Here is a 46,249-nt window from a genome sequence, read left to right as displayed (position 1 = left end):
GCCCGGCGCGCACCAGCAGCGGATCGCCGGTCGCCGCGCGAAGGCGGGCGAGCGTGCGGCTCATCGTCGACGTGCTCAGCCCCAGTCGCCGTGCCGCGCCGGTCACGCTGCCTTCGGTGAGCAGCGCGTCGAGCGCGGGCAGCAGGTTGAGATCGATCGGGGCCATGCCCGCAGGGCTACGCCAGCCCCGCAGCGCTGACAAGGCGTTGGGCGCAACCTATAGTTGCAGGCCATGCGTCTGGCGCCTTGTCCGGCGCGCGGGCATTCGGGGGCCGTCCATTCGTTCTTGCAGACGGAAGCCCCACCATGAAACTGATCGGCATCGAAGAGCATTTCCTGACCCCCGACGTCGCGCAGGCCTGGCACGCCGTGGCGCTCGAGGCGCGCGATCCGAGCGTTGCCTACCACCAGGGCGCGATCGGCGCGCGTCTGGCCGATCTGGCGGACGACCGGCTGGCCCTGATGGACGAGACCGGGCTCGATACGCAGGTGCTTTCGCTCACCACCCCCGCGCTGCACGATCTGGGGCCAACGAGCGTCGGGCTGGCGCAGCGCATCAACGACGCGCTGGCCGAGGCGGTGGCGCGCCATCCCACGCGCTTTCAGGCCTTCGCCACGCTCCCCGTGAGCCAGCCCGAGGCCGCCGCGCGCGAGTTGGAGCGCTGTGTGCGCGAACTGGGCTTCAAGGGTACGATGCTGTGCGGGCGAGTGGGGGCGCATTCGCTCGACGCGCCGTTCTTTGCACCGATCTGGGACCGGGCCGAGGCGCTCGGCGCGCCGGTCCTGATCCACCCGCGCACACCGCCCGTCGCGGTGCGCGAGGCCTGCTATGCCGGGTTCAACCCCACGCTCGACGCGGTGCTGGCGACGGCGGGGCTTGGCTGGCACTACGAGGCGGGGCTCCAGTTCGTGCGGCTGGTGCTGTCGGGGCTGTTCGACCGTTTGCCGCGCCTTCAGGTGATCCTGGGGCATTGGGGCGAGCTGGTGCTGTTCTATGCCGAGCGGCTGGCGGTGCTCGACCGCTTCAGCGGGCTCGACCACCCCGTCGCGCATTACCTGCGCGAAAACCTTTACGTCACCGCGAGCGGGATGTTCTGGCCCGAATACCTCGCCCGCGCGGCGCGGGTGGTGGGGACCGACCGGCTGCTGTTCTCGACCGACTATCCCTACCAGTACCGCGCAGGCCGCGAGGCGCGTCGGTTTCTCGAGACCTGCGGGCTGGAGGGCGCGGCGCTGGCCGGTTTCGCGCACGCCAACTGGGAGCGCCTGTGCCCCGCCTGACCGCCCCGGCCTTCTTCTTCGGGCGAGCGCGGTTACACGCTCAGTTCGGCGGCCACCCGGTCATGATCGCCGAACACGCGCAGGTAACGCGCGATCTCCTCGGGCCGCCCGGTCGCCTTGGCCGGGTTGTCCGAGAGCTTGACCGCGGGCCGCCCGTTGGCGCTGGTGACCTTGCACACCAGCGAGATCGGTTCGAGATCGGGCGCACCGTCGGGATCGCAGCCGCGAAAATCGTTGGTGAGGTTGGTGCCCCAGCCAAAACTCATGCGCACCCGGCCGTGAAAGTGGCGGTAAGTTTCCTCGATCGTGTCGATGTCCATCCCGTCGGAGAAGATCAGCAGCTTCTCGCGCGGGTCGACACCCTGTTCCTGCCACCAGCGGATGATCTGCTCGCCACCCGGAATGGGCGGCGCGCTGTCGGGGCGAAAGCCGGTCCAGCCCGCCAGCCAGGCCGGTGCGCGCTTGAGGAAGGCGGTGGTCCCGAAGGCGTCGGGCAGCGCGATCAGCAGGTTGCCGTTGTAGTGCTGCTGCCATTCCTCGAGCACGCGGTAGGGCGCGTGCGCCAGTTCCTCGTCGCTGGTGGCGAGCGCGGCGGCGACCATCGGCAGCTCGTGTGCGTTGGTGCCGATCGCTTCGAGGTCGGCGTCCATCGCCAGCAGCACGTTCGAGGTGCCGATGAAGCGATTGCCGAGCCCTTCCTTGAGCGCCTCGACGCACCAGCGCTGCCACAGGAAGCCGTGGCGCCGCCGCGTGCCGAAGTCGGACAGGACGAGGTCGGGCAACTGGCGCAGCCGTTCCACCTTGTCCCACAGCTTGGCCTTTGCGCGGGCGTAGAGGATGTCGAGCGCGAACTTGCCGCGCCCCTGCATCGCTGCGCGCGCGCGCAGTTCGTTGACGATCGCGAGCGCGGGAATTTCCCACATCATGGTGTGGGTCCAGGGGCCTTCGAAGGTCAGTTCGTACTGCCCATCGACCTTGTGCAGGTGGTAGGGCGGGAGCTGGAAGTTCGCCAGCCAGCCGATGAAGTCGGGGCTGAACATTTGCGTCTTGCCGTAGAAGCTGTTGCCCGCGAGCCAGATCAGCTCCTTCTTGGTGAAACGCACCGAACGCGCATAGTCGAGCTGGGCGCGCAGTTCATCCTCGTCGATGATGTCGGCAAGCCGCACCGAGGTCGACCGGTTGATGAGCGAGAAAGTCGCCTGCACGTCGGGATGGGTGTGCTCGATCATCTGCAGCATGAGCAGTTTGTAGAAGTCGGTGTCGAGCAGACTGCGGACAATCGGATCGAGCCGGAAGTTGTGATCGTAGGCGCGCTGGGCGATGTTGGTGACCGTCATGCGGCAAGCTTTAGACGATTATGCGCGCGAAGAAACCGCGCGTGTCATGACTTGGCTGCATCGCGCCCTCGCGTTTTGCGGTACGCGCGGTGTAGGAGAGGCGCTGGCCGCGGGTCCGTGCCCGTCCTATTGAGAAGAGGTTTTCGATGCAGCGCTTCGTGATCGTGGTGGATACCCAGGGCGACTTCATGCTCCCCGATGGCGCGCTCTACGTCGCGGGTGCCGAGGCGCTCACCGGGCCGATGCGCGACTGGCTCGCCGGGCTCGAGCCCGCCGCTACGGCCGGCGTGCTGTTTACCTTCGACACCCATTACCCCGATGTCTACGCCGGATCGAGCGAGGCTGAGGCCTTTCCCATCCACTGCGTCCACGCCAGCGCGGGCTGGGCGAACCAGCTCGACGTCGCGCTGCTCGATCCCGCCATTCCCGCCTGGCGGATCGAGAAGGGGGTGTTCGACATGTGGGAGGAGAGCGGCCTGATGATCGAGGACGCGCGCCCGGGTGGGGCCAAGGGTGGGGCGCCGGTCCCGCGCGAGGCCTTCTTCGAGGCGCTCAGGCTGCGGGGCGTTACCGAGGTGACGGTGATCGGCGTCGCGGCCGATTACTGCGTGCGCTGGGCGGTCGACGGGCTGGTCGCGCGCGGCTTTGCGGTGACCGTGCCCGCCGCGCTGACACGGGGCATCGCGCGCCAGATCGAGACCGTGGTGGCGGATGATTTCGCGGGCGCGGCGGTCGTCGTGGAATGAGAAATACCCAAGGGGGGGAACCCCTTGGGTCCTTTGCTTAGCCCTTCGGCGTAACCCAGACTTCCACCGGCGTGATGAACTTGCCCGGCGCGGGCTTGCCGACGTTCACGCGGTCTGCGGTGACCTGCTCGCCGGTTTCGAGGTGGAAGGTCACCCAGGGCTTGGGCATCCGTTCGAACTTCATCTTCTGGATGGCAAGGCCGGTGGTCGAATTCATGATCGTGGCAATGATACTCATGGCCGCGCGGTTAGGCGGGGGCGCCCGGCCGCGTCCAGAGCGGGGCGGCGGTGTCCCACAGGCTTGTGCGCAAGGCGGCTTGCCGTTTGCCGGGCAATGGCCGATTTTGGCGGGCCGAATTTTGCAGGACGAGACACGACGATGAGTGTAGCCTTCCGCCGCGATGGCGACGAGGAGCATCTGGAACCCCGGTTCGAGCTGCCGATCCCGCCCGGCCCCAACCTCGTCACCGCGCGCGGGCTGCGGCTCACGCGCGAGAAGGTGGGGCAGCTCGAGGCGGCGCTGGCGGCACTGGATGACGAGGAGGCGATCAAGGCGGCGCGGCGCGAGTTGCGCTACTGGCGCACGCGCCTGGCCAGCGCGCAACTGGTCGATGCCCCCGATGGTTCGTGCGTCGCCTTCGCCTGCGCGGTCACCTTCCGGCTGAACGGGAAGGTGCGCACGATCGCCGTGGTGGGCGACGACGAGGCCGAACCGGCGGCGGATCGCCTGGCCTTTTCGGCGCCCCTGGTGCGCGCGATGATGGAGGCCGAAGTCGGCGAGCGGGTCGATTTCGCAGGCCGGAGCGAGGCGATCGAGATCCTCGCCATCGCGCCGCTGGAGCCCTGAGGCGCTATCCGCCGCCGGCCCCGGACAGCGGGCCCGACGTTAACCGAGCGCGGTAGCGGGCTCGGTCTGTCCTTCGTCCGTACCTTTGCCGTCTTCGAGCGCGGCGCTGCGCGCATCCTCGAGCGTGCCGATCGCCGCGGTGGCGATGCCGTTGCCCAGGATGTTGGTGGCGGTGCGGCCCATGTCCATGAACTGGTCGATCGCGAGCACGAAGGCGACGCCTTCGACCGGCAGGCCGAACTGGCTGAGCGTGGCGGCGACGACGACGAGGCTGGCGCGCGGCACGCCCGCGATGCCCTTGCTGGTGACCATGAGCGTGAGCAGCATGATGATCTGCGTGCCGAGCGGCACGGTGATGCCGTAGGCCTGGCAGATGAACAGCGTGGTGAAGGTCGCCGACATCATCGAACCGTCGAGGTTGAAGCTGTAGCCGAGCGGCAGCACGAAGCTGTAGACCCGGCGCGGCACGCCGAAGCGGTCAAGCTGCTCCATCAGCTTGGGCAGCGCGGCTTCGGACGAGGCGGTCGAGAAGGCGATCAGCAGCGGCTCGCGCATGGCGCGCAGCAATTCCTTGATGCGCCCGCCCAGGAAGCGTGCGCCAGCCAGCAGCAGGATCACCCAGAGCAGGCCGAGCGAGAGGAAGTATTCGCCCAGCAGCTTGGCGAACGTCGCCAGGATGCCCACGCCATGTTCGATCATCGCGCTCGACAGCGCGGCGAAGACCGCGAGCGGCGCGATCGCCATGACATAGCCGGTCACCTTGAGCATGAGCGCGACCATCGCTTCGACGAAGATCACGATCGGCTTGCCCTTTTCGCCGATGGCGCACAGCCCGAAGCCCAGGAACAGCGAGAAGACGACGATCTGGAGGATCTCGTTGCGCGCCATCGCGTCGGTCATCGAGATGGGGAAGACGTGGAGCACGAAACCGCTGAAGCTCAGCGCGTTGGGATCGATCCCGCTCGCGGTGTTGTGCAGCTGCAGGTTGAGCCCGAGGCCCGGCTTGAACAGGTTGACCATGACCAGGCCGATCGAGAGCGAGATCAGGCTGGCGGTCAGGAACCAGGTCATCGCGCGCAGGCCGATCCGGCCCAGGCCCGAACTGTCGCCCGCGTGGGCAATGCCGTAGACCAGCGTCGAGAACACCAGCGGCGCGACGATCATCTTGATGAGATGCAGGAAAATGTCGGCCGGCAGGTGCAACAGCTCGGCGGCCTTGGCGGCTTGCGGGGTATCGGCCCCCAGCAGGGCGCGGGCGGCGATCCCGACCGCGATGGCCAGGATGATCGAGATCAGGACGTTGCGGGTCATCTTGCCGTTCATGGCGTACTCACTGCGATGGCGGGCGCATGGGTCCGGTCAGGCAAAAAGCCAGCGCGGACACGGCGCTGCGGGAAAGTCATTGGCGTAGTGGCTGACGAGCCAACGGTTCGCGGCTGATGGCGACCGTGATCGCCAGGTCGCCGACGACGTTGACCAGAGTGCGGAACATGTCAAGCAGCCGGTCGACGCCTACCACCAGCCCGATGCCTTCGGGCGGCACGCCGGTCAGCGCGAGCACGGTGGCGAGCGCGGGCAGGCCGCCTGCGGGAACACCGACCGTGCCCATGCCGGCGAGCGTGGCGATGGCAAAGACCATCGCCTGCCGGTCGAGCGCGGTGTCCATGCCGAAGAACTGGCCGATGAACAGGAACGAGACGGTGATGTAGATCGTCGTCCCGCTCTGGTTGGCGACGGTGCCCATGCCCAGGATTGGACGGGCGATACGGTCGGGCAGGTGCAGGTCGTTCTCGGCCACCTTGAGCGCGGTGGGCAGGGTGGCGTTCGAGGACGAGGTGCAAAAGGCGATCAGCGCGGCCTCCTGCACGGCGTGGAGGAACACCGTGGGGCTGAGATCGCCGCGCATCCACACCACGATGAAGAAGGTGATGACGATCTGCAGCGCCAGCGCGGCCAGCACCACCAGTATATAGGCGCTGAGGTACAGCAGCAGGTGCCAGCCGAACATCACCATCATGTCGAACATGAAGCACCCCACCGCGAGCGGGGCGAACAGGGTGACGATCGACAGGACCTTCATGCCGATCGCGAAAACCTTGTCGCAGGTCGCCACGAACAGCGCGCCTTTGCCCTTGCGCAGCACCGGAATGAGCGCGGCGATCACGAACGAGGCGACGATGACCGCGAACACCACCCCGTTCGCCGACCGCAGGTTGGGCGCCAGACTGCGCAAGTTGTAGGCGATGTGCGGTACGTGCATCGAAAGCAGCTGGCGGCCCACGTCGGGCGGAATACCGTCGCCCGGACGGAACAGGTTGGCCATCGCCAGCCCGATCAGCGCGGCCGAGGCCGAGACCGCGAGCATGTAGGCCAGTGTGGTGGCCAGCAGGTCGGGCATCCCGGCGCTTTCGCGCAGGCGCGATGCCCCGCTCACGATCGCCGAGACCAGCAAGGGCGCGATCAGCAGGAACAGCGCGCCCAGGAAGATCTGTTCGACCGGGCGCACGAACCAGGTCAGCACTTGCGGGGTAAGGGTGTTGTCGGGGGCCAGGATCTTTACCGCGATGCCCCCGCCGCCGCCGAGCAGGAACCCGGCGAGCAACAGGAACTGAGGCCGCAGCCTCAGCCATCCCGTGCGCGGACGCGGCCAATCGGGCGCATCGGCTGGCGGCAGCGGGATTGAGGTTTCAGGACGCCTCATCTTGGCAATCGTCATCCTGTGGGCTGTTGTGGGCAGAGCGGAAACCCGGAAATAGGGTGCCGCGATCGGGTCGGTCCATCGACCTGTTTCATGCTTGCCGCACGAACCCTGTCAGCAAGCTGTCATATCGTCGAAATCGTGCAAATAAGGCGAGGTCACGGGCGGGCGGCGGAGCGTGTTTGCGGGCAGGAAATCGATCACCGCGCGCACCCCGCGACCGGCCTCGCCTTCCTCCAGGCGGATCGCTGCGCCCATCCTTTCGCACAGCGCGCGCACGATCGGCAGGCCCAGCCCGCTGCCGCTCGGGGCGTCGGGGCCGGGGGCGCGGTAGAAGCGTTCCCACACCCTCTCGCGATCGGCCAGGGCGATGCCGGGGCCATCGTCCTCGACCTCGACCACCGGGTGGTCCTCGCGCATCAGCACGCGCACGGTGACAGTGCCGTCGGGCCGGTTGTAGCGGATCGCGTTGTCGAGCAGGTTGGCGATCACCTCGTTGGCGAGCAGGGCATCGCCGCTCGCGCAGATGGCCGAGGATTGCGGCTCGAAACCGATGTCCATGCGCGCGGCGTCGGGATGGGTGACGCGTGTCGCCACGGTGTCGGCGGCGGTCTCGACGAGGTCGAAGGTGCGCAGGGTCTGGTCGGGGCCGGCCTGTTCGTCCATCCGGGCGAGCGCGATGAGCTGGGCGAGCAGGCGTTCGAGCGAATCGACCGCGGTGACGATGTCGGCCAGCGCGGTGGCCCCTTGCGGCGAGGACGGATCGTAGCGCGACAGCACGTCGGCGTGGACGCGCACGATGGCCAGCGGCGTGCGCAGCTGGTGGGAGGCGTTGGACGTGAACTGGCGCAGCGATTCGGTGGCGCGTTCGGTGCGCGCCATGAGGTCGTTGAAGGCGTTGGCGAGCAGGCGCGCCTCGAGCGGATCGGCGGGCGCGAGCGCAACGCGCACATTGGGGCGCGGATGGCGCCGCGCGTCGTGGATCTGCGCGGTGAGCGAGGCGAACGGGCCGAGCCCCCAGGTGATCGCGCCATAGAACAGCAGCACGCCGATCATCCCGATCAGCACCCCCGCGCCCGCTACGCGCAGGAAGTAGGTCTGTTCGTAAGCCCAGCGATCGTCGAGGAAGTCGGCGGCCTGGACGACGACCGGCCGATCGAGCCGGCGCAGCAGGCGAATTTCGGTTGCGATGCGCACCGGGCGGCCGTCGAGCGTGGCTTCGCGCAAGTAGACCGGCTGGATCACGCCGATGCTGTCGGCGGGGTTGACGTAGCCGTTGACGAGCACCGGATCGCGGTAGCTGCGCGGGAAACTGGCGGGTTCGTGGCGCGGTCGGCGGCTGGACGGATCGGCCAGGTAATCGGCCGGAGGGGCGAGCGCGGCGCGGCCCGACAGCAGGGTCTTGCCGTCGAAGACGCTGTAGATCGGGTGCGGCGTGCTGCGGCTGCGCAGCAGGTTGATGGCCAGCGGCACGAGGCTGGCGCGAACCGTGTCGTCGGCGGCGAAGGCGCGGCTGATGGTCGTGGCCGAGCCGACCAGGATGAGGTCGGCGGTGTTCGAGATCGTGCGGTGGATCATCCAGCAGGTGATCGTACCGAAGGTGATCGCGAGCGCGAGCAGGGGCATCATCACCGCGGCGGTCAGGCGGGCGCGCAGCGATCTCATCGCGATCTCATCGTGATTTCATCGTGATTTCATCGCGCGTGCGGCGCGCACGGGTACCGCGCGGTGCGGGCGCGCGTCCGGCAGGAGGTCGGGGGCATGCGCGGCGCGGATCAGTTTCCCTCGAGCATGTAGCCAAGGCCCCGGATCGTGCGGATCGTCGGGCCGTTGGGGGTGAGCTTGCGGCGCAGGCGGCCGACGTAGACGTCGAGCGCGTTGGGCGCGACGGCGTCGGAGAAATTGAACACCTCCGCGTTCAGGCACTCGCGCGTGACGACCTTGCCGGGGCGGCCCATGAGCGTTTCGAGCACCGCCATTTCGCGGCGGCGCAGCTCGACCACCGACTGGTCGAGCGCGACCGTGCGGGTCGAACGGTCGAGGCTGAGCGGCCCCACGCGCAGCACCGGATCGGGCGTGCCCAGCCCGCGGCGGATCAGCGCGCGGGCACGCGACTGCAGCTCGAGCGGGTGGAAGGGCTTGGAAAGATAGTCATCCGCACCGCGATCGAGCCCCTCGATGCGGTCGTTGATCGCCTGCCGGGCGGTCAGGATCAGGATCGGGATCTGGATCTCCTTGCGACGCAGCGTGGAGAGCACGTCGAGCCCGTCCATGTCGGGCAGGCCGAGATCGAGAATGATCAGGTTGTACGGTTCGCTCGAGGCGATCTCGATGGCTTCCTCGCCACTCGAGACGCAATCGAGCACAAAGCCAGCGGCGGCCATGGACGCTTCCATGCCACGGGCCAGGCTGCAGTCATCTTCGACGATCAGGATACGCAACAACTCACTCCCCTGCACGAGTTGCGGCATCCTCTCCCTGGAACTGGCTTGCCGGGCCCAGAGACCCCCGTTGACCCGGCGCGACATTATCGTTGTCGATTCGAGAGTGTTTCGATCGAACCTGTCACTAACCTGTCGTGCCCCAGCAATTTCTTTTTTTCAACCGCATATCGAGGTGACAGCTTCGTGACAGGTCCTGCACCCTAGCAAAACCCTGCAAGACAAGTTCGGAGCCAGTGCAGTTGCGGTTCCGATAACGCTGATCGTGTATCGCTGCGATCCTGTAACGGCGCGCCATGAGCGCCGATCGCGCGCTGACCGGCTTTCGCATACAAGAAAATAAAAAAAGAAAATCTGAAAGGGAGAGCAACAAGCGGATCACTTGTCCAAAAGATGGGGGCTGAACGATATGAAATACAGGGAATCGTCTTCAGTACTGGCACTCAAGATCGCTCTTTGCGGCAGTGCTTTGGGGTTTAGCGTACAACCGGTCATGGCGCAGACAGCGGCCAGCATCGCGATTACCGCCGATGCCGCTGTCGATGCGGCGGCCGAACCGGCGGGCAGTGAGGAGCCCAGCTCGGCAATCATCGTTACCGGTACCCGCACCAAGGGTATGTCCGAGGCGGAAAGCCCGGCACCGATCCAGATCATGGGCAGCGAACAGCTCGCCCGCACCGGCCAGCCCGATCTCGTCCAGAGCCTGGCCCAGAACCTTCCTTCGATCCAGGCGCAGTCCTTCGGGTCCGACATGCAGGCGATGAACCTGCAGATGAAGCTGCGCGGTCTCTCGCCCAACCACACGCTGATCCTGATCAACGGCAAGCGCCGCCACGGCACCGCGAACGTCGCGGTTTCGGGCGGTCCTTACGGTGGTGGCGCCTCGGCGGACATGAGCTTCATTCCGCCCGAAGCGATCGACCACATCGAAGTCCTGCAGGACGGCGCTGCGGCACAGTACGGCACCGACGCCATCGCGGGCGTCATCAACATCATCCTCAAGGACCAGGACCACGGCGGCTCGATCAACGGCACCGTGGGCAAGTACATGGATGGCGGCGGCGACACCTACAGTGTCTCGGCCAACGTCGGTTTCGCGCCGATCGAAAATTCGTTCGTGAACATCACCGTGCAGAAGAAGCACAAGGGCTTCTCCTTCCGCGGCAACTACGATCCGCGCGTCTACGGCACCACCACCGCCGACACCAACCTCGCCAACTACCCGGACATCGTTAACCAGTCGGACTACCCTTACGTCAACCGCATCGAGGGTGACCCCGAGGTGTTCCAGACCGTGGGCACGTTGAACGCGGGTTACAACTTCGGCGATTTCCAGATCTACGCCAACGGTTCGTACGGTCACAAGTACGCGCACGCCTACGAAAACTACCGTACCCCTGACCGCGTCGTCTACGACACCATCACCGATGCGGTTCCCGATGGCGTCGAATCGGGCGACCCGCTCTATTCGTCGGGCTTCTCGCCGCTCGAAGCGGTGCATGAGACCGACTACGCCGCCACCCTGGGCCTGAAGGGGCCGCTCGGTGCGGGTACCTTCGACATCGCCTCGACCTACGGCCATGACTTCGTGGGCGTCTACGTCGAGAATTCGGGCAACGGCTCGCTGCTGGCCGACACCGGCTACACCCCGACCGAGTTCCACGACGGCGACTTCAAGTCCTCGCAGTGGACCAACACCCTCGACCTCTCCTACCCGGTCGACATCGGCCTGTCCGAGCCGATGAACGTGGCTGGCGGTCTCGAGTTCCGTCGCGAGATGTACGGCATCAACGCCGGCGATGCGGCCTCGTACTACGGCAGCGGCGCGCAGTCGTTCTTCGGTTACAGCGAGAACGATGCGGGCACCTACCACCGCAACAACTTCTCGCAGTACCTGGATATCTCGTTCAAGCCGACGCCCGACTGGCTGGTCGACGCGGCGGTTCGCCACGAGCGGTACAGCGACTTTGGCGACACCACGGTGTTCAAGCTGACCTCGCGCTACGACCTGACCTCGACCTTCGCGGTGCGTGGCACGGCGTCAACGGGCTTCCGCGCCCCGACGCTGGCCGAGTCCTACTATTCGGGCATCAACGTGGGCCCGAACGCGGTCTCGGGCGTGCTTCCGGCGAACTCGGCGGCGGCAGCCTCGCTCGGCTTCGGTGGTCTCAAGCCTGAAAAGTCGACCAACTTCAGCTTCGGCCTGGTCTACACGCCCACCAACGATCTCAGCTTCACCATCGATGCCTACTGGATCAAGATTCGCGACCGCATCATGATCTCGAGCTCGTTCTACGGCTTCTCGGGTTCGTACTGCCCCGAGGGTTATTCGGGTACGAATGCATCGAGCTGCAAGACCTACAGCGAAGACAACTACAACATCTACAACCAGGAGGCGGTCTACAACGCGGTGGCCTCGGCACTGGGCGGCGAAATCCCCTCCTACGTGCTTACCGACTCGGCCACCGGCGGTCGCAACATGAACGGTACGGTCTCGATCCAGACCTTCGTGAACGGCGCCGACATGACCACCCGCGGCATCGACTTCTCGGCCAAGTACCTGATGGATACCGGCTTTGGTCCCATCAACTGGTCGCTGTCGGCCAACTACAACGAGAACAAGGTCGACAAGATCGCCGACCTGCCTTCGGCGCTCTACACCAGCACCGTCGACGCCTCGCTGACCTCGCTGGTCAACAAGTACTCGGTCTGGCAGCTCGAGAACAGCACGCCCAAGCTGCGTGCCGCGCTCGGCGCCTACTGGGAGAACAGCGTGTTCAGCGTGAACCTGCGCGAGAACTTCTACTCGAAGGTTTCAAGCCTGATTTCGGCCCCCTCGAACTGCACCTGCTCGGGTGACGTCGAGATCCCGGTCAACGCTTCGTTCATCACCGACCTCGAGCTCGGCTACAAGCCCGCTGAAGGGCTCAAGATCTCGATCGGTGCGAACAACCTTCTCAACCACTACCCGACCAAGACCCGCAAGGACGTGATGGACGCCTACCTGGCGAACAAGTCCACCTCCTACGCGACGTCGAAGTATCCTTCGATTTCGCCTTACGGGTTCAACGGCGGCTACTACTACGCACGTGTTAACGTGACCTTCTGACCTGACGGCACCTGGACGCCGCCCACCCATCCAACGGGCGGCGTCCTCTTGTCGCAGGGTCGCCAAGGTCAACGGACCAAGAACCGGAGAATTTATGTTTGAGTCGATGGATTGGCTGATCCCCGTTGTGGGATTGCTGGCGGCGGGTCTGGCCGCCGGATTTGCAGGCGGCGTGTTCGGCATCGGTGGCGGCTTCGTCGTCGTGCCCGCCCTGCTGATCATGATGCCGCTCCTCGGCGGAGACAAATCGCAGTACGCCCACGTCGCGATCGCGACTTCGGCCGCGACCATCATCGTCACCTCGATCCGCTCGGTAATGAGCCATCACAAGCGCGGATCGGTCGATTTCGAGGTGCTCAAGAGCTGGGCGCCGTGGATTGTGATCGGTGACGGCATCGGCGTCTATTGCGCCAGCCTCGTCGACGGCACGATCCTCAAGGTCATCTTCGCCACCGGCGTGCTGGCGATGTCGATGATCTTCCTCCTTCCGCGCCTGTCCAAGATGGTGCTGTCCGATCACATGCCCGGCGGCGTGGCGCGCATCGGCATCTCGGGTGGCCTGGGCGTTTTTTCCTCGCTTCTGGGCATCGGTGGTGGCACCATCGCGATCATGGTGATGACCATGTGCGGCCGCTCGATCCACAAGGCGGTCGGCACGGCTTCGGGTGTGGGCACGCTCATCGCGGTGCCCAGCACGATCGGCTTCGCCATCATCGGGCTTAAGGAACACGGGCTGCCGTGGGGATCGGTCGGTTTCGTCAACCTGCCCGCCACTCTGGCCATTTCCTCGATGGCCATCCTTACCGCCCCGCTCGGGGTGGCCGCCGCCCACTCGCTCGAACCGCGCATGCTCAAGCGCGTGTTCGGCTTCTATCTCATCTTCGTCGCGCTGCTGATGTACCACAGCGCTCTCAAGGCCTGATCGCCCGCGAACCAGTGCAGGAGTTCTTCCAATGACCGACACTCTTCTCGATACCATGCCGAGCGCCAGCGACGAGGTTACGTCCGACGCGTTCACCGCAGACCTGCTGGAGCGCGGCTATTCGCGCCGCAGCCTGGGCCGTATCGCCGCGCTGATGAGCGGCGGCATGGCGGTGCTCGGCTCGGCCGCTCCGGCCTTTGCCCAGCAGTCGGCCAAGGCCGCCGTCGGCGCGGTGCGCATCGGCTCGAACGAATGCTGGACCGGGCCGCTGCCCGCCGGCGCCGAAGCCGCGATGCTGATCGTCAAGGACGGCAACCGCTACGAGCCTTCGGACCAGCACGCCGAACTGTTCAAGGCCGTGTCCAAGGTCGAGGGCGTTCCGGTTGAGCGCATTCTCGCCTGGCCCGGCTCGAGCGATCCGCTCGCACGCGTTCCGGTGACCTTCGCCTCGCCCAAGCGCGGCATCGTGACGGCGGACCCGACGTACGAATCGATCTGGCGCACCGGGGCCTGGATCGGCGCCAAGGTGACCAAGGTTCCGCTCACCTCGGACTACCGCCACGACGTCAAGGCGATGGTCGCCGCCGATCCCAACGCGGGCCTGTTCTACGTCTGCTCGCCCAACAACCCGACCGGCACGATCACGCCCGTCGAGGATCTCGAGTGGCTGGCCCAGAACAAGCCCAAGGACGCGATCCTGCTGATCGACGAGGCCTATATCCACTGGTCGGACACGCCGCGCGCGGTCAGGCTGGCGGTCGAGCGCGACGACGTGATCGTGATGCGCACGTTCTCCAAGCTGTTCGGCATGGCCGGCATGCGCCTGGGCCTGACTTTCGCGTCGCCCGCGCTGCATGAAAAGATGATGCGCTACGATGGTGGCCAGGTCACCAACATGCTGCCGATGACCGCGGTGGCCTGTGGTGCGGCTTCGGTTCCGCTCGCCGCGCAGATCAAGCAGCGCGCCGACGAAATGATCGCCGCGCGCGACTACGCCATCGCGCACCTCGAGAAGCGGGGCGTCAAGGTGATCCCCGGCAGCAAGGCCAACATGTTCATGGCCGAATGGAAGGGCAAGACGCCCAAGGAAATGATGGCTCTGTTCCTTGCCAACGGGGTGCAGATCGGCCGCGGCTGGACCGCCTACCCGCAGATGTCGCGCATCACCGTGGGGTCGATGGAAGAGATGCAGAAGTTCTGCCTCGCCTACGACAAGATCGCGATGGCCTGATGCCTTGATACGCCGGTGGCCCGACCGGGCTGTGGTCGGGCCACGAGGCGTGTCGGGAACGCCGCGGACATCCCCCCGGATGACGCGGCAAGTGCAGCGGGCGTGATCCGCCCGCTGCACCGTTCAAGCCATCGACGGGGGGCAACGGATGGCTCGAAGTCGAGCCTGCCGGGCCCGATGGCGGTCAGGGCTGGACAAAGAGCCAGCCGCCCAGAAGTCCGCCCTGCGCGCTCGACGAGCCGCTGGCGCCGGCCAGATTGCCGTTCTGCGAACCGGCAAATCCGAACGATGCCGAAGAGCCCTGCTGCGCGGTCTGCGACGTGTGGTTGGACGACGTGCTCATATCGTTGCCGCTCATGATGAGCGTGCCCGAGCCGTTCGAATTCGCCGCGCCCGAGGACTGCTGGCCGGTGACGCCGAAGATCGCCGAGCTGCTGCTGCCCGCGCTCACCGATCCGGCGCTGCTGGTCGAAGAGGTGCTGCCGCCCCCGAACACCAGGCCGATGTCGGCGGCCATGGCCGGGCTGGCGAGGACAACGCTGGCGATAAGCGGAATGATTGCCTTCTTCATCATGATCCTTCTCCACGTCTTGAGGGGCCTGTCTTTCAGGGTGTCCGTGCATCCCGCCCCTTGCCTGGGGTGCGCGGACGATGGGGGCGCGTCGCTCTAGCGGCGGGCCACCAATTCGAGTTCGGGAGGCGTTGTCGCCTGGGGCGGCTGGCGCACCGCGGCGGCGGGCGTCGGTTCGCCGTTCGTGCCGGTCGTTGCGGGTTCGGGTGCGGGGGCGGGCACCGGCTGGGCCGAACCCGCCGAACCTGTCGACGCCGTGCTGCCGAGCAGGCCGATGGCATCGCAGGCCATCGCGGTCGACCTGTCGCCCTTGGGGCCGTCGCTGTCCGAAGTGCAGATCGACCAGATCATCATCGACATCAGCCGTCCGGCGAGTTCGGGCTGGCCCATGTTTGCCGCGTTGGCTGCGGCCATGCCGAACTTTTCGGCGCGGCGCAGCGACTGGCAGGACTTGTCGAACGTGGGCTTGGCCCCGCCCAGGCTGATGCCGATGGGCGCGACGCTGGCTCCGGCGCTTGCGGTGCCGCCGCAATAGTCCGAACTGAAGCTGCTCGAGGCGGCCAGAGGCACGGGGGCGTTGGTGTAGACGCGCTGGATCTTGCGCTGGCTCTGGTTGAAGGTCAGCGTGACGCCCTGTTCGTTGGTGGCGAGCTGGCCCTGCGCCTGGATCTGCGCGTTGTTGGCTTCCTGGCCTTGCGACTGGCCCTGATCGGACGAGGCCCCCGAGGAGGAGCCGGACACCGCCCCCGCGCTTGAATCGCTGGTCGAGGTGAGGTTGCCTTGCGAATTGACCGGCGCGTTGACGTTGGTCGGATTGCTTTGCGACTGGGCGCCGGACACCGAACCGGAATTGGCCGCGGCGTTGCTGCCGCTTTCGAGCGAGGTCTGCGCGAGAACGGGACCGGCGCCAAGGCCTGCGGCGAGGCCAAGGGCAAGCAGCGGGACCGCGCAAAGGCGGGATACACACGTCTTCTTCATGGCAAAAACCCCCAATTTGGCCCTGTCAGGGCGCTGGAATGGACACGGATCGTCGGGTCGGACGTGCCAGGGTCCGGCTCGCGCGGTGGCGTGCACCGTTCGGCTCGCAGCCGGGGGCGCCGTCGCAACCCGAAGGGTGCGAGCGTGGGACGCGTCGGCCGGTTGCCTTGGTTAAATCCGGTGGCCTGTTGCGCCGCCGATTCCCCCAAATGGTGCATATTGTGCAACTATTTGCGCAAGAGTGTTGCGCCGCAGCAAGGGTGCCAAAGGCACCTTGCCGAGGAGGCTGCACACTCTCCCGCAGCCAGTCCCTTAGGCTTGCTCTGCCCGCCCGTGATTGTCAAACGGGTGAAAATAATGGCAAAAAAGTAACAAGATGAAATTGTGGAGGCAGTTGAAACGGCCCTCAACCCACCAATCCGGCGCTGTCCCGAAAGGCCCCGCAGGGCCTATGTTCACACTGTCACAATTGCGCGTTTTGCAGTTAAGGAAAAAAGCGTACAGTCGATTGCAGAAATGTAAGGCTAACGAGTCGGGAGTAACAAAGAAGGGGGCGGAAACAATGCAAGACACCGTCAGCGACTGCGAGCACCTCACCGCGCGTGAGATCGATGTGCTCGAACTCATAGCCCTTGGCATGTCGGCCAAGGAAATCGCGCTTGAACTAGAAATTTCCGCGTGCACCGTGGTGCGCCATGTCGAGAACGTGCGGCTCAAGACGCGAACCCGAAACCGCACGCACATGATCGCCTACCTGCTCAACAAGGGTCTTCTGGCGATCAAGACCTGATCCGTGTCGAACGGTCATCGGACGCGCGCCTGTTGAGCCGGGCGGCGTGGATCGGTGCTGGCGCGCGGGGCCTGTGGTCCCATGGGGGCGCGTCGCACCGGTCCCGTTGCGCAGTGCGCTTCAGGCGTCCTGGCGGGGGCCTTGAAGGTTCTGGGAAACCGAAGGATCGGCGGGCGCATCGGCGTGCTGGCCGAAGGTCGCCCAGTCGGTGCCGCGTCCCGGCGGGGCGGGCAGGTCGCTTTCGACGTCTTCGGGCGCGCTGCAGCGCCGGAAGCGGCGGTGGATGTAGGCCTTGGCGATCATGTTCGCGGAGATCGGCGCGCTCAGGAACAGGAACAGCGTGATGAGCAGTTCGTGGCTTGAGAAGCTGCCCCCGTGCAGCGGGAACCAGACCATCGAGGCGACCAGGATCGCGCCCACGCCCAGCGTGGTCGCCTTGGTCGGCCCGTGCAGGCGGGTCATCAGCGCGGGCAGCTTGGCCAGGCCCCAGCTGCCGATCAGCGCGAACAGGCCGCCCAGCACGATCAGGAAGGCGACGAGCGCGTCGAGCGCGGTGGAGAGGATCGGGGTCATCGGCGCGCGTTCCTCATTCCACGATGTCGCCGCGCAGCAGGAACTTGGTGTAGGCCACCGTTCCCACGAAGCCGACCATCGCCATGAGCAGCGCGGCCTCGAAGAACACGCTCGTCTCGCCCTGGATGCCGAACAGCATGATGAAGGCGATCGCGTTGATCGCCATGGTGTCGAGCGCGAGGATGCGGTCGGGCGCGGTCGGGCCCTTGAGCAGGCTCCACAGGTTGAGCAGCATGGCCAGCGACACGCAGCCCAGCGCGATCTTGAGAGCGATGGCGATCACGCGAAAATCTCCTTGAGACGGCGTTCGTAGCGCTGCTTGATGAGGGCGATTTCGCCCTCGGGATCGTCGGTGTGCAGCGCGTGGACGAGCAGGTGGCGCCCGTCGGTCGAGACGTCGACCGAGACCGTGCCCGGCGTCAGGCTGATCGTGCCGGCCAGCACGGTGATCGCCTCGGCCGAGTGCAGGTCGAGCGGCACCGACAGCCAGGCCGGGCGAAAATCCTTGTTGGCCTTGAACACGATCAGCTTCGCGACATGGAAATTGGCGACGACGATGTCGTAGAGCACGAGCAGCACATAAGCGACGAGTGGCCAGCCGAAACGCAGCTGCGCGCGTTCGGGCCAGAACGGCGCGCTGAACAGCGGCACCGCCACCGCAAAGCCCGCGCCGATCAGCGCGACGCCCGGATTGAGCGAATTGAACACGATCAGCCATAGCGCCAGCAGGAGTGCGGAAAGGCCGGGGTGGGGCAGCAGACGGTGGATCACGGCGCTTCTCCGGTCCGGCTGGCAGGGGGGATGAGGGTGGTGTTGGAGAGCACCGCCTGGCGGTAGGCGCTCTGGTCGAAGACTTGCGCGGCGGCGCTTTGCGCATAGCGCGTGGCGGGCCCGGCAAACGCGGTCAGGGCGACCAGTGTCGCCAGCAGGAACAGCGCGGGCAATGCCTCGAGGAGGCGGGGTGGGGCGCGGTCGGCCGGGATCGGCGGGGAGGGATCGCGCTTCCAGAACACCGTGCTTCCCGCGCGTGCGAGCGCGATCACCGCGATGAGGCTGGTGATGAGGATCACGCCCCAGATCCACCCGCCGAGCGGCGCGCCGATCGCCGCATCGAGAATGAGCAGCTTGCCGATGAAACCCGAAAGCGGAGGCAGTCCGGCCAGCGCGACGCCGCCGGCGAGGAACAGGAAGGCGACCAGCGCGAGGCCGCTGAAGGCGGGGGTGGGGACGATGGCATCGCCTTCGACGCCCCGCCAGCGCACCACCAGATCGACGGTCAGGAACAGCAGCGCCGCCGCGATGGTGGTGTGCGGCAGGTAGTAGAGCGCGGCGGCCAGCGCTTCGGGCCGGAACAGCGCGATGGCCGCGAGCAGCGTCCCGGTCGACCCGATCAGGCCGAACGCCGTCATGTCGCGCAGGCCGCGTGCGGCCAGCATCCCGGTAAAGCCCAGCGCGATCGTGGCCAGGCTCGCGGGGAGCAGGAATTCCTGCGCATGATCACCGAAGATCAGCGGTGCGGTGCGGATGATCGAATAGGCCCCGACCTTGGTCATGATCGCGAACAGCGCGGCAACCGGGGGCGCCGCGCTGGCGTAGGCGCGCGGCAGCCACAGGTGCAGCGGCAGCAGCGCGGCCTTCAGCGCGAAGACCGCGATGAGCAGGTATCCGGCCGCTTCGAACAGCCCGCGATCGCCGTGCGGCAGGGCGGCCCCGCGCGCGGCCATGTCCGCCATGTTGAGCGTGCCGGTGACCCCGTAGAGCAGGCCCAGCGCGATCAGGAACAGCGTCGATCCGGTGAGGTTGACGACGATGTACTGCACGCCCGAGGTCAGCCGCCGCGCGCCCTGTCCGTGCAGGATCAGGCCGTAGGAGGCGATCAGCAGCACCTCGAAGAAGACGAACAGGTTGAACAGGTCGCCGGTCAGGAAGGCGCCGTTGAGGCCGAGCAGCTGGAACTGGAAGATCGGGTGAAAATTCCACCCCTTGCGGTCGAGCCGGGTGAGCGCGGCGTGCGTGGCCACGGCAAAGCCGACGATGGCGGTGAGCAGGAGCATCCACGCGCTCAGCCGATCGAGCACGAGCACGATACCGAACGGCGCGGGCCAGTTGCCCATCGCGTAGGGCGTGGCCCCGGTGTGCCGCGCGCGCACCAGCAGCGCGACGGCAACCGCGATCTGGAGCAGGCACGAGCCGATCGAGATCCCGGCCGCCACCGCGCGGTGGCGCTTGCGGAACAGGAGCGCACTGGTCCCGGCGAGCGAGGGCAGCATGATCGGCACAGCGATCAGCGCGGCAGCGAGGTTCGCGGCGAAACTGGGGGAGAGCATGGGGACGCTCACAGCCGCTCCTCCCCGATCATGTCGATGCGGTGCGCGTTGCGCCGCTCGATCCATTCCGCGCGGTCGCCTTCGAGCGGGTCGATTGCGGGATCGGGTTCACCGTCGACCTGATCGGTGCCGGTTTCCAGGAACGTGCGCAGCGCCAGCACCACGGTCAGCGCGGACATGCCGAAGGAAATGACGATCGCGGTCAGCACCAGCGCCTGGGGCAGCGGGTCGGTGTAGTTGCTCAGGCCTTCTTCGTAGAGCGGCGGGGCGCCGACCTTGAGCCGGCCGATCGCGAAAAGGAACAGGTTGATCGCGTAGGACAGCATGGAAATGCCCAGCACCACCGGGAAGGTGCGCCCGCGCAGCGAAAGGTAGATGCCCGCCCAGGTCAGCGCGCCGATCGCGCTGGCGATGAGGAATTCCATGCTCATGCCTCACCCTCCGGGCGTGCAGGGGGCGTGGGGAGGGCCGCCTCGCGCTGCTGCTCGGCCCATAGCCGCGCGGGGTCGATGTCCATCGGGCCATCCTCGCGCCCGGCGGCGTTGTCCTTGTTGGCGCGCACCGCAATGTGGCTCAGTTCGGCGAGCGCGAGCATCACCGCGCCGATCACCGTCATACCAACGCCGATGTCGAACAGGGTGGCCGTCGCCAGCTCCAGATCGCCGAGCAGCGGGATGTGGAAATGCCCGAAGGCGCTGGTGAACAGCGGATAGCCGAACACCAGCGAGCCCAGCCCGGTCAGTGCGGCGATCGTCACGCCAAGGCCGATCAGCCGGTGTTCGTCGATCCGGCGGCGCGCGTCGGTCCATTCGAAGCCGGAGGCCATGTACTGCACCAGCATCGCGATCGAGGCGACGAGCCCGGCGATGAACCCGCCGCCCGGTGCGTTGTGGCCGCGCAGGAAGATGTAGATGGCGATGATCGAGGCCAGCGGCAGCAGCACCCGCGCGGCCACCGCGAACATCATCGGGTGACGCTCGGGCGAGCGGGGCAGGTCGGCCACCCAGACGCGCAGCCGCTGCCCGGCGGCTCCGCGCGCGGCGGGCTGGAGCAGCGCGAAGATGGTCAGCGCCGCGATCCCCAGCACGGTGATCTCGCCAAAGGTATCGAAACCGCGAAAGTCGACCAGCGTGACGTTGACGACGTTGTGCCCGCCACCTTCGGACAGGCTTTTGGCCCAGTGGAAGGCGGAGATCGGATCGTTCGGCTCGCGGGTCATCACCGCGTAGGCGGCAAAGCCCACCGCGCCGCCCCCGGCCAGGCCGATCAGCGCATCGCGCACGCGCCGGGCCATGCTCGAAATGCGGCGCGGTTTCTTGGGCAGGAGGTTGAGCGCGAGCAGCATGAGCAGGATCGTCACCGTCTCGACGCAGATCTGCGTGAGCGCGAGATCGGGCGCGGAGAGGTAGACGAAGGCCAGACTGACGACGAGCCCGATCACCGAAATGAAGACGAGCGTCAGGAAGCGCTGCTGCTGCGCGACGAGCACGGCGACGATGCTGCTCAACAGCAGCAGCCAGGCAACCACCGCGACCGGCGAGGCGGGCAGCGTGGGGTGGGTGCCGGGGCGGTAGCCGCCCTCGGCCATGCCCAGCGCGCCGAGCGCGACCGCCGCGACGAACAGCACCGCGAGCTGGCGCTGGAGCGAGCCGTTGTGGATGGCATCGGAAATAAGCCGGGCAAGGCTGACGAGCCGCTCGATCGCGGTGTCGAACAGCGCCTTGGCGTCGGGCAGCATCGCGCCCTCCCAGCCGCGCTGGAGGCCCTTGTGACGCCACAGCAGGAAAGCGCCGCTTGCCACCGCCACCGCGCTCATCGCCAGCGCCGGGGTCCATCCGTGCCACAGCGCGGGGTGGAAGGCGGTGCCTTGCGTTCCGGTCAGCGCGGCGATCGCGGGGACCATGAAGGCGTGGGTGAGCGTGTTGGGGAACAGGCCAACGAGCACGGTCAGCGCCACCAGCAGCGCCGAAGGCGCCCACAGGCCAAACGGCGGATCGTGCGGTCTGGCGGGATAGCTGTCGCGCACCGGGCCGAGGTAGAGGTGGACGATGTAGCGCAGGGAATAGGCGACCGAGAAGGCCGCGGCGAGCACCGCGAGCATGGGCAGGAGCCAGGACTGGCCGAGCCAGCGGGTGTCGGCGGCCTGTTCGAGCATCATTTCCTTCGACAGGAACCCGCCGAAGGGCGGCAGGCCCGCCATCGAGGCCGCGGCGATAATGCCCAGCGTCGCCGAAATCGGCATGAGGGTGGCCAGCCCGCCCAGCTTGCGGATGTCGCGCGTGCCCGCCTCATGATCGACGATCCCTGCGTTCATGAACAGCGCGGCCTTGAACAGCGCGTGGTTGAGCAGGTGGAACAGCGCGGCCATCGCGGCGGCGGGCGTGCCCAGGCCCAGCAGCATCGTCATCAGCCCCAGATGGCTGACGGTCGAATAGGCGAGGATGCCCTTGAGGTCCTGCTTGAAGAAGCCGACCACGGCGGCGAGCAGCATCGTGACCAGCCCGGTCGAGGCGACGAGCGCGAACCACAGCTCGCTTCCGGCCAGCACCGGCCACAACCGCATCATCAGGAACACGCCCGCCTTCACCATTGTTGCCGAATGGAGGTAGGCGCTGACCGGGGTGGGCGCGGCCATTGCGTGCGGCAGCCAGAAGTGGAACGGGAACTGCGCCGACTTGGTGAAGCAGCCCAGCAGGATCAGCACCAGGGCAAGCGGGTAGAGCGGCGAGGCCTGGACTTGCGTGCGCTGGGTGAGCAGCGCGGAAAGCTCGTAAGTCCCGGCGATATGGCCGAGCAGCACCAGCCCCGCGATCAGCGCCAGCCCGCCGCCGCCGGTGACGGTAAGCGCCATGCGCGCGCCCTGGCGCCCCTCGGCGGTCTCGCTGCGAAAACCGATGAGCAGGAACGAAGACAGGCTGGTCAGCTCCCAGAACACCAGGAGGAGGAGGATGTTGCCCGACAGCGAAATGCCCACCATCGCGCCCTGGAACAGCAGCAGAAGCGCGAGGAAACGCCCCAGCGCCTCGTGCGCGGGGAGGTAGAAGCGCGCATAAATGACGATCAGCAGGCCGATGAAGAGGATCAGCGCGCAGAACAGCAGGGCCAGGGCATCGAGCCGCAAGGTCAGCCCAAGGCCAAGCGCGGGCACCCAGTCGGCGTGGAACTGGAGCACCGCTCCGCCCAGCACCGCCGGGACCATGCCGCCCAGGACCCACAGTCCCGCCAGCACCGGAACCAGCGCCAGCACGGCCTGCGCATCGCGGCGGATGTTTCCCATCGCCGACAGCAGGAGTGCGCCGAGAAAGGGCAGGACGGCAATCAGGACCAGATGCAAAAATTTCCCCCTTGCCGATGCGCCCGGCGTTGGCCCGGCAACAGCAGCGTGTCGAATGGCACCTGCCCGTTTCCCCGCTCCGCGCCGCCGACGCAACCCCTAATGGCTGGTACGCGGGGCATTCGAAGGGGGGAAAGGGGATAAATCCGAGGGCCATTGCCCTCGGGCTCCCCGAACGGTCGACCTCACCTCTCTCGTACCCCGTTTGCCGGGAAAGGTGAGGTCGGCAGTTCGGGGCCAAGGGGTGATTACCCCTTGAAACATATCTTTCTTGAAAACGTGCTCAGACCGCTACGCGGTCGAGCACGTTGTCGCGGCGGGTGTCCTTGAGCAGGAGCGCGGCGGCGAAGGAGACCGCGCAGATCGCCGAGACGTACCAGTAGAAGCCGCTTTCGTGGCCCGCCTGCTTGAAGGCGAAGGCGACGTTCTCCGCCGTCCCGCCGAACAGCGCGTTGCCCACGCCATAGGCCAGCCCCACGCCCAGCGCGCGCACGTGGCTGGGGAACAGTTCGGCTTTGAACAGCCCGCTGACCGAGGTGTAGAGCGAGTTGATGACCAGCCCTGTCAGCACCAGCGCGAAGGCCGGGCCAAGGCCGCGCGCGCCCGCCAGCGCGGTGAAGATCGGCACCGTGCAGACCATCGCGAGCCCGGCGAAGGCCAGGATGTTGTTGCGCCGTCCGATCCGGTCCGACAACGCGCCCATCAGCGGCTGGAGCAGCATGAACAGCGTCAGTTCGCCGAGCATCAGCGTGGTCGCGGTCTCTTTGCCCAGCCCCACCGTCAGCACGAGGTACTTCTGCATGTAGGTGGTGAAGGCGTAGAACGAGAGGCTGCCCCCCGCCGTCAGCGCGACGACGATGGCAAAGGGGCGCGCCGCCACGCGGAACAGTTCCGCCAGGCTCCCCGCCGCTTCGCCCGAGCGTTCGGCCGGGCTCGAGGTTTCGTGCATGTGGTGGCGAAACAGCACGATCGCGAGCGCGCCCGCAGCCCCGATCACGAAGCCCAGGCGCCAGCCCCAGGCGGTCATCTGCGCCTCGCTCAGCAGCGCCTGCATCACCACGATGACGAGCGTCGCGCACAGTTGCCCGCCGACCAGCGTGACGTACTGGAACGAGGACCAGAACCCGCGCCGCTTGCGCCCGGCGATTTCGGAAAGGTAGGTGGCCGCCGTGCCGTATTGCCCGCCGGTCGAGAAGCCCTGCACCATGCGCCCGATCAGCAGCAGCAGCGGGGCGAGGATGCCGGCTTGCGCGTAAGTGGGCAGAACGGCGATCAGCAGCGCGCCCGCGCCCATCATCAGGACCGAGAAGACCATCGCGCTCTGGCGCCCATGGCGGTCCGCCCAGCGGCCGAAGAACCAGCCGCCGATGGGGCGCAGCAGGAAGCCCACCGCGAAGATCGCGCTGGTCGCCATGAGCTGGACCAGCGGGTCGCTCTTGGGAAAGAACGCGGGCGAGAAATAGAGCGCGGTGAACGCGTAGATGTAAAAGTCGTACCACTCGATCAGGTTGCCCGCCGAGCCCGCGAGGATCGCACGCAGCCGGGCGCGATCGTCAAGCGGCGCGGGCTTGGCCTGATTAAGCGGGACCGGATCGAGCGGGACCGGATCGAGCGGGGCGCCGCTCACGCGCGCGCTTCGCTGACGCCGTGGCTGTTGTGGCGCAGCGCCGCCAGCACCGTATCGACGATCTGCGGCGCGTTGAGCCCCGCCGTGTCGTACTGCGCCTCGGGCTTGTCCTGGTCCTGAAACACGTCGGGCAGGCGCATGGTGCGGATCTTGAGGCCGGTGTCGGTCAGCCCTTCGTCGCTCGCCATGGTCAGCACGTGGGCGCCCAGGCCCCCGATCGATCCTTCCTCGATCGTCACCACCACTTCGTGGCTGAGCATCAGGCGGCGGATGAGATCGGTGTCGAGCGGCTTGGCAAAGCGCAGGTCGGCGACGCTCGTGGGAAGGCCCTTCGCCTCAAGCGCGTCGGCGGCCTTGAGCGCTTCGCCAAGACGCGTGCCGAGCGAGAGCAGCGCGACCTTGCCGGCGGGCTTGTCCACCCCGTCCGAGCCGCGCACCATGCGGCCCTTGCCGATTTCGAGCCGCTGCGGGACTTCGGGCAGCGCCACGCCGGTGCCGTTGCCGCGCGGGTAGCGAAAGGCGATCGGGCCGTCGTCGTAACGCGCGGCGGTGTGGGTCATGTGGACCAGTTCGGCTTCGTCGGCCGCGGCCATCACCACCATGTTGGGCAGGGTGGCAAGATAGGTCACGTCGAACGAGCCCGCATGGGTCGCGCCATCGGCACCGACCAGCCCGGCGCGGTCGATCGCGAAGCGCACCGGCAGGTTCTGGATCGCGACGTCGTGGACGACCTGGTCGAAGGCGCGCTGGAGGAAGGTGGAGTAGATCGCGCAGAACGGACGCATCCCCTCGGCGGCGAGCCCGGCGGCGAAAGTCACCGCGTGCTGTTCGGCAATGCCGACATCGAAGCTGCGTTCGGGGAAGGCCTTTTCGAATTTGTCGAGCCCGGTGCCCGAAGGCATCGCGGCGGTGATCGCGCAGATCGTGGGATCGACCTCGGCCTCGGCGACGAGGGCCCTGGCGAAGACGCTGGTGTAGCTCGGCGGCCCGGCCGGGGCCTTGCTCTGTTCGCCGGTGACGACGTTGAACTTCTGCACGCCGTGGTACTTGTCGGCCGCCTCCTCGGCGGGGGCATAGCCCTTGCCCTTTTGCGTGACGACATGGATCAGGATCGGGCCCTTGGCCGCGTCGCGCACGTTCTCGAGCACGGGCACCAGCGATTCGAGGTCGTGCCCGTCAAGCGGGCCGACGTAGTAGAAGCCGAGCTCCTCGAACAGCGTGCCGCCCATCGCCATGCCGCGCGCGAACTCGTCGGTCTTCTTGGCGGCGACCTGGAGCGGACGGGGCAACTTGGACGCGAAACGGCGCGCCAGTTCGCGCATCCCCAGGAACTTGCCCGAGGAGACGAGGCGGGCGAGATAGGCCGAAAGCCCGCCAACGGGCGGCGCGATCGACATGTCGTTGTCGTTGAGGATGACGATCAGGCGATTGCCCGCGGCTTGCGCGTTGTTCATCGCCTCGTAGGCCATGCCCGCGCTCATCGCGCCATCGCCGATCACCGCGATGCCGCGGCCGGGTGCGCCCTTGATCTTGTTGGCCAGCGCAAAGCCGAGCGCGGCCGAAATCGAGGTCGAGCTATGCGCGGTGCCGAAGGGATCGTATTCGCTCTCGGTGCGCTTGGTGAAGCCGGAAAGCCCGCCGCTCTGGCGCAGCGTGCGGATGCGGTCGCGCCGCCCGGTGAGGATCTTGTGCGGGTAGGCCTGGTGGCCCACGTCCCAGATCAGCCGGTCACGCGGGGTGTCGAAGACGTAATGGATGGCCACGGTCAATTCGACCACGCCCAGGCCCGAGCCGAGGTGACCGCCGGTCTGCCCGACCGTGGCAATCGTCTCCGTACGCAGCTCGTTGGCAAGCTGGCGCAGCTGATCGGGTTTCAGCCTGCGCAGGTCGTCGGGGGTGGAGACGGTATCGAGTAAAGGTGTCGCCGTGTTTTCGGACATCGGTCCGCCTTACACACTTGGCTTGGCAGTGTCGATTGTGACATCAGGCAAACCCGTAATTTGCTATTTCCCCTTTTGCATTTGTGCACTTGGTCCTGCCAGGCGCCAATGCTTGTCCAGGACCATTGCCTTCGTGACTCTGACCATCCGCGTTGCCACCGTGCAGGATCTGCCGCGTCTCCAGGAAATCATGAACGCCGCGATCGGCCAGTTGCAGGCGGATTTCCTCGATCCGGCGCAAGTCGAATCGAGCCGTGCGGTCATGGGGCTCGATCGCCAGCTGATCGAGGATGCGACCTATTTCGTGGCGGAAATCGACGGCCAGATCGCGGGCTGTGGCGGGTGGAGCCGGCGCGCGACGCTCTATGGCGGGGATCACAGCGCAGGCTTGCGTGAACCGCGCCTGCTCGACCCTTCGAGCGAGGCGGCGCGGGTGCGCGCGATGTACACCGACCCGGCCTTCGTACGGCGCGGCATCGGCCGCGCGCTGCTCGCGCATTGCGAAGCGGCGGCGCGTGCGGAGGGCTTTGCGGCGTGCGAACTGATGGGCACCGCGGCGGGTGAGCCGCTTTACGCCATCGCGGGCTATACCGTGCTCGAACGGATCGAGGACGCGCGCGGCGGGGCGCCGGTGCCGCTGGCCCGGATGCGCAAGGAACTGGTTACGGCGTAAGAAGCGAAAATCCGAGGGCCATCGCCCTCGGGGGCAAGGGACGTTAACCCCTTGATTATAATTTAGTTACTGCACTTGGCGCAGAGCCCGCGCAGTTCCACCACGGGGCGCACGTCGGCAAAGCCAGCCTGGCGCGCGGCGCCGATCAGCGCGCCGGTCAGGCTGTCGTCGTCGAGGTGGACGACCTGGCCGCACGAATCGCAGATCAGGAAGATGCAGTCGTGGCGGCAGCCGGGGTGCGAGTTGGCGATGTAGGCGTTGGCGCTTTCGACCCGGCGCGCCAGGTTGGTGCGCACGAACAGGTCGAGGATGCGGTACACGCTGTTGGGCGCCACGCGCTTGCCGCGCAGGGCCGAAACGCTTTCGGCAAGATCGTAGGCGGAGGCGGGCGTCGCGCGTTCGGCCAGCGCGGAAAAGACGTCGGCGCGCATGTCGGTCCACTGCTCGCCAGCGCTCGTCAACACGGTGCGGGCGGCCTTTTTCAGGCCTTCGCCGCTGTGCTCGTGGTGGCCGTGCGAGGGTTCGCAGGCGTCGTGAAGATCGGTGCCCATGGTCCCAATATGGGCCATCGCGCTGCGCTTCGCAACGCGTAGTCGGAGCGACTTTAGTAGGTGGTGGCCGCTTCGGCGGGCGAGGCGACCGAGTCCGACAGCGAGTGGCCGGTGCCAAGGCCCATCGCGCCGAACACCAACAAGGCGCCACCGGCGAAGCCGAGGGCGAAGAAGCGGGCAAATTCGGTCTTGATCAGGCGCATAGTATTTCCAGCAGGAACAGGTTCGGGTTTCGGGCCGATGTCGTGGGGCCCTTTTGATTCAAAACGGATGACCGTCGAGTGAATTAAGGGCAAATCGCCTTGCGTTGACGATGAACCGTGGGCTGCGTGCGGCCACCGGATGGCGCGCGCCGGAACTTTCGCAAGATGTATCAGGGGTTGGCTGCGGCGGGGCCTTGCGAGAGCGCCAGATTGACGATCGAAAACAGCAGCAGGAGGGCGACGGGAAGCGCCGCGAAGCAGAAGGGGAGGGCAAAGGCGGCCAGCCAGGCGACCGGGCGATCGAGTCGCCCGGCGCGCAGCAGGATGGCCGAGATCATGAACCCGGTGATGAAGCCGAGCGTGACGAGGGGGCCGAGCCAGAGCACCGTCATGTCCCGCACCCGGCCCCGTCCGGTCTCAATGGCGGAAGTGGCGCATGCCGGTGAAGACCATCGCCAGGCCCGCCTCATTGGCGGCGGCGATGACTTCTTCGTCGCGGATCGAGCCGCCGGGCTGGATCACCGCGGTGGCGCCCGCCTCGGCCGCGGCGAGCAGGCCGTCAGCGAAGGGGAAGAAGGCGTCCGAGGCCACCGCGCTGCCGTGCGTGCGCGGCTTGGCCCAGCCGAACTTCTCGGCCGCTTCGGCCGCCTTCATCGCGGCGATGCGCGAGCTGTCGCGGCGGTTCATCTGGCCCGCGCCGATGCCGGCGGTGGCGCCGTCCTTGGCGTAGACGATGGCGTTCGACTTGACGTGGCGCGCGACGGTCCAGGCGAACAGGCAGTCGGCCAGTTCGGTGTCGGTGGGCGCACGCTCGGTCACGACCTTGAGATCATCGAAGCTGATCGCGCCGTTGTCGCGGCCCTGGACCAGCAGGCCGCCGGTGATCGGCTTGACGTTGAGCCCGCCGCGGCGCGGATCGGGCAGTTCGCCGGTCAGCAGCAGGCGCAGGTTCTTCTTTTTGGCGAAGAAGGCGCGGGCCTCCTCGTCGGCGTCGGGGGCGACGACGACTTCGGTGAAGATCTGGCAGATCGCCTCGGCGGTCGCGCCGTCGAGCGTCTGGTTGACCGCGACGATGCCGCCGAAAGCCGAGACGTCATCGCAGGCGAGCGCGTCGTTCCAGGCCTCGAGCAGGCTGTCGGCCTGCGCCACGCCGCAGGGGTTGGCGTGCTTGACGATGACCACCGAGGGCTTCTGGCCCTTGAACTCGGCAGCGAGTTCGAAAGCGGCGTCGGCGTCGTTGTAGTTGTTGTAGGACAGTTCCTTGCCCTGGACCTGCTCGGCCTGCGCCAGACCCTTGGTGAAGGGGCCGACGGGGGTGTAGAGCGCGGCCTTCTGGTGCGGGTTCTCGCCGTAGCGCAGCGGGGTCGCCAGGCGACCGTTGACCGAGAGCATCTCGGGAAATTCGAGGCCCTGGTCGGCAAAGGCGAACCACTGCGAGATCATCGAATCGTAAGCCGCGGTCTGCGCGAAGGCGCGCGCGGCCATCAGCTTGCGGAAACCGAGCGTGGTGCAGCCGTCGGTCGCCTCGAGTTCGACCATCAGGCCTTCATAGTCGGCCGGGTCGGTGACGATGGTGACGAAGGCGTGGTTCTTGGCCGCCGAGCGCACCATCGAGGGGCCACCGATGTCGATGTTCTCGATGATCGTGTCGCGGTCCGCGCCCTTCGCGACGGTCGCCTCGAAGGGGTAGAGGTTGACTACCACGAGGTCGATCGCGCCGATTTCATGCTCGGCCATGGCGGCGGCGTGTTCGGGATTGTCGCGCACGGCGAGCAGGCCGCCGTGGACCTTGGGGTGCAGCGTCTTGACGCGGCCGTCCATCATTTCGGGGAAATCGGTGATTTCCGAAATGTCCTTCACCGCAAGGCCCGCTTCGCGCAGGGCCTTGGCGGTGCCGCCGGTCGAGACCAGCTCGACGCCGCGCGCGGCAAGGACCTTGCCCAGTTCGGCAAGCCCTGTCTTGTCGGACACCGAAAGAAGGGCGCGGCGGATCTGGACGGTATCGGTCATGAGGGGAAGGTTCCTTGCAACGGAGGAGGCGTCAAGTCTTTGCGCGCGCCCTTAGGCCGCCCGGCGAGGCGGGGCAAGGGCGTGGGCGCCACAAAATGGCCGTTGTGCGCGGTTTTCACGGCTGGTCGACGGGGGCGATGGATGGGAGCGCCGGGACCGGGCCCTGGAGCGATGCGCCCTGCTGTCAGGCCATCTTCTTGAGCAGCCAGCTGAACGTGCCGCCCCCGCGCGAGGCGAGGCCCTGGATCACGATCTGGTGCGTCGCCTGCGGGCGGCCCTGGCCATCGACCCACAGCGAATCCTCGATCTCGACCGTGCCCGCGCCCGAGCGAAACTGCCAGTAGCTGCCGTCGGGCAGGACCAGCGCGGCGCCCTGACCGTCCTCGGTCGGCGCGACGGTGACTTCGGGGGCGAGGTGGAAGCGGATCGCAAAGCCCACCTTGCCGCGTTTTGCCTTGCGGCCCGAAGGCAGCAGCATGTCCTCGCCGCGCAGTTCGCTGCCGTCGTCACGCAGGATCAGGATGCGGCGGTGGGTCAGCGTGTAGCGCTGCGCATAGCCGTTGTGGCTCGCCTCGAGCCGGGTCGCCGCGCTGCCGCTTTCGGTCTCCAGCGTCTTGCGGTCGACGTCGACCGCGGTGACCCCCTGGCCGATCGCGCCGTTGATGAGGATCGCGGTCGAGTTGGCATCGTCGAGCGTGAGCGTGGAGTGTGCCGCCGTCGCGCGCAGGCCCTGGTCGAGCCGCGCGGGGACCAGCCCGCCCGCGCTCGCCGCGCCGCCGCAGTTGACGATCACCCGCTGGTTGGCGTGCGAGAATTCGAAGGCCAGCGTCGAGGCGCAGCCGTAGCGCGCATCGCCCGGCATCGGCGGGGGGGCGGTGTCGAACTGGAGGATCGACTTGTGCGCCGAGACGCGCTGGTAGCCCCATTGGCGCACGTCGCGCAGCGGGCGCGTGCGCACGCCGCTGGCGCGCACCAGTTCCTCCACCGCGCCCGCCGGGATTGCCCAGCCGCCCTGCCACGAGCCGAGCGAGCCATCGCCGTGGCACAGCGCGAGCAGCGGGGGCACGAGCATTTCGACCACGTGTTCCATCGCCTCGGTGCTTTCGCGCCGGGTCGCCTGGTAGCAGTTGCGCAGCCGCACGAGCAGCGCGATCGCCTCCATCTGCGCGAGCGGGCTGCGCGACAGCACGCCGCCGTCATCGCCCATCAGTTCGCCCAGCGCCTTCATCAGTCCGGCTTCGGCGTAGAGCCGGCGCGGGCGGCCTTCGGGCAGGAGCAGACCGGCGGCGACCAGCCCGCACCACCCCGCCACCGCGCCCAGCGGATCTTCGGCGTGGTGGACTTGCCGGTCGAGCCAGCGCGCGGTCTCGGCGATGTGCGCGAGCATGCGCACGCGGAAGGCCTTTTCGCCCGACAGGATCAGCGGCGCGTGGACCAGCCAGTTCATCAGGCGGGTGCCGGTGTTGCCGATCGCCCAGGCCGGACCGCCCTTGCCCGACTTGCTCGGCTTGGCGGGAGGGCGCGGATTGGCCTGGACCCAGGCGGCGAGGATACGCTCGGCCACGGGCGCGACCTGTTCGCGCGGAGCGCAGGCTTCGAGGTCGGCGAGCCAGGCGAAGGCGTGGACCATGCGTTCGAGCGGCGGAGTGACGCGCGCCGCGCCCGCGAAATCGACGTGCGCGATCGGTGTCTTGGCACCGTGGACGAGGAAATGCCCGGCGCGCAGTGCGGTGCCTGCGGCGGCGTTGCCGGGGACGGTGTTGCGCACCGTGGCGAGCAGGCGCGTGCGCGCCTTCTTGCCCACCGGCGTGCTCAGCATCGAGCCGGGCACGCCAAGGCGATAGGCGAAGCGGATCAGCCGCTCGCCCGCAGTGACCGAAGGCGGCGAGAAATCGACGAGCGCGAGCGCGCGCCCGGTCTCGGACTGCTCGGCCTCCACGATCGGGGCCGCGCTCGCCCGCTCGGGCGGCTCGGGAAGGGGGGCTGGTGTCAGGGGCGTCAAGGGGGGCATCGCGTCGACCTCGGCTGCGGCGCCGGCGACGGGGCCGGCTTCTTGCAAGCCACCCTCCCCGACAACGCCATCACGCGAAACGCCCTGGCCCGGGCCAGGGTTCCGCGTGGCGCTGTCGGAGCGGGTGTCGACGCGCACCGGGATCAGTCCAGGCCCTTGAGCTTGCGGATGTTGGCGGCGTAGTGATCGGGGCCGCCGCGGAAGGTGGCCGAACCGGCGACGAGCACGTCCGCGCCCGCTGCCACGCACTGCGGCGCGGTGACCGCATCGACGCCGCCGTCGACCTCGAGCCGGATGTCGCAGCCCGACTTGTCGATCATCGTGCGCACCGCCTCGATCTTGCGCAGCTGGCTCGCGATGAAGCTCTGGCCGCCGAAGCCAGGGTTGACGCTCATGATGAGAACGAGATCGATTTCCTCGATCAGGTAGTCGAGCATCTTGGCCGGGGTCGCGGGGTTGAGCGAAACGCCCGCCTTCTTGCCCAGCTTGCGGATGGTCTGGACGGTGCGGTGGATGTGCGGCCCGGCCTCGGGATGGACGGTGATCACGTCGGCTCCGGCATCGGCGAAGGCTTCGAGGTAGCTGTCGACCGGCGAGATCATCAGGTGGACGTCGAAGGTCTTGGCCGAGTGCGGGCGCAGCGCCTTCACGACGGCGGGGCCGATCGTAATGTTGGGCACGAAGTGGCCGTCCATGACATCGACGTGGATCCAGTCCGCGCCGGCTTCGTCGATGGCGCGCACTTCCTCACCCAGGCGGGCAAAGTCGGCAGACAGGATCGAGGGTGAGATAAGCGGCGTGGTCATGGACTTTGTAGAACTCCTCTACTTTGCCAGATAGGCCACCCTATCTTGGGCCGACAAGGCGGACTTCCTGCGTTTTCCACACACGATATGGGTCAAGGCCTCGCGCTTCGACGCCGGGATGGCCGCGCTGCGCGCGCGCGGATCGTGCAAGCGGATCGTGCGCGCGGATCGTGCCAGGCGCGCGTGACCATTCCCCGGTGAAGCGGCCTGAACCGGCGATAAGCTGAAAATTCAGTGCCTATTCAGCGCAGGAGGGCTAGGAAACCGGTCGAATGAAAAGGCGTTTGAACGACGCGGCTGTCTGGAGTGAGGCTTCGGTCAGCGGACAGGATTTTACGTGAGGATAGGCCATAGCATGATTCGATCTGAAAAGCGCGCCCTGGCCCTGGGGGGCACGGTAATGGCCGCAGCGGCGATGCTCGGCCTCGCGGTTCCGGCACAGGCCCAGTACCGCCACCGCATCGGCAACGAGATGGGCAAGTGCACCAGCGCGGGCGGCCCTGCGCTGATGGTGACCGTGGACGGGGTCAAGGCCTCGCAGGGGACCATCCGGGTGCAGAGCTACCGCGCGACGTCGGACGAGTGGCTTTCGAAGGGCAAGTGGCTCTCGCGCATCGAAGTGCCGGCCAAGGCGGGCACGATGACCTTCTGCGTGCCNCGGGTGCAGAGCTACCGCGCGACGTCGGACGAGTGGCTTTCGAAGGGCAAGTGGCTCTCGCGCATCGAAGTGCCGGCCAAGGCGGGCACGATGACCTTCTGCGTGCCCGTGCCCGGCCCCGGAACGTATGGCATCGCGGTGCGCCACGACGTCAACAACAACGGCAAGACCGACCTGACCGAGGATGGCGGGGCGATGTCGAACAACCCGTCGATCAACATCTTCAACCTGGGCAAGCCCAGCTACACCAAGATCGGCGTGCCGGTGGGCGACGGGGTGAAGTCGATCCGGATTCAGATGAAGTATATGTAGCAAGCCAAGGGGGGTGACGCCCCTTGATCCCCAAAAGAGCCTTTAATTCGCTTCTTTTTGCGCCAGGATCGCGCGCACGTCGTCAAGGTCCGACGGCTTGTCGACATCGACCGCGGCAAGACCGTCGCGTGCGGCGACAAGGCGCGCGGTCACGCCGATGCGCGCGCCGAGCCGGGCGATCGCCTCGGCCATCGTCAGGCGGCGCAGGGCGAAGCGCAGCAGGGTGCCCGGCCCCAGCTTGATCGCGATGCGCCAGGGACGCTTGCGGTCGGCCTCGACCCCTTTCCAGGTTTCGATCGCGGCTTCGGCACCGGGTTTGGCGAGCAGGAACAGGTTGCAGCCCGACCAGGCGCCGTCGGCCATGGTCAGCCAGGTGCGCTTGCTGCCCGGCAGCGCCCTTTCCACATCCTCGCGCCGGGCCAGCATCAGCGCGACGTCGGCCTCGGCCCCGGTGTCGGCGATGAAGTCGCGTACCCATTGCGGCTGGAGCAGCGCGTGGTCCGAGGTCGTCACCAGCATCGGCGCGCCCAGATGCGCAAACCCGGCGGCCACGCTCGCGCTTGGTCCGGCCTCGGCGGGGAGCACTTCGCAGCCCAGCGTCTGGGCCAGCGCGACGACTTCGGGATTGTTGGCGATCACCGCCACGCGCGCGATGCCGCCATCGCGCAGCGCGCGCACGACGCGCGCGAGCATCGGCTCGCCGTCGATCGCGATCAGTGCCTTGTGGCTGACGTTCTGCTCGGTGGCCACGGGATCGGGAGCACCGGGGCGCGATCCGGCCAGAACCAGCGCGCTGGGAGGGAGGGCAAGGGGGCTCATGCGCTCGGTGTCCGTTTTGCAGCGGCCCGGCGCGCGCGCCACAGGCCCCACAGCACGCCCGGCGCGGCGAGCACCGGATGGCGTTCGCGCCACGGGGTCAGCGCCACGGGGATGCCAGTATGGCGTTCGATCTTCCAGGCGGCGTAGCGGGCCGCCCCCTCGAACGTGGTCGAGGCCTTGACCAGCCGCGCGACATTGTAGGGCTTGCCCAGCCGCTGGCGGCGTTTCCACCAGCGCAAGGTGCGCGCGCGCGCGGCCGCCGGGAGCGCGGGGCGCAAGGTGCCTTCGGGCCCGCCGCGGGCAAAGCCGATCCCTTGCGCGATCAGCGCGAGCGGGAGGAGCCCGTCGAAATGGGCACGGTTGGCCTCGAGGATCGAATTCTCGCGCCCCGCTTTCTCGACCCGGAATTCGGCGGCGTATGTCGCGCGGAACAGCGCGCGCCAGTAATCTTCGGGCGTGCCGGCCTCGGGGCCGAGCGCGATGGCGAGGCGCGCGGCGGTCTGCGCGGCGCTGCCGACGGCCTTTGCGGCAGCCTCTGCGGCGTCTTCGTCGCGCGCCCAGACGAGCCCGCTGGGCTGGACGAAGCGCGCCCAGATGGTAGTGTCGAGAAGCTCACCTGCCGCTGCCGCGCGGAAGGTTTCGAGCGGCATCGTGGCGACCTTGGCGCGCAGGTCGGTGCCTTCGAAAGTCCACTCGTGGTAGCTTACGCGCGGCCAGATCTTCTCGACCTGCGGGCCGCGCGTCAGCACGTAGAAGTCGAGCACGCCCTCGAGCGAGCCGGTGCGCAGGTTCGAGCCGTAGAACAGCACGGCGAGCGCTTCGGGCGCGGCGGCCTCGGCAAGCCGCTGCGCGAAGGCCGCGACTTCGCGTTCGACCGGCCGGTCGAGCGCGGTGCGTATCCGTCCGCTCAGGTCTTCGCTCATAGGATCATGCTCGGGCAGGAAGGCCTTGGAATCAAGAGCGTGCAAAGCGGCAAAAACGCGCCAGCTGGTCAGGGGCGACGGACGATCAGGGAATGACGAAGGTCAGCAGCGGGCCTTCGTCCATGATGTAGCGCCCGGCGGGGAAGGATTCGCCGTCGAGGATGAAGTTGCCCGCGATGTCCATTTCGACATCGCTGGTGGCGAAGCGGTGCAGGCCACGCTTCTCGAGGAATCGCGCGGCGAAACCGAACATGATCGCCGGGATCATGCCCAGCACCAGCCGGTTGGGCTGGTCGAGCACGATCATCTTGAGGCCGGGCGCGACCTTGCGGCCGAACGGACGTGCCCCGATCGGGAAACGCTCGAAGGTGGTGGCGATGGCCAGGAAGCGCTCGTCCGGGTTGCCCGGGCCGCTGTGGGTGAGCGTGCGGCCGGTCAGCCGGTCGATCAGGCGCGTGGGCGTGCCCGCGCGCCAGATGTTGCCCGCGCGGCCGAACAGCGATTGCAGCACGCCCCACAGGATCGAGAGGCCGACGGCCAGCCCGTTGAAGGCGCCGCGGCGGTGGGCTTCTTGTCCGGCCTCGGTGCACAGCGCGTAGGCGCCGGTGCCCAGGATGAAGCCCTGGACTGAAGCCGATACGGGCTCGCCCGCAGCATCGCACTCGGTGATGCGCAAGGGATGGCGGGTCGCGGTCTTGCCCTTGTGCGCGGCGGCCAGCGCCTCGCTCAGCGTCCACTTGCCCGGCAGGCCGAGGTCGACGGTGAGCGCGTTGGTCTTGCCCTTGGGCAGGATGATGAGGCGGGGCCAGTCTTCGCCGAAGACCGGCGCGCCGCAGGTCAGCACGTCGCGCACGGTGCCATCGCCGCCGTCGATCACCAGATAGTCGATCCCACGATGTGCAAAGCCGGCCAGCGTGCGCGACAGGTCGGCCCGGCTCTTGGGCGATTCGGTCAGGATGTTCGAGCAGTCCGCCATTTCGGGCGCGACGTTGGCGTTACGGTGTGCGCGCGGATTGCGGATGATGCCGACCAGCGGAACCGCCGGGGCCGGACGCCACGGGCGGGCGACGCGGGGTTGGGATCCGTCGCGATTGCGCTTTGCCTTGGGCAGCGCGGTGAATTCGTAAATATTTCCGTGCACGCTTTTCATATAGCGCTGCGCACGCGAAAAATCACGCACCATCGGCCGTGATAGAGGAATATTTCTGCAGTTTTGTGACGTTTTGCGCGGTTTGCCGGGCTTTGTCCAGCCGCGAATATGTTTAGCGTAACACTCGTTTGACGCTTATGTGACGGGAAATCGTTCGAAAATGCGCCCGACGTGCCGGTCCCAGGTAAACTCGGCCAGGGTGTGCTGCCGCGCCGCCGCGCCGAGCGATTCGCGCAGCGCCGGGTCGGCCAGCAGGCGGATCAGCGCGGCGTCGATCGCCGCCTGGTCGCGCCCGTTGACGCAAAAGCCGTGAACGCCATCCTCGATCAGCTCGCGCGTGCCGCCGTCGAGCCCGGCGACGACCGCGGTGCCGGTGGCCATGGCGTCGGCGATGGCGATCCCGAAGCCTTCGAAATCGCGCCCGCCATCGACCTCGATCTGCGGGTGGAGGAAGATGTCGGCGGCGCGGTAAAGCTCGTTCACCCGCGCGGTCGGCAGGAAACCGGCGACTTCGACCCGGTCCTCAAGGCCGAGTTCGCGCACCAGTGTCCGCAAGCGCTCCAACTCGGGCCCGCGCCCGCCAATGACGAAGCGAAAGGCAAGCCCCTGCGCCTTGGCGGCCGCGCAGGCGCGCACCGCGCCCGCGATGTTCTTGCGCGGTTCGAGCCGGCACAGCGCAAAGACCAGCGCGGTGCCCGAATGGGCGGCGCTGTATTTGACGGGGGCCGGGGCGGCGGGATCGGGCTCTTCGCTGAGGCCGTTCCAGGCGACCAGCGCGGGTGGCAGGGCGGAGCCGAGCCGCTCGGCAAGGCGCATCGCGCTGTAGTGGCTGACCGCGAGGAACCCGCGCGCGCGGCGCGCCACGCGGCGCATCAGGGCGAGCATCGGCCCCCTGGCGTACATGAACTCGCGCCCGTGGAAGGTGGTCACGTAGGGCAGGCCGAGCAGCATCGGCGGGATCGAGGTGCGCCAGGTCGTGGCGTGGATGAAATGCGGCGCGCCCGCACGCGCCCGTTCGCGGCGCAGCGCCTGGACGAAGCGCACCGGCACCAGCGGTGACTTGCCCGCGCCGATGTCGACGAGGTCGATCGTGGTGCCCGCTGCGCCGTGAAGACGCTCGTGGCGGGGGCCCGCGCTGGTCTGGGTGAAGACCGTGACCGCGGCCCCGGTGCGCGCGTAGGCCTCGGCAACGCCTTGGGCATACGTCTGCATCCCGCCCTCGTCGGGGCGATAGCCCTTGGCCATGACCCACACGCGCGTACCGGACAGATCGGGAAGCGGGCTCATGCGGGGGTCTCCGTGGGCTGGCCGGCGAGGAATTGGGCGATGGCTTTCGCGCCGCGCAGCGCCGCGCTTTCCCCGGTGACCGAAAAGGTGTCGGCGAGCATTTCGTCCTGCACCGGACGGTAGCGCGGATGGCTGGCGATCGCTTCGCGCACGGCAGCAAGGATGTCGGTTCCAGGCCGGACGACGGGCCCCGCGCGCCAGTGCGCGTAGTCGGGATCGCCCTCCCACGCGGTGCGGTGCGCGTCGAGGAACAGGCACGGGCGCGGATGGTAGAGGAACTCGTAGACCTGGCTCGACACGTCGCCGATGTAGACGTCGGCGCTGTTGGTGTAGCTCATGTCGGTCGAGGCCTTGCTGCCCAGATCGATGCGCAGGTTCGGTGCCGAGGAAAGCGAGGCGGCGGGCGGGTGCATGCGGCGCAGCGCGGGCGGGCTGATCGTCAGCGTCCACGTGCGCGCGAACATCATGACGTGCGGCGCGAAGACGAGGTTGAATTCCCCCGAGGCGGCAAAGGCCTCGAGCAGCGCGGGGCCCATCGCGTACCAGCTCGACAGGCGCGGCGAGGGGTGCGGGTTGTAGAGCACACTCGGGCGCGCCGGATCGGCAAAGCCGAGGTCCACGCGGTTGTCCGCGCACAGGTCGAACTTGGAATAGCCCACCACCCGGATCCGCTCGGGCGCGACCCCGGCCTCGGCGATCAGCCGGCGCGCGATCTTGGGACCGGCCACCAGCACGAGATCGAAGCGCGCGCTCTCCTTGCCGAAACCGATCGCCCGGTCACCCGCGCCGTGGCGGGTGTGGATGATCTTGAGATCGTCGAGCCCGTAGCGGGTCTTGAGCAGGAGCGAGGTCTTCTCCGACACGACGAGCGCGTCGAAACGGCGGAAGAAATCCAGGTTGTCGCGATAGATCAGCAGTTTGCGTGCCGGGATCAGCCCTTCGAATCCGCGCTGGAGCAGCCGCGAGACGGTCTGCGTAAGGCCGAGCGTGACCAGTTCGCAGCGCTCCAGGTCGGCGCCCGCCAGCGCGCGCACGCTGCGTGCGATCACTGGGTCGGTCACCGCCAGCGTGACCTGTGCGAAACCCGCGCGCGCGATCGCCAGCGCGATCGGCAGGCTGTGGGCGATCTGGTGGGTCTGGTCGTGGTTGAAGAGGAAACAGATACGGGTCACGGGCCTCGCGCTAACCGATTTGCCCCGCTTTGCCTAGGGCGCCGACTCGGTGCACGGGCGGCGGTTTCAGGGGGGCTGATACCACTCGATACAATCGGTGACACGCATTCGACGCAGGCCGCTTGCCCTCTTTCGCAATCTGGTACACAGGGCCGGAAATGTCCGAAACGGCGAACTCCCCTGGCCCTGCGCCATCGACCGCGCGCCGCATCCTGCGCAACACGGCATGGTTGCTGGGCGGGAAAGGATTCGGCGGGCTGTGCTCGCTGATCTACCTCGCCATTCTCTCCCGATCGCTGGGGGTGAAGCACTTTGGCCACTTCTCGCTGATCTTCGGCACGGCGCAGGCGCTTGTCGCCATCGCGGGGTTCCAGACCTGGCAGGCGGTGGTGCGCTATGGCGCGGCCTACGTGCACGACCAGGACTGGCAGCGCTTCACCCGGCTTTCGATGCTATGCGGGCTGATCGACGTGGTGGGCGGCGTGCTGGGCTGTGGTATCGCGCTCGTCGTGTTCCTGGGCTTCTCGCACCAGCTCAGCCTCAACCCGGCTTATGTGACGATGGCGCTGGCGTTCAATTGCGCGTTGATGTGGGGCCGCGTCTCGGCTCCCACGGGCATCATGCGCGCGCTCAACCGCTTCGACATGGCGGTTTACGTCGAGGCGATGGTCCCGGTCGGGCGGCTGATCGCGGCCGGGTTCATCTGGTGGTACGGGCCGACCGTCGGCCGTTTCCTGTTCGCCTGGGCCACGATCGACATCGCCTCGGCGATTGCCTACTGGATCATCGCGCTGCGCCAGATCCCCGAACGTTCGGCGTTCCGGGGGCTGCGCCAGTGGCGCAAGGCGGTGCGCGACAATCCGGGCATCGGCCACTTCCTGCTTGTCACCTCGGGCGCAAGCACGCTCGATGCGGTTTACAAGCAGGGGCCGCTGCTTGCGGTGGGTTTCTTCCTGGGCACCAAGGCGGCGGGTATCTACCGCCTGGCGGACCAGCTCGCGCAAGGGTTCAGCAAGCTCTCCACGCTGCTGGCGCGCGCGATCTATCCCGAAGTCACCCGCGCACGGGTGGCCGCCTCGGTCGATCAGTTCCGCCGCATGGTCAAGCGCATCAACCAGGTCGCCGGTCTGGCCGGTGGCTTCGTCGTGCTGGTCGCGATCGCGATCGGCGGCAAGCTGCTTGCGCTGATCGGGGGCGAGCCGTTCAAGGGCGGTGACGTGGTGCTGGTGCCGCTCGCCGTGGCGGCCAGCTTCGGGCTGGCCAGCGTGGCCTTCGAGCCGGTGCTGCACTCCACCGGCCGTGCCCGACAGGCGCTTGTCGGGCGGGTGATCTCGGTCATCATGCTGGCGCTCGCGATCGGCGGGCTCAACGGGCTCGGCGCGATCGGTATCGCCTGGGCGGTGGCGCTGGCGGCGGCAGCGGGCTACGTGGCGCTCGGCGTGATGGCCTACCGTTCGCTGCGCAAGCTGCCCGCGCAGAGCCTGGCGGTCGAGGACGGTGAGGAACCGCTGCCGCCGGCCGCGCTTTAAGGTCCCGTTCCTAGCCGCCTCACGTGCGGGCAAGCCTCTCGACAGGCTGCGCCCGGCTGGGCATCATGGCGGGCATGACCGCTTCCGCACCCGCCGCCATCCTTTCGGGGCCATGCCCTGACGCCATTGCCGAACGTATCGTTGCCCTGCGCCGCGCGATCCACGCCGAGCCCGAACTGGGACTCCATACCCCGCTCACGCGCGACAAGGTGCGCGCCGAACTGGCCGATCTGCCGCTCGAATGGGCCGAAGGTCCCTCGACCACCGGGCTCGTTGCCACGCTGAAGGGGGAGGCGGGGGAGGGGCCCTGCGTGCTCCTTCGCGGCGACATGGACGCGCTGCCCATGCCCGAGGAGACCGGGCTTGCCTTCGCCTCCTCCTTCCCCGGCGTGATGCACGCCTGCGGGCATGACACGCACACGGCGATGCTGGCGGGCGCGGCGCGGCTGCTGGCGGCCCGGCGTGAGAGCCTGAAGGGGCAAGTGCACTTCATGTTCCAGCCGGGCGAGGAAGGTTTCCACGGCGCGCGCTTCATGCTCGAAGACGGGCTGCTCGGCGGGTATGGCTCGGACCGGCAGCTGCCCGATGCGGCCTTTGCGCTGCACATCCTGCCCAACGCCCCGCACGGCACGATCGGCGGGCGTAGCGGGCCGCTCATGGCCGCGGCGGACCAGCTCAAGATCGCGGTCACCGGACGCGGCGGGCACGCCTCGATGCCGCACGACGCGCTCGACCCGATGCCGGTCGCCTGCGAGATCGTGGCGGCGCTGCAGACCATGGTCGCGCGCCGCTTCCCGGTGTTCGATCCGGTGGTGGTGACGATCGCGAAGATGCAGGCGGGCAGCGCGCACAACGTCATCCCGAACACCGTCGACATGCTGGGCACGATCCGCTCGCTCTCGCGCGAGAACCGGGCGCGACTTCACGCCGAAATCCCGGTGCTCGCGCAGGGCATCGCGCAGGCGCACGGGCTTACCGCCAGCGTGGAGATCGTCGAAGGCTTTCCGGTCACTGTGTGCGACGCGCGCGCAGTCGACTACGCGCAGGGTGTGGCGGGCGACCTGTTCGGAAACGACGCGTTCCGGCGGCTGGACGCTCCGATCATGGGGGCTGAGGATTTTGCCTATGTCCTCGAACAGGTGCCCGGCGCGATGTTCTTCCTTGGCGTCGCGCACGAAGGCGATGACTGGCGCCATTGCTGCGGCATCCATTCGACGAAGATGATGGTCGATGAAAGCGTGCTGCCGCGCGGCGCGCTGTTCCTTGCCGGGCTGGCGCAGCGCTTTGCGGCTCAGGGCTGGGGCTGACGGCGCGCCCGTTCGAAGGAAGAAGGGCACTATCCGAGGGCCATCGCCCTCGGGCTCCCCATACTGCCAACCGCATCTTTCCCGGCCAGCGATGCGTGGGGGCGACAGTGTGCAGGGGGTAACCCCTTGAAGCAAAAATCCCCCTCCACACTGGGTTTGCCTCCCGCCCTGCGTTTCGCCATGAAGGGGCCATGACGGACAACTGGCAATTCTGGGTCGATCGCGGTGGCACTTTCACGGACGTGGTGGCGCGCGGGCCCGGTGGTCGGTTCGAGCGGCTCAAGCTCCTGTCCGAGGACCCCGAGCGCTATGAGGATGCCGCGGTCGAGGCGATGCGCCGCCTGACCGGCGTGCGCGAGGGCGATCTGCCGCCGTGCGAACTGCGGCTGGGCACCACCGTTGCGACCAACGCGCTGCTCGAAGGCAAGGGCGAGCCGGTGCTGCTGGCGATCACGCGCGGTTTCGGCGACGCCTTGCGGATCGGCACGCAGGAGCGCCCCGACATCTTCGCGCGTCATATCGTCCTGCCCGAGCCGTTGGCCGCGCGAGTGCTTGAGATCGACGAGCGGGTAGGCGCGGACGGCACGCTTTACCGCCCGCTCGATCACGATGCGGCGCGGGCGGGTTTGCAGGAGGCGTACGACGCGGGGCTGCGCGCGGTGGCGATCGTGCTCATGCACGGCTACCGCTACCCCGCGCACGAGGCGGCGCTGGCCGATCTGGCGCGCGCGATCGGCTTTACCCAGGTTTCGGTCAGCCACGAGGTGGCCCCGCTCATCAAGCTGATCGCGCGCGGCGACACCAGCGTGGTCGACGCGCATCTTTCGCCCGTGCTCGATCGCTATATCGCAGGGCTCGAAGCCGGGCTGGGGCCGCATGTCGAGGCGCTCTACATGCAGTCGGGCGGCGGGCTGACGAGCGGGGCCCTGCTGCGCGGCAAGGATGCGATCCTGTCCGGCCCGGCAGGCGGCATCGTGGGCATGGCGGCGATCGCGAAGGAAGCAGGGTTTGCGCAAGTCGTCGGCTTCGACATGGGCGGCACCTCGACCGATGTGTCACACTACGCGGGCGAATACGAACGCGACAGCGAGACGCGGGTCGCGGGCAAGCGCGTGCGCACCCCTATGATGCGGATCGAGACGGTGGCCGCGGGCGGCGGTTCGATCTGCGCGTTCGATGGCGCGCGCTTCCTTGTCGGCCCTGAAAGCGCGGGCGCGGTGCCTGGCCCGGCGTGCTACCGGCGCGGCGGGCCGCTCGCCGTGACCGACTGCAACTTGCTCCTTGGCAAGCTGCGCCCGGAGCATTTCCCGCATGTCTTCGGGGCCCAGGGCGACGCGCCGTTGTCGCGCGCCGACGCCGAGGCGCGCATGGACGCGATCCTTGCCGCCGCGCACGCGGCCACCGGGCAGGTGCTTTCCCGTGAGCAGGCGGCCGAAGGGTTCCTGACCATCGCGGTCGCCAACATGGCCAACGCGATCAAGACCGTATCGCTGCGGCGCGGGCACGATGTCACGCGCGCCGCGCTGGTCACCTTTGGCGGTGCGGGCGGGCAGCACGCCTGCAAGGTCGCCGATGCGCTGGGCGTGACGAGCGTCCTGTGCCACCCGCTCGCCTCGGTGCTGTCGGCTTACGGCATGGGGCTGGCGGACCGGCGCGTGCTGCGCGAACGCACGCTGGCGCTCGCGCTCGACGATAACGCCCGCGCGCCTCTCGATGCCGCCGTTGAAGCACTGGGAGCGGCGGCGCGCGCCGATCTGGAGGCGCAAGGGGTGCCCGCCTCGGCGATCACGCTCGAGGCGACGCTGGCGATCCGTCCGCGCGGATCGGACAGCGCGATTCCCGTGCCGCTGGGCGAACCGGCGGCGATGCGCGCGGCCTTTCGTGCGCGATGGGATCACCTGTTCGGCTTTGCTGCGGGCGAGGATCTCATCGGCGAGACGCTGCGGGTCGAGGCGGTTGCGGCGGGCCATGTGGGCGGCGGCGCGGTCCTTGCGCTACCCGAGGTGTCAGGCGATCCGGCCGAGACGGTCACGATCTGGACCGAGGGCGCCGCACACGAAGCGCCGCTCTACCGCCGCGCTGATCTGGCGGCAGGGTTCACCGCGCAAGGCCCGCTGCTGGTGGTCGACGATGTTTCGACCACGGTGGTCGAGCCGGGCTGGAGCGTGGCGGTCGACGCGATCGGCAACCTCCTCTTGAAGCGCAGCATCGCGCCGCAAACCGCGCTTGCCACCAGCACCGCGCGCGATCCGGTGCGGCTGGAGATCATGGGCGCGCTGTTCATGGCCATCGCGCAGGAGATGGGCGCGGCCTTGCAGCATTCGGCGCGTTCGGTGAACATTCGTGAGCGGCTCGATTTCTCCTGCGCGCTGTTCGATGGGCAGGGCAACCTCATCGCCAACGCGCCGCATATGCCGGTGCATCTGGGCTCGATGGGCGAATCGGTGCGCACGGTGCTGGCGCGGCGGGGGAAGGGCGCCGATGGCCGACCCGTTGATGGGCGCGGTATCCGGCCGGGCGACGCCTATGTCCTTAACGCGCCTTACGATGGCGGCACGCACCTGCCCGATATTACCGTGGTCATGCCGGTCTTTGCCGATGAGGGCGACAGTGCGCCGGCCTGGTTCGTCGCCGCGCGCGGGCACCACGCCGACATCGGCGGGATCAGCCCCGGCTCGATGCCCCCGAACAGCCGCTCGCTCGATGAGGAGGGGGTGCTGATCGACAATGTCCTGCTGGTCGACGAAGGACGCCTGTGCGCGGCGCAGATGCGCGCGCTGCTCGCCTCCGGGCGCTGGCCCTCGCGCGCGATCGAGACCAACATGGCCGATCTCAGCGCCCAGCTGGCCGCCTGCGCGCGCGGCGCCAGCGAACTGCGCCGCATCGCGCGCGAGCAGGGCCGGGCGATGGTCGATGCCTATATGGGCCACGTCCAGGCCTATTCCGAAGAGGCCGTGCGCGCGCTGATCGCGCGGCTTCGCGACGGCGCCTTCGTGGTGGACATGGACAACGGCGCGCAGATCCACGTCGCGGTCTCGATCGATCGCGGCAGCCGCAGCGCGGTGATCGATTTCACCGGCACGTCCGCGCAGCTGCCCGACAATTTCAACGCGCCGCTCCCCGTGGTGCGCGCCGCCGTGCTCTACGCGCTGCGCACGCTGATCGACGATCCGGTGCCGATGAACGAGGGGTGCCTGCGCCCGATCGAACTGATCGTGCCCGAACACTCGATGCTGCGCCCGGTCGCGCCCGCCGCCGTCGTCGCGGGCAATGTCGAGACCAGCCAGGCGATCACCGATGCGCTGTTCGCGGCCTTTGGCGCGATGGCCGCCGCGCAAGGCACGATGAACAACTTCACCTTCGGCGACGAAGCGCACCAGTACTACGAGACGATCGCGGGCGGCTCGGGCGCGGGGCCCGATTTCGACGGGACCAGCGTGGTTCAGACGCACATGACCAATTCGCGGCTGACCGATCCCGAAGTGCTCGAAACCAACTTCCCGGTCCTGCTCGAACAGTTCGCGATCCGGCGCGGCTCGGGCGGCAAGGGCGCGCACAAGGGCGGCGATGGCGCGGTACGCCGGGTCCGTTTCCTCAAGCCGATGCAGGCGGGCATTCTCGCGCAAAGGCGCACGACGGCGCCGTTCGGTTTGGCAGGTGGCGGCGACGGACTTCCCGGCGCAAACCGGATCGAACGTGGCGACGGGCGGGTCGAAGGGCTGGCTTCCACCGCGCGGGTCGATCTGGAGGCGGGCGATGTCTTCGTGATCGAGACACCGGGCGGGGGCGGCTACGGCGCCGGAAATTGAGTAGGGCGGGTGCCGGACAGCCCTTTCCCGCAGGGGGACGGGGCGTTCCGGGCTTGCGCTGCGGGGCCGGGCGGTGCACACTCCCATGAAATGATATAAGTCACGGGAAGAGGATTATGTCGCATCTGCGAAAGAATGGTGCCGTGCAATGAGCGCGCCCGTCCTGACCTCCACGCTCGATACCACCGCGCCCGAAGCGTGCGCGCGCGCGCAGCACAACCGCGCGCTGGCCGCCGCCTTGCGGCGGCGCGTGGCCGAAGCGGCTCAAGGCGGCAGC

Annotated in this window: 39 protein-coding genes and 1 pseudogene; 12 read left to right on the top strand and 28 right to left on the bottom strand. The window is 67.8% G+C overall.

Translation table 11 applies throughout. From position 1 onward, the window contains the following. The coding region (locus tag MTR62_RS08680) for a helix-turn-helix domain-containing protein (protein ID WP_244019097.1) at window positions 1-166 on the bottom strand (166 nt) is incomplete at its 3' end. 140 nt (window positions 167-306) lie between these two features. On the opposite strand from MTR62_RS08680, the gene MTR62_RS08675 reads away from it, so the two are divergent. Further along, entirely contained in the window at window positions 307-1,281 is a 975-nt protein-coding gene (locus tag MTR62_RS08675) for an amidohydrolase family protein (protein ID WP_244019075.1), read from the top strand. Between the two features lie 32 nt (window positions 1,282-1,313). On the opposite strand, the gene pncB is transcribed toward MTR62_RS08675, so the two are convergent. Beyond that, a complete protein-coding gene (gene pncB, locus MTR62_RS08670) occupies window positions 1,314-2,618 on the bottom strand; it encodes a nicotinate phosphoribosyltransferase (RefSeq protein WP_244019073.1) in 1,305 nt (434 codons plus the stop codon). A 146-nt stretch (window positions 2,619-2,764) separates the two neighbouring features. Here pncB and MTR62_RS08665 point away from each other — a divergent pair, with 146 nt between their 5' ends. Beyond that, window positions 2,765-3,364, top strand: coding sequence for a cysteine hydrolase family protein (locus MTR62_RS08665; protein WP_244019065.1), 600 nt, complete (start codon window positions 2,765-2,767; stop codon window positions 3,362-3,364). 37 nt (window positions 3,365-3,401) lie between these two features. On the opposite strand, the gene MTR62_RS08660 is transcribed toward MTR62_RS08665, so the two are convergent. After that, window positions 3,402-3,602, bottom strand: a complete 201-nt coding sequence (locus tag MTR62_RS08660) for a hypothetical protein (protein WP_244019062.1) — start codon at window positions 3,600-3,602, stop codon at window positions 3,402-3,404. A 141-nt stretch (window positions 3,603-3,743) separates the two neighbouring features. On the opposite strand from MTR62_RS08660, the gene MTR62_RS08655 reads away from it, so the two are divergent. Then, a complete protein-coding gene (locus tag MTR62_RS08655; protein WP_244019060.1) occupies window positions 3,744-4,211 on the top strand; it encodes a GreA/GreB family elongation factor in 468 nt (155 codons plus the stop codon). A gap of 39 nt (window positions 4,212-4,250) precedes the next feature. On the opposite strand, the gene MTR62_RS08650 is transcribed toward MTR62_RS08655, so the two are convergent. The 4 genes from MTR62_RS08650 to MTR62_RS08635 form a co-directional block, all read right to left on the bottom strand. Further along, complete coding sequence (locus MTR62_RS08650) at window positions 4,251-5,534, bottom strand: dicarboxylate/amino acid:cation symporter (RefSeq protein ID WP_244019055.1); 1,284 nt, start codon at window positions 5,532-5,534, stop codon at window positions 4,251-4,253. A 76-nt stretch (window positions 5,535-5,610) separates the two neighbouring features. Beyond that, window positions 5,611-6,912 carry a dicarboxylate/amino acid:cation symporter gene (locus MTR62_RS08645; RefSeq protein WP_244019053.1) on the bottom strand — a complete coding sequence of 434 codons (1,302 nt, stop codon included), beginning with the start codon at window positions 6,910-6,912 and terminating at the stop codon, window positions 5,611-5,613. 111 nt (window positions 6,913-7,023) lie between these two features. Then, the gene (locus MTR62_RS08640; protein ID WP_244019051.1) at window positions 7,024-8,574 is read right to left on the bottom strand and encodes a sensor histidine kinase; all 1,551 of its coding nucleotides are present in this window, start codon (window positions 8,572-8,574) and stop codon (window positions 7,024-7,026) included. Window positions 8,575-8,684: 110 nt separating this feature from the next. Beyond that, a complete protein-coding gene (locus MTR62_RS08635; RefSeq protein ID WP_244019049.1) occupies window positions 8,685-9,350 on the bottom strand; it encodes a response regulator in 666 nt (221 codons plus the stop codon). Window positions 9,351-9,843: 493 nt separating this feature from the next. On the opposite strand from MTR62_RS08635, the gene MTR62_RS08630 reads away from it, so the two are divergent. The 3 genes from MTR62_RS08630 (at window position 9,844) to MTR62_RS08620 (ending at window position 14,612) form a co-directional block, all read left to right on the top strand. After that, a complete protein-coding gene (locus MTR62_RS08630) occupies window positions 9,844-12,459 on the top strand; it encodes a TonB-dependent receptor plug domain-containing protein (protein WP_244019039.1) in 2,616 nt (871 codons plus the stop codon). 94 nt (window positions 12,460-12,553) lie between these two features. Next, on the top strand, window positions 12,554-13,381 hold the full coding sequence (locus MTR62_RS08625) for a sulfite exporter TauE/SafE family protein (protein ID WP_244019037.1): 828 nt from the start codon (window positions 12,554-12,556) through the stop codon (window positions 13,379-13,381). 55 nt (window positions 13,382-13,436) lie between these two features. Further along, window positions 13,437-14,612, top strand: coding sequence for a pyridoxal phosphate-dependent aminotransferase (locus MTR62_RS08620; protein WP_244019095.1), 1,176 nt, complete (start codon window positions 13,437-13,439; stop codon window positions 14,610-14,612). 184 nt (window positions 14,613-14,796) lie between these two features. On the opposite strand, the gene MTR62_RS08615 is transcribed toward MTR62_RS08620, so the two are convergent. After that, window positions 14,797-15,186 carry a hypothetical protein gene (locus MTR62_RS08615; RefSeq protein ID WP_244019035.1) on the bottom strand — a complete coding sequence of 130 codons (390 nt, stop codon included), beginning with the start codon at window positions 15,184-15,186 and terminating at the stop codon, window positions 14,797-14,799. Between the two features lie 93 nt (window positions 15,187-15,279). Then, the gene (locus tag MTR62_RS08610) at window positions 15,280-16,161 is read right to left on the bottom strand and encodes a hypothetical protein (protein ID WP_244019033.1); all 882 of its coding nucleotides are present in this window, start codon (window positions 16,159-16,161) and stop codon (window positions 15,280-15,282) included. A 562-nt stretch (window positions 16,162-16,723) separates the two neighbouring features. Between MTR62_RS08610 and MTR62_RS08605 the strand changes: the two genes are divergently transcribed. Beyond that, window positions 16,724-16,951, top strand: coding sequence for a response regulator transcription factor (locus MTR62_RS08605; protein WP_244019031.1), 228 nt, complete (start codon window positions 16,724-16,726; stop codon window positions 16,949-16,951). Between the two features lie 120 nt (window positions 16,952-17,071). Here MTR62_RS08605 and MTR62_RS08600 read toward each other — a convergent pair whose 3' ends face one another. The 8 genes from MTR62_RS08600 to dxs form a co-directional block, all read right to left on the bottom strand. Further along, complete coding sequence (locus tag MTR62_RS08600) at window positions 17,072-17,524, bottom strand: Na+/H+ antiporter subunit G (protein WP_244019029.1); 453 nt, start codon at window positions 17,522-17,524, stop codon at window positions 17,072-17,074. Between the two features lie 13 nt (window positions 17,525-17,537). After that, window positions 17,538-17,807, bottom strand: coding sequence for a K+/H+ antiporter subunit F (locus tag MTR62_RS08595; protein WP_244019025.1), 270 nt, complete (start codon window positions 17,805-17,807; stop codon window positions 17,538-17,540). Further along, window positions 17,804-18,295 (bottom strand): Na+/H+ antiporter subunit E, encoded by a 492-nt coding sequence (locus MTR62_RS08590; RefSeq protein ID WP_244019017.1) that lies wholly within the window; start codon window positions 18,293-18,295, stop codon window positions 17,804-17,806. Before MTR62_RS08590 ends, MTR62_RS08595 begins: the two co-directional genes overlap by 4 nt. After that, on the bottom strand, window positions 18,292-19,863 hold the full coding sequence (locus MTR62_RS08585; RefSeq protein WP_244019016.1) for a monovalent cation/H+ antiporter subunit D: 1,572 nt from the start codon (window positions 19,861-19,863) through the stop codon (window positions 18,292-18,294). Before MTR62_RS08585 ends, MTR62_RS08590 begins: the two co-directional genes overlap by 4 nt. Further along, window positions 19,860-20,282 (bottom strand): Na+/H+ antiporter subunit C, encoded by a 423-nt coding sequence (locus tag MTR62_RS08580; RefSeq protein ID WP_268739740.1) that lies wholly within the window; start codon window positions 20,280-20,282, stop codon window positions 19,860-19,862. The genes MTR62_RS08585 and MTR62_RS08580 overlap by 4 nt, the downstream gene beginning before the upstream one ends. Further along, window positions 20,279-23,185, bottom strand: a complete 2,907-nt coding sequence (locus tag MTR62_RS08575) for a monovalent cation/H+ antiporter subunit A (protein WP_244019014.1) — start codon at window positions 23,183-23,185, stop codon at window positions 20,279-20,281. Before MTR62_RS08575 ends, MTR62_RS08580 begins: the two co-directional genes overlap by 4 nt. A 283-nt stretch (window positions 23,186-23,468) precedes the next feature. Then, window positions 23,469-24,725: an MFS transporter gene (locus MTR62_RS08570; protein WP_244019091.1), complete on the bottom strand. Its 1,257-nt coding sequence runs from the start codon at window positions 24,723-24,725 to the stop codon at window positions 23,469-23,471. An 83-nt stretch (window positions 24,726-24,808) separates the two neighbouring features. After that, window positions 24,809-26,752, bottom strand: a complete 1,944-nt coding sequence (gene dxs, locus MTR62_RS08565; RefSeq protein ID WP_244019006.1) for a 1-deoxy-D-xylulose-5-phosphate synthase — start codon at window positions 26,750-26,752, stop codon at window positions 24,809-24,811. Between the two features lie 133 nt (window positions 26,753-26,885). Between dxs and MTR62_RS08560 the strand changes: the two genes are divergently transcribed. Continuing rightward, window positions 26,886-27,425, top strand: coding sequence for a GNAT family N-acetyltransferase (locus MTR62_RS08560; RefSeq protein WP_244018995.1), 540 nt, complete (start codon window positions 26,886-26,888; stop codon window positions 27,423-27,425). Between the two features lie 62 nt (window positions 27,426-27,487). On the opposite strand, the gene MTR62_RS08555 is transcribed toward MTR62_RS08560, so the two are convergent. The 6 genes from MTR62_RS08555 to rpe form a co-directional block, all read right to left on the bottom strand. Further along, on the bottom strand, window positions 27,488-27,994 hold the full coding sequence (locus MTR62_RS08555; RefSeq protein WP_244018993.1) for a Fur family transcriptional regulator: 507 nt from the start codon (window positions 27,992-27,994) through the stop codon (window positions 27,488-27,490). A 35-nt stretch (window positions 27,995-28,029) separates the two neighbouring features. Beyond that, window positions 28,030-28,179: a hypothetical protein gene (locus MTR62_RS08550; protein WP_244018991.1), complete on the bottom strand. Its 150-nt coding sequence runs from the start codon at window positions 28,177-28,179 to the stop codon at window positions 28,030-28,032. A 170-nt stretch (window positions 28,180-28,349) separates the two neighbouring features. After that, window positions 28,350-28,571 carry a hypothetical protein gene (locus MTR62_RS08545; RefSeq protein WP_244018981.1) on the bottom strand — a complete coding sequence of 74 codons (222 nt, stop codon included), beginning with the start codon at window positions 28,569-28,571 and terminating at the stop codon, window positions 28,350-28,352. A gap of 25 nt (window positions 28,572-28,596) precedes the next feature. Beyond that, window positions 28,597-30,189, bottom strand: coding sequence for a bifunctional phosphoribosylaminoimidazolecarboxamide formyltransferase/IMP cyclohydrolase (gene purH / locus MTR62_RS08540; RefSeq protein WP_244018979.1), 1,593 nt, complete (start codon window positions 30,187-30,189; stop codon window positions 28,597-28,599). 184 nt (window positions 30,190-30,373) lie between these two features. Continuing rightward, window positions 30,374-32,338, bottom strand: a complete 1,965-nt coding sequence (locus MTR62_RS08535; protein WP_407672648.1) for a heparinase II/III family protein — start codon at window positions 32,336-32,338, stop codon at window positions 30,374-30,376. Between the two features lie 5 nt (window positions 32,339-32,343). Next, window positions 32,344-33,006 carry a ribulose-phosphate 3-epimerase gene (rpe, locus tag MTR62_RS08530; RefSeq protein ID WP_244018976.1) on the bottom strand — a complete coding sequence of 221 codons (663 nt, stop codon included), beginning with the start codon at window positions 33,004-33,006 and terminating at the stop codon, window positions 32,344-32,346. A gap of 658 nt (window positions 33,007-33,664) precedes the next feature. Between rpe and MTR62_RS21685 the strand changes: the two are divergent. After that, window positions 33,665-33,976: pseudogene (locus MTR62_RS21685) on the top strand (DUF2141 domain-containing protein); the annotation flags it as partial. A gap of 42 nt (window positions 33,977-34,018) precedes the next feature. Here MTR62_RS21685 and MTR62_RS08520 read toward each other — a convergent pair. From MTR62_RS08520 to MTR62_RS08500, 5 genes are all read right to left on the bottom strand, one after another. Continuing rightward, the gene (locus MTR62_RS08520; protein ID WP_244018957.1) at window positions 34,019-34,795 is read right to left on the bottom strand and encodes a nucleotidyltransferase family protein; all 777 of its coding nucleotides are present in this window, start codon (window positions 34,793-34,795) and stop codon (window positions 34,019-34,021) included. Further along, a complete protein-coding gene (locus MTR62_RS08515) occupies window positions 34,792-35,718 on the bottom strand; it encodes a hypothetical protein (RefSeq protein ID WP_244018955.1) in 927 nt (308 codons plus the stop codon). The genes MTR62_RS08520 and MTR62_RS08515 overlap by 4 nt, the downstream gene beginning before the upstream one ends. Before the next feature lie 85 nt (window positions 35,719-35,803). After that, the gene (locus tag MTR62_RS08510) at window positions 35,804-36,868 is read right to left on the bottom strand and encodes a diacylglycerol kinase family protein (RefSeq protein WP_244018953.1); all 1,065 of its coding nucleotides are present in this window, start codon (window positions 36,866-36,868) and stop codon (window positions 35,804-35,806) included. A gap of 135 nt (window positions 36,869-37,003) precedes the next feature. Continuing rightward, window positions 37,004-38,155 carry a glycosyltransferase family 4 protein gene (locus MTR62_RS08505; RefSeq protein WP_244018951.1) on the bottom strand — a complete coding sequence of 384 codons (1,152 nt, stop codon included), beginning with the start codon at window positions 38,153-38,155 and terminating at the stop codon, window positions 37,004-37,006. After that, window positions 38,152-39,327: a hypothetical protein gene (locus MTR62_RS08500; RefSeq protein ID WP_244018949.1), complete on the bottom strand. Its 1,176-nt coding sequence runs from the start codon at window positions 39,325-39,327 to the stop codon at window positions 38,152-38,154. Before MTR62_RS08500 ends, MTR62_RS08505 begins: the two co-directional genes overlap by 4 nt. A 158-nt stretch (window positions 39,328-39,485) precedes the next feature. On the opposite strand from MTR62_RS08500, the gene MTR62_RS08495 reads away from it, so the two are divergent. The 3 genes from MTR62_RS08495 to MTR62_RS08485 all read left to right on the top strand — a co-directional run bounded on the left by MTR62_RS08495 (window position 39,486) and on the right by MTR62_RS08485 (window position 45,972). Next, the gene (locus MTR62_RS08495) at window positions 39,486-40,856 is read left to right on the top strand and encodes a lipopolysaccharide biosynthesis protein (protein ID WP_244018947.1); all 1,371 of its coding nucleotides are present in this window, start codon (window positions 39,486-39,488) and stop codon (window positions 40,854-40,856) included. 74 nt (window positions 40,857-40,930) lie between these two features. Beyond that, window positions 40,931-42,163, top strand: coding sequence for a M20 metallopeptidase family protein (locus tag MTR62_RS08490; protein WP_244018945.1), 1,233 nt, complete (start codon window positions 40,931-40,933; stop codon window positions 42,161-42,163). A gap of 191 nt (window positions 42,164-42,354) precedes the next feature. Further along, window positions 42,355-45,972, top strand: coding sequence for a hydantoinase B/oxoprolinase family protein (locus MTR62_RS08485; RefSeq protein WP_244018943.1), 3,618 nt, complete (start codon window positions 42,355-42,357; stop codon window positions 45,970-45,972). The last annotated feature ends 277 nt before the right edge of the window (window positions 45,973-46,249 follow it).

Origin of the sequence: Novosphingobium organovorum (assembly GCF_022832435.1) — a bacterium.
GTDB classification, from domain to species: domain Bacteria; phylum Pseudomonadota; class Alphaproteobacteria; order Sphingomonadales; family Sphingomonadaceae; genus Novosphingobium; species Novosphingobium organovorum.
This window is presented reverse-complemented; position numbering and strand designations above follow the sequence as displayed.

What these genes read in the sequence shown, in the direction of transcription:
- MTR62_RS08675 (WP_244019075.1), top strand. Translation starts at nt 307, where the DNA reads ATGAAACTGATCGGCATCGAAGAGCATTTCCTGACCCCCGACGTCGCG.
- pncB (WP_244019073.1), bottom strand. Translation starts at nt 2,618, where the DNA reads ATGACGGTCACCAACATCGCCCAGCGCGCCTACGATCACAACTTCCGG.
- MTR62_RS08665 (WP_244019065.1), top strand. Translation starts at nt 2,765, where the DNA reads ATGCAGCGCTTCGTGATCGTGGTGGATACCCAGGGCGACTTCATGCTC.
- MTR62_RS08660 (WP_244019062.1), bottom strand. Translation starts at nt 3,602, where the DNA reads ATGAGTATCATTGCCACGATCATGAATTCGACCACCGGCCTTGCCATC.
- MTR62_RS08655 (WP_244019060.1), top strand. Translation starts at nt 3,744, where the DNA reads ATGAGTGTAGCCTTCCGCCGCGATGGCGACGAGGAGCATCTGGAACCC.
- MTR62_RS08650 (WP_244019055.1), bottom strand. Translation starts at nt 5,534, where the DNA reads ATGAACGGCAAGATGACCCGCAACGTCCTGATCTCGATCATCCTGGCC.
- MTR62_RS08645 (WP_244019053.1), bottom strand. Translation starts at nt 6,912, where the DNA reads ATGAGGCGTCCTGAAACCTCAATCCCGCTGCCGCCAGCCGATGCGCCC.
- MTR62_RS08640 (WP_244019051.1), bottom strand. Translation starts at nt 8,574, where the DNA reads ATGAGATCGCTGCGCGCCCGCCTGACCGCCGCGGTGATGATGCCCCTG.
- MTR62_RS08630 (WP_244019039.1), top strand. Translation starts at nt 9,844, where the DNA reads ATGGCGCAGACAGCGGCCAGCATCGCGATTACCGCCGATGCCGCTGTC.
- MTR62_RS08625 (WP_244019037.1), top strand. Translation starts at nt 12,554, where the DNA reads ATGTTTGAGTCGATGGATTGGCTGATCCCCGTTGTGGGATTGCTGGCG.
- MTR62_RS08620 (WP_244019095.1), top strand. Translation starts at nt 13,437, where the DNA reads ATGCCGAGCGCCAGCGACGAGGTTACGTCCGACGCGTTCACCGCAGAC.
- MTR62_RS08615 (WP_244019035.1), bottom strand. Translation starts at nt 15,186, where the DNA reads ATGATGAAGAAGGCAATCATTCCGCTTATCGCCAGCGTTGTCCTCGCC.
- MTR62_RS08610 (WP_244019033.1), bottom strand. Translation starts at nt 16,161, where the DNA reads ATGAAGAAGACGTGTGTATCCCGCCTTTGCGCGGTCCCGCTGCTTGCC.
- MTR62_RS08605 (WP_244019031.1), top strand. Translation starts at nt 16,724, where the DNA reads ATGCAAGACACCGTCAGCGACTGCGAGCACCTCACCGCGCGTGAGATC.
- MTR62_RS08600 (WP_244019029.1), bottom strand. Translation starts at nt 17,524, where the DNA reads ATGACCCCGATCCTCTCCACCGCGCTCGACGCGCTCGTCGCCTTCCTG.
- MTR62_RS08580 (WP_268739740.1), bottom strand. Translation starts at nt 20,282, where the DNA reads ATGAGCATGGAATTCCTCATCGCCAGCGCGATCGGCGCGCTGACCTGG.
- dxs (WP_244019006.1), bottom strand. Translation starts at nt 26,752, where the DNA reads ATGTCCGAAAACACGGCGACACCTTTACTCGATACCGTCTCCACCCCC.
- MTR62_RS08555 (WP_244018993.1), bottom strand. Translation starts at nt 27,994, where the DNA reads ATGGCCCATATTGGGACCATGGGCACCGATCTTCACGACGCCTGCGAA.
- MTR62_RS08550 (WP_244018991.1), bottom strand. Translation starts at nt 28,179, where the DNA reads ATGCGCCTGATCAAGACCGAATTTGCCCGCTTCTTCGCCCTCGGCTTC.
- MTR62_RS08545 (WP_244018981.1), bottom strand. Translation starts at nt 28,571, where the DNA reads ATGACGGTGCTCTGGCTCGGCCCCCTCGTCACGCTCGGCTTCATCACC.
- purH (WP_244018979.1), bottom strand. Translation starts at nt 30,189, where the DNA reads ATGACCGATACCGTCCAGATCCGCCGCGCCCTTCTTTCGGTGTCCGAC.
- rpe (WP_244018976.1), bottom strand. Translation starts at nt 33,006, where the DNA reads ATGACCACGCCGCTTATCTCACCCTCGATCCTGTCTGCCGACTTTGCC.
- MTR62_RS08520 (WP_244018957.1), bottom strand. Translation starts at nt 34,795, where the DNA reads ATGAGCCCCCTTGCCCTCCCTCCCAGCGCGCTGGTTCTGGCCGGATCG.
- MTR62_RS08515 (WP_244018955.1), bottom strand. Translation starts at nt 35,718, where the DNA reads ATGAGCGAAGACCTGAGCGGACGGATACGCACCGCGCTCGACCGGCCG.
- MTR62_RS08510 (WP_244018953.1), bottom strand. Translation starts at nt 36,868, where the DNA reads ATGAAAAGCGTGCACGGAAATATTTACGAATTCACCGCGCTGCCCAAG.
- MTR62_RS08505 (WP_244018951.1), bottom strand. Translation starts at nt 38,155, where the DNA reads ATGAGCCCGCTTCCCGATCTGTCCGGTACGCGCGTGTGGGTCATGGCC.
- MTR62_RS08495 (WP_244018947.1), top strand. Translation starts at nt 39,486, where the DNA reads ATGTCCGAAACGGCGAACTCCCCTGGCCCTGCGCCATCGACCGCGCGC.
- MTR62_RS08490 (WP_244018945.1), top strand. Translation starts at nt 40,931, where the DNA reads ATGACCGCTTCCGCACCCGCCGCCATCCTTTCGGGGCCATGCCCTGAC.
- MTR62_RS08485 (WP_244018943.1), top strand. Translation starts at nt 42,355, where the DNA reads ATGACGGACAACTGGCAATTCTGGGTCGATCGCGGTGGCACTTTCACG.